59 protein-coding genes and 2 pseudogenes (2 of these 61 only partly in view) are annotated in these 57,671 nt (G+C 36.9%); 40 read left to right on the top strand and 21 right to left on the bottom strand.

Features of this window, described 5'->3' with window-relative positions; genetic code table 11:
* From MKL33_RS03605 to exaC, 3 genes are all read right to left on the bottom strand, one after another.
* Positions 1-389, bottom strand: partial view of an ethanolamine ammonia-lyase subunit EutB gene (locus MKL33_RS03605; protein WP_005046422.1) — the start only. The gene continues 997 nt to the left of window position 1, outside the view; only the first 389 of its 1,386 coding nucleotides appear in the window; the start codon lies at positions 387-389; the stop codon falls past the left edge of the window.
* Positions 390-403: 14 nt separating this feature from the next.
* Complete coding sequence (gene eat, locus MKL33_RS03600) at positions 404-1,840, bottom strand: ethanolamine permease (RefSeq protein ID WP_270906468.1); 1,437 nt, start codon at positions 1,838-1,840, stop codon at positions 404-406.
* 222 nt (positions 1,841-2,062) lie between these two features.
* On the bottom strand, positions 2,063-3,574 hold the full coding sequence (gene exaC / locus MKL33_RS03595) for an acetaldehyde dehydrogenase ExaC (RefSeq protein ID WP_002119354.1): 1,512 nt from the start codon (positions 3,572-3,574) through the stop codon (positions 2,063-2,065).
* A gap of 142 nt (positions 3,575-3,716) precedes the next feature.
* Here exaC and MKL33_RS03590 point away from each other — a divergent pair, with 142 nt between their 5' ends.
* Entirely contained in the window at positions 3,717-4,907 is a 1,191-nt protein-coding gene (locus MKL33_RS03590; protein ID WP_005068630.1) for a helix-turn-helix domain-containing protein, read from the top strand.
* Here the strand turns inward: MKL33_RS03590 and MKL33_RS03585 are convergent.
* Complete coding sequence (locus MKL33_RS03585; RefSeq protein ID WP_060464633.1) at positions 4,904-5,872, bottom strand: alpha/beta hydrolase; 969 nt, start codon at positions 5,870-5,872, stop codon at positions 4,904-4,906. The genes MKL33_RS03590 and MKL33_RS03585 overlap by 4 nt on opposite strands.
* Positions 5,873-6,067: 195 nt before the next feature.
* A complete protein-coding gene (gene mdh / locus MKL33_RS03580) occupies positions 6,068-7,240 on the bottom strand; it encodes an iron-dependent methanol dehydrogenase (protein ID WP_068613366.1) in 1,173 nt (390 codons plus the stop codon).
* 230 nt (positions 7,241-7,470) lie between these two features.
* Here mdh and MKL33_RS03575 point away from each other — a divergent pair, with 230 nt between their 5' ends.
* A complete protein-coding gene (locus MKL33_RS03575; protein ID WP_019767620.1) occupies positions 7,471-9,183 on the top strand; it encodes an AAA family ATPase in 1,713 nt (570 codons plus the stop codon).
* A gap of 43 nt (positions 9,184-9,226) precedes the next feature.
* On the top strand, positions 9,227-9,586 hold the full coding sequence (locus tag MKL33_RS03570; protein ID WP_270906467.1) for a 5-carboxymethyl-2-hydroxymuconate Delta-isomerase: 360 nt from the start codon (positions 9,227-9,229) through the stop codon (positions 9,584-9,586).
* 123 nt (positions 9,587-9,709) lie between these two features.
* On the opposite strand, the gene thiM is transcribed toward MKL33_RS03570, so the two are convergent.
* From thiM to MKL33_RS03555, 3 genes are all read right to left on the bottom strand, one after another.
* Positions 9,710-10,537: a hydroxyethylthiazole kinase gene (gene thiM / locus MKL33_RS03565; protein WP_270906466.1), complete on the bottom strand. Its 828-nt coding sequence runs from the start codon at positions 10,535-10,537 to the stop codon at positions 9,710-9,712.
* 35 nt (positions 10,538-10,572) lie between these two features.
* Positions 10,573-11,730: a hypothetical protein gene (locus tag MKL33_RS03560; protein ID WP_270906465.1), complete on the bottom strand. Its 1,158-nt coding sequence runs from the start codon at positions 11,728-11,730 to the stop codon at positions 10,573-10,575.
* Between the two features lie 151 nt (positions 11,731-11,881).
* Complete coding sequence (locus MKL33_RS03555; protein WP_270906464.1) at positions 11,882-12,139, bottom strand: hypothetical protein; 258 nt, start codon at positions 12,137-12,139, stop codon at positions 11,882-11,884.
* Between the two features lie 318 nt (positions 12,140-12,457).
* Between MKL33_RS03555 and pepN the strand changes: the two genes are divergently transcribed.
* The 10 genes and pseudogenes from pepN to MKL33_RS03505 form a co-directional block, all read left to right on the top strand.
* Positions 12,458-15,064 (top strand): aminopeptidase N, encoded by a 2,607-nt coding sequence (gene pepN, locus MKL33_RS03550; RefSeq protein WP_270906463.1) that lies wholly within the window; start codon positions 12,458-12,460, stop codon positions 15,062-15,064.
* Between the two features lie 583 nt (positions 15,065-15,647).
* Positions 15,648-16,178, top strand: a complete 531-nt coding sequence (locus tag MKL33_RS03545) for a Csu type fimbrial protein (RefSeq protein WP_017385393.1) — start codon at positions 15,648-15,650, stop codon at positions 16,176-16,178.
* A gap of 73 nt (positions 16,179-16,251) precedes the next feature.
* Positions 16,252-16,956: a fimbrial biogenesis chaperone gene (locus MKL33_RS03540; RefSeq protein WP_270906462.1), complete on the top strand. Its 705-nt coding sequence runs from the start codon at positions 16,252-16,254 to the stop codon at positions 16,954-16,956.
* A gap of 9 nt (positions 16,957-16,965) precedes the next feature.
* Complete coding sequence (locus tag MKL33_RS03535) at positions 16,966-19,425, top strand: fimbria/pilus outer membrane usher protein (protein WP_270906461.1); 2,460 nt, start codon at positions 16,966-16,968, stop codon at positions 19,423-19,425.
* A complete protein-coding gene (locus MKL33_RS03530; protein WP_075384156.1) occupies positions 19,416-20,435 on the top strand; it encodes a Csu type fimbrial protein in 1,020 nt (339 codons plus the stop codon). Before MKL33_RS03535 ends, MKL33_RS03530 begins: the two co-directional genes overlap by 10 nt.
* A gap of 226 nt (positions 20,436-20,661) precedes the next feature.
* A complete protein-coding gene (locus MKL33_RS03525; protein ID WP_075384155.1) occupies positions 20,662-21,348 on the top strand; it encodes a glutathione S-transferase in 687 nt (228 codons plus the stop codon).
* Between the two features lie 7 nt (positions 21,349-21,355).
* Positions 21,356-22,117 carry an SDR family NAD(P)-dependent oxidoreductase gene (locus tag MKL33_RS03520; protein ID WP_075384154.1) on the top strand — a complete coding sequence of 254 codons (762 nt, stop codon included), beginning with the start codon at positions 21,356-21,358 and terminating at the stop codon, positions 22,115-22,117.
* Positions 22,118-22,126: 9 nt separating this feature from the next.
* Positions 22,127-22,810: an SDR family NAD(P)-dependent oxidoreductase gene (locus MKL33_RS03515; protein WP_130172441.1), complete on the top strand. Its 684-nt coding sequence runs from the start codon at positions 22,127-22,129 to the stop codon at positions 22,808-22,810.
* Between the two features lie 78 nt (positions 22,811-22,888).
* A complete protein-coding gene (locus MKL33_RS03510; RefSeq protein WP_202724237.1) occupies positions 22,889-23,446 on the top strand; it encodes a chorismate mutase in 558 nt (185 codons plus the stop codon).
* Positions 23,447-23,457: 11 nt separating this feature from the next.
* Positions 23,458-23,601 (top strand): annotated as a pseudogene (locus tag MKL33_RS03505) (TetR/AcrR family transcriptional regulator); the annotation flags it as partial.
* A gap of 76 nt (positions 23,602-23,677) precedes the next feature.
* Here MKL33_RS03505 and MKL33_RS03500 read toward each other — a convergent pair.
* The 3 genes from MKL33_RS03500 to MKL33_RS03490 all read right to left on the bottom strand — a co-directional run bounded on the left by MKL33_RS03500 (position 23,678) and on the right by MKL33_RS03490 (position 27,372).
* Positions 23,678-25,867 (bottom strand): TonB-dependent receptor family protein, encoded by a 2,190-nt coding sequence (locus MKL33_RS03500; protein WP_270906460.1) that lies wholly within the window; start codon positions 25,865-25,867, stop codon positions 23,678-23,680.
* Positions 25,868-26,020: 153 nt separating this feature from the next.
* Positions 26,021-26,536 (bottom strand): hypothetical protein, encoded by a 516-nt coding sequence (locus tag MKL33_RS03495; RefSeq protein ID WP_270906459.1) that lies wholly within the window; start codon positions 26,534-26,536, stop codon positions 26,021-26,023.
* Positions 26,537-26,649: 113 nt separating this feature from the next.
* Positions 26,650-27,372, bottom strand: coding sequence for a type 1 glutamine amidotransferase (locus tag MKL33_RS03490; protein WP_017398409.1), 723 nt, complete (start codon positions 27,370-27,372; stop codon positions 26,650-26,652).
* A gap of 266 nt (positions 27,373-27,638) precedes the next feature.
* Here MKL33_RS03490 and MKL33_RS03485 point away from each other — a divergent pair, with 266 nt between their 5' ends.
* The 10 genes from MKL33_RS03485 (at position 27,639) to MKL33_RS03440 (ending at position 33,911) form a co-directional block, all read left to right on the top strand.
* Positions 27,639-27,869, top strand: coding sequence for a hypothetical protein (locus MKL33_RS03485; RefSeq protein WP_005068685.1), 231 nt, complete (start codon positions 27,639-27,641; stop codon positions 27,867-27,869).
* Positions 27,870-28,019: 150 nt separating this feature from the next.
* Positions 28,020-28,394: a TonB C-terminal domain-containing protein gene (locus tag MKL33_RS03480; protein WP_270906458.1), complete on the top strand. Its 375-nt coding sequence runs from the start codon at positions 28,020-28,022 to the stop codon at positions 28,392-28,394.
* A gap of 301 nt (positions 28,395-28,695) precedes the next feature.
* Positions 28,696-28,965, top strand: coding sequence for a hypothetical protein (locus tag MKL33_RS03475; RefSeq protein WP_270906457.1), 270 nt, complete (start codon positions 28,696-28,698; stop codon positions 28,963-28,965).
* A gap of 290 nt (positions 28,966-29,255) precedes the next feature.
* Positions 29,256-29,714: a hypothetical protein gene (locus MKL33_RS03470; protein ID WP_005803530.1), complete on the top strand. Its 459-nt coding sequence runs from the start codon at positions 29,256-29,258 to the stop codon at positions 29,712-29,714.
* A gap of 186 nt (positions 29,715-29,900) precedes the next feature.
* The gene (locus tag MKL33_RS03465; protein ID WP_002114613.1) at positions 29,901-30,101 is read left to right on the top strand and encodes a hypothetical protein; all 201 of its coding nucleotides are present in this window, start codon (positions 29,901-29,903) and stop codon (positions 30,099-30,101) included.
* A 183-nt stretch (positions 30,102-30,284) separates the two neighbouring features.
* Positions 30,285-30,794, top strand: coding sequence for a hotdog fold domain-containing protein (locus tag MKL33_RS03460; protein ID WP_119685173.1), 510 nt, complete (start codon positions 30,285-30,287; stop codon positions 30,792-30,794).
* Positions 30,795-30,810: 16 nt separating this feature from the next.
* The gene (locus tag MKL33_RS03455; RefSeq protein ID WP_270906456.1) at positions 30,811-31,383 is read left to right on the top strand and encodes a lysozyme; all 573 of its coding nucleotides are present in this window, start codon (positions 30,811-30,813) and stop codon (positions 31,381-31,383) included.
* A gap of 568 nt (positions 31,384-31,951) precedes the next feature.
* Positions 31,952-32,194, top strand: a complete 243-nt coding sequence (locus tag MKL33_RS03450) for a hypothetical protein (protein WP_064786276.1) — start codon at positions 31,952-31,954, stop codon at positions 32,192-32,194.
* A 184-nt stretch (positions 32,195-32,378) separates the two neighbouring features.
* On the top strand, positions 32,379-33,485 hold the full coding sequence (locus tag MKL33_RS03445; RefSeq protein WP_130172446.1) for a minor capsid protein: 1,107 nt from the start codon (positions 32,379-32,381) through the stop codon (positions 33,483-33,485).
* Positions 33,486-33,647: 162 nt separating this feature from the next.
* Positions 33,648-33,911 (top strand): hypothetical protein, encoded by a 264-nt coding sequence (locus tag MKL33_RS03440; RefSeq protein WP_046813690.1) that lies wholly within the window; start codon positions 33,648-33,650, stop codon positions 33,909-33,911.
* Positions 33,912-33,967: 56 nt separating this feature from the next.
* Here MKL33_RS03440 and MKL33_RS03435 read toward each other — a convergent pair whose 3' ends face one another.
* Positions 33,968-34,822 carry a DMT family transporter gene (locus tag MKL33_RS03435; protein WP_202724234.1) on the bottom strand — a complete coding sequence of 285 codons (855 nt, stop codon included), beginning with the start codon at positions 34,820-34,822 and terminating at the stop codon, positions 33,968-33,970.
* Positions 34,823-35,044: 222 nt separating this feature from the next.
* On the opposite strand from MKL33_RS03435, the gene MKL33_RS03430 reads away from it, so the two are divergent.
* From MKL33_RS03430 to MKL33_RS03415, 4 genes are all read left to right on the top strand, one after another.
* Positions 35,045-35,914 carry a LysR family transcriptional regulator gene (locus MKL33_RS03430; RefSeq protein ID WP_202724233.1) on the top strand — a complete coding sequence of 290 codons (870 nt, stop codon included), beginning with the start codon at positions 35,045-35,047 and terminating at the stop codon, positions 35,912-35,914.
* A gap of 190 nt (positions 35,915-36,104) precedes the next feature.
* Complete coding sequence (locus MKL33_RS03425; RefSeq protein ID WP_130172448.1) at positions 36,105-36,236, top strand: hypothetical protein; 132 nt, start codon at positions 36,105-36,107, stop codon at positions 36,234-36,236.
* Positions 36,237-36,510: 274 nt separating this feature from the next.
* Positions 36,511-36,798 carry a hypothetical protein gene (locus MKL33_RS03420; protein ID WP_068611965.1) on the top strand — a complete coding sequence of 96 codons (288 nt, stop codon included), beginning with the start codon at positions 36,511-36,513 and terminating at the stop codon, positions 36,796-36,798.
* Positions 36,799-37,044: 246 nt separating this feature from the next.
* Positions 37,045-37,407: a NirD/YgiW/YdeI family stress tolerance protein gene (locus MKL33_RS03415; protein ID WP_130172449.1), complete on the top strand. Its 363-nt coding sequence runs from the start codon at positions 37,045-37,047 to the stop codon at positions 37,405-37,407.
* A 91-nt stretch (positions 37,408-37,498) separates the two neighbouring features.
* Here the strand turns inward: MKL33_RS03415 and MKL33_RS03410 are convergent, their stop codons facing one another.
* Positions 37,499-38,005, bottom strand: coding sequence for a GNAT family N-acetyltransferase (locus MKL33_RS03410; RefSeq protein WP_130172450.1), 507 nt, complete (start codon positions 38,003-38,005; stop codon positions 37,499-37,501).
* 54 nt (positions 38,006-38,059) lie between these two features.
* On the opposite strand from MKL33_RS03410, the pseudogene MKL33_RS03405 reads away from it, so the two are divergent.
* Together MKL33_RS03405 and MKL33_RS03400 are read left to right on the top strand one after the other, a co-directional pair.
* A pseudogene (locus MKL33_RS03405) lies at positions 38,060-38,176 on the top strand (hypothetical protein).
* A 37-nt stretch (positions 38,177-38,213) separates the two neighbouring features.
* Complete coding sequence (locus tag MKL33_RS03400) at positions 38,214-38,642, top strand: DNA breaking-rejoining protein (RefSeq protein ID WP_130172451.1); 429 nt, start codon at positions 38,214-38,216, stop codon at positions 38,640-38,642.
* A 68-nt stretch (positions 38,643-38,710) separates the two neighbouring features.
* Here the strand turns inward: MKL33_RS03400 and MKL33_RS03395 are convergent, their stop codons facing one another.
* Both MKL33_RS03395 and MKL33_RS03390 read right to left on the bottom strand, forming a co-directional pair.
* A complete protein-coding gene (locus MKL33_RS03395; RefSeq protein WP_270906455.1) occupies positions 38,711-40,294 on the bottom strand; it encodes an ATP-binding cassette domain-containing protein in 1,584 nt (527 codons plus the stop codon).
* Positions 40,295-40,555: 261 nt separating this feature from the next.
* The gene (locus MKL33_RS03390) at positions 40,556-40,999 is read right to left on the bottom strand and encodes a universal stress protein (protein WP_005073779.1); all 444 of its coding nucleotides are present in this window, start codon (positions 40,997-40,999) and stop codon (positions 40,556-40,558) included.
* Positions 41,000-41,289: 290 nt separating this feature from the next.
* On the opposite strand from MKL33_RS03390, the gene MKL33_RS03385 reads away from it, so the two are divergent.
* The 3 genes from MKL33_RS03385 (at position 41,290) to MKL33_RS03375 (ending at position 42,577) form a co-directional block, all read left to right on the top strand.
* Entirely contained in the window at positions 41,290-41,517 is a 228-nt protein-coding gene (locus tag MKL33_RS03385) for a hypothetical protein (RefSeq protein ID WP_002115208.1), read from the top strand.
* A 175-nt stretch (positions 41,518-41,692) separates the two neighbouring features.
* A complete protein-coding gene (locus MKL33_RS03380) occupies positions 41,693-41,866 on the top strand; it encodes a hypothetical protein (protein WP_005068723.1) in 174 nt (57 codons plus the stop codon).
* Positions 41,867-42,133: 267 nt separating this feature from the next.
* Positions 42,134-42,577: an RDD family protein gene (locus tag MKL33_RS03375; protein ID WP_270906454.1), complete on the top strand. Its 444-nt coding sequence runs from the start codon at positions 42,134-42,136 to the stop codon at positions 42,575-42,577.
* A 60-nt stretch (positions 42,578-42,637) separates the two neighbouring features.
* On the opposite strand, the gene MKL33_RS03370 is transcribed toward MKL33_RS03375, so the two are convergent.
* Positions 42,638-43,813, bottom strand: coding sequence for a benzoate/H(+) symporter BenE family transporter (locus tag MKL33_RS03370; RefSeq protein WP_270906453.1), 1,176 nt, complete (start codon positions 43,811-43,813; stop codon positions 42,638-42,640).
* Between the two features lie 186 nt (positions 43,814-43,999).
* Here MKL33_RS03370 and MKL33_RS03365 point away from each other — a divergent pair, with 186 nt between their 5' ends.
* On the top strand, positions 44,000-44,473 hold the full coding sequence (locus MKL33_RS03365) for an Lrp/AsnC family transcriptional regulator (protein ID WP_057086083.1): 474 nt from the start codon (positions 44,000-44,002) through the stop codon (positions 44,471-44,473).
* Between the two features lie 52 nt (positions 44,474-44,525).
* Here MKL33_RS03365 and leuE read toward each other — a convergent pair whose 3' ends face one another.
* The 3 genes from leuE to MKL33_RS03350 all read right to left on the bottom strand — a co-directional run bounded on the left by leuE (position 44,526) and on the right by MKL33_RS03350 (position 47,263).
* Positions 44,526-45,176, bottom strand: a complete 651-nt coding sequence (gene leuE / locus MKL33_RS03360) for a leucine efflux protein LeuE (RefSeq protein WP_016803130.1) — start codon at positions 45,174-45,176, stop codon at positions 44,526-44,528.
* Positions 45,177-45,249: 73 nt separating this feature from the next.
* Entirely contained in the window at positions 45,250-46,239 is a 990-nt protein-coding gene (tal, locus tag MKL33_RS03355; RefSeq protein WP_057086082.1) for a transaldolase, read from the bottom strand.
* A 130-nt stretch (positions 46,240-46,369) separates the two neighbouring features.
* The gene (locus MKL33_RS03350; protein ID WP_057086081.1) at positions 46,370-47,263 is read right to left on the bottom strand and encodes a LysR family transcriptional regulator; all 894 of its coding nucleotides are present in this window, start codon (positions 47,261-47,263) and stop codon (positions 46,370-46,372) included.
* 90 nt (positions 47,264-47,353) lie between these two features.
* Between MKL33_RS03350 and aceI the strand changes: the two genes are divergently transcribed.
* Positions 47,354-47,788 (top strand): chlorhexidine efflux PACE transporter AceI, encoded by a 435-nt coding sequence (aceI, locus tag MKL33_RS03345; RefSeq protein WP_005073799.1) that lies wholly within the window; start codon positions 47,354-47,356, stop codon positions 47,786-47,788.
* Positions 47,789-47,853: 65 nt separating this feature from the next.
* Here the strand turns inward: aceI and MKL33_RS03340 are convergent, their stop codons facing one another.
* A complete protein-coding gene (locus tag MKL33_RS03340; RefSeq protein WP_013197427.1) occupies positions 47,854-49,425 on the bottom strand; it encodes an acetyl-CoA C-acetyltransferase in 1,572 nt (523 codons plus the stop codon).
* Positions 49,426-49,660: 235 nt separating this feature from the next.
* Between MKL33_RS03340 and MKL33_RS03335 the strand changes: the two genes are divergently transcribed.
* The 3 genes from MKL33_RS03335 (at position 49,661) to MKL33_RS03325 (ending at position 53,312) form a co-directional block, all read left to right on the top strand.
* Positions 49,661-51,052: a 3-oxoacyl-ACP reductase gene (locus MKL33_RS03335; RefSeq protein ID WP_013197428.1), complete on the top strand. Its 1,392-nt coding sequence runs from the start codon at positions 49,661-49,663 to the stop codon at positions 51,050-51,052.
* Positions 51,053-51,126: 74 nt separating this feature from the next.
* On the top strand, positions 51,127-51,981 hold the full coding sequence (locus MKL33_RS03330; protein ID WP_270906452.1) for a MaoC/PaaZ C-terminal domain-containing protein: 855 nt from the start codon (positions 51,127-51,129) through the stop codon (positions 51,979-51,981).
* A 71-nt stretch (positions 51,982-52,052) separates the two neighbouring features.
* Positions 52,053-53,312 (top strand): serine hydrolase domain-containing protein, encoded by a 1,260-nt coding sequence (locus tag MKL33_RS03325; protein ID WP_057086079.1) that lies wholly within the window; start codon positions 52,053-52,055, stop codon positions 53,310-53,312.
* Between the two features lie 47 nt (positions 53,313-53,359).
* On the opposite strand, the gene MKL33_RS03320 is transcribed toward MKL33_RS03325, so the two are convergent.
* Positions 53,360-53,938 (bottom strand): TetR family transcriptional regulator, encoded by a 579-nt coding sequence (locus tag MKL33_RS03320; RefSeq protein ID WP_005306446.1) that lies wholly within the window; start codon positions 53,936-53,938, stop codon positions 53,360-53,362.
* Positions 53,939-54,063: 125 nt separating this feature from the next.
* Between MKL33_RS03320 and amvA the strand changes: the two genes are divergently transcribed.
* The 3 genes from amvA to cpaB form a co-directional block, all read left to right on the top strand.
* On the top strand, positions 54,064-55,542 hold the full coding sequence (gene amvA / locus MKL33_RS03315) for a multidrug efflux MFS transporter AmvA (RefSeq protein ID WP_270906451.1): 1,479 nt from the start codon (positions 54,064-54,066) through the stop codon (positions 55,540-55,542).
* A gap of 265 nt (positions 55,543-55,807) precedes the next feature.
* Complete coding sequence (gene cpaA / locus MKL33_RS03310) at positions 55,808-57,589, top strand: metalloendopeptidase CpaA (protein WP_270906450.1); 1,782 nt, start codon at positions 55,808-55,810, stop codon at positions 57,587-57,589.
* A gap of 22 nt (positions 57,590-57,611) precedes the next feature.
* Positions 57,612-57,671 carry the 5' portion of a metalloprotease secretion chaperone CpaB gene (gene cpaB / locus MKL33_RS03305; protein WP_270906449.1) on the top strand. The gene runs 573 nt beyond the window's last position, so 60 of the gene's 633 nt are visible here — the first part of the coding sequence; it begins with the start codon at positions 57,612-57,614; the stop codon falls past the right edge of the window.

Here is a 57,671-nt window from a genome sequence, read left to right as displayed (position 1 = left end):
CGCATAATTTTGCTGACTGCAGCTACCATTTCTGGAGTTAAACCTGATGCTAAGGCTTTTAAACTTTGAGCAGTGGCTTCTTCTCCAAGTAACCAATTTCGAAAATCACCTACTGTAAAGTGTGAAATAGGGGCAAAGGCTGCCAGATCATGTTCATCAATAATTAGTCTTGTAATTTCATCAGTTTCGTAATCGACCACAACCTCATTCAAAAAAGTTTTAAGTGGTACATCGGCCAAAGTCATTTGTGCCGCAACATGTTCGGTTGCATCTCTGGCCGCTACACCTGCTAATTCATCACCTGAACGTAACGGCGTTGCTTTTGCCATCAAGGTCTTCAAGTCAGCAAAGTGATACTGTTGATTGGCGACAATATTGCGATAACTCATAGTTGAATCCTTTTTTATAGTTCTTGTTCTGCGGCTTTAATATTTGCAAACTCTTCTTCTGGTGTGCCTTTCACTAAATGATAACGGCTATAGAATAAAAAGTAAGCAATAAATACGACATAAATAGCGGCAGCAATAAACCAAACTTTTGGATTAACAACAAAGCCCGCAACTACAGCAGCGACTGCTAGAACTAAGGCAATACTTGAAGTAACGATTCCTCCAGGAGTTTTATAAGGACGAGGCATGTCGGGTTTAGATAGGCGTAGTTTGATGTGGGATAAAAGAATCAACACATAAGAAATGGTTGCACCAAAAACCGCGATTAAAATCAGTGAATCACCTTCTTTGGTGAGTGAAAGCAAGAACCCGATAATACCTGGAATAATAATTGCGAGATAAGGGGCTTTATTTTTATTGGTTAAAGAGAGTGAAGTAGGTAAGTAACCAGCACGAGAGAGTGCAAAAATTTGACGCGAATAGGCATAGATAATTGAAAAGAAACTCGCGATTAAACCTGCTAAACCAACAAAGTTAACAAAAGTCGCAAGCCAAGTATTGGTGCCATACACTTTAACCAGAGCATCGACGAGGGGAGCGCCAGAGTTTTGTAAAGTACTTGCACCCGCTGCACCTGCACCTAAGAATAAAATGAGCATGGCAAAGGCCGTTAAGATGAGCATTGCTCCGATTAAACCGCGTGGCAGGGATTTGGCTGGATCTTTTGCTTCTTCGGCTGCTAATGGCACACCTTCAACTGCAAGGAAAAACCAGATTGCAAAGGGAACTGCGGCCCAGATGCCTAAATAGCCATGAGGTAGAAAATGACTTGCACCAACACCTGTACCAACTGGAATATCAAATAAATTTTGTGCTTTAAAGTGTGGAATCATTGCCCCAATAAACACGACAAGGGCAACAGCAGCGACAAGCGTAATTGCGAACATGATTTTTAAGGCTTCGCCAGCACCTTTCAGATGTATACCCATAAAAATGGCATAACAAGCGAGGTAAATCATCCAGCCATTAATGCCAAATAAAGATTCGCAATAACCACCAATAAATACGGCAATCGCCGCTGGTGCAATTGCGTATTCAATTAAAATGGCAGTTCCTGTTAAATAGCCCCCAAAAGGGCCAAAGGCAGCACGTGCAAAACTATAACCGCCACCTGCTGTCGGCATCATGGTGGACATTTCCGACATAGAAAGACACAGACATAAATACATGATTGCAGCGAGGGCAGTGGCAATAAACATCCCGCCCCAACCACCTTGAGCAATACCAAAGTTCCAGCCAGCAAAATCACCTGATATCACATAAGCTACGCCTAAACCAATCAGAAGTAACCAACCAACGGTACCTTGTTTAAGTTGACGCTGAGCAAAATATTCTGCTGACGAGACTTCTGTCTTTGAGGAAATAACGGAAGCTGTTTCTGGTTGATTCATACAATACTCCTGCGAGTTAGTTTGTATGAATTAATGCAAAAGCAATGCCTAAATAAATTGCTTTAAATATTAGGTGACGGTTTTTTTATTCCACATAGTAAAAACTTGAGAACTAACAGTACAAAATAAAGAAGCCAGTAATCTAAATTACTGGCTTCTTGTATCATGAATGACCTTACTTCTTTCTAGTGTTGATAGTTTGGTATCAACTTGGTGCGAAACTTAGAAGAAGCCCATTGGTTTAGTTGAATAACTCACCAACAAGTTTTTAGTTTGTTGATAATGATCTAGCATCATCTTATGGTTTTCACGGCCAATACCAGACTTCTTGTAGCCACCAAATGCAGCATGTGCAGGGTAGATGTTATAGCAGTTTGTCCAAACACGGCCCGCTTCAATAGCACGACCAGCACGATAAGAAATGTGAGCTGAACGTGACCAAACACCTGCACCTAAACCATACATGGTGTCATTAGCAATTTTAATTGCATCGTCAAAGTCTTTGAACGTTGTCACAGCAAGTACAGGTCCAAAAATTTCCTCTTGGAAAACTTGCATACCGTTGTGACCTTTAAAAATAGTCGGATCGACATAGTAACCATCGCCTACTTCTTTACGGCCGCTACCGCCAAGTAAGAGTTCTGCACCTTCTTCACGACCCGTGTTAATACAACGTAAGATTTTCTCTTGCTGTTGTAGAGATGCTTGAGCACCAATCATCGTTTCAGTATCAAGTGGATGACCAGTTTTAATACGTTTTACACGTTCGACAGCCATCTCTAAGAACTGATCAGCAATGCTTTCTTGTACTAAAGCACGAGAAGGGCAAGTACATACTTCACCTTGGTTTAAGGCAAACATAGCAAAACCTTCAAGTGTTTTTTCTAAGAAGTCATCTTCTTTATCCATGATATCTTCGAAGAAAAGGTTCGGTGACTTGCCACCAAGCTCTAGCGTGACTGGAATAATATTTTCGGTCGCATATTGCATCACCATTTGTCCAGTTTGAGTTGAACCTGTGAACGCGATTTTTGCAATACGTGGGTTTGTCGCTAACGGACGGCCGACTTCTGAACCGAAACCATTGACAATATTAAGGACGCCCGGCGGTAAGATATCTTGGATGAGTTCAGCCACCAACAAAATACCCACTGGCGTTTGTTCAGCCGGTTTAATCACGACACAGTTACCAGCTGCTAATGCAGGTGCAAGTTTCCATGCAGCCATTAAAATCGGGAAGTTCCATGGAATAATTTGACCAACTACACCTAGAGGTTCGTGGAAATGATACGCAATGGTATCTTCATCAATTTCAGAGATTCCGCCTTCTTGAGCACGTATACATCCAGCGAAATAACGGAAATGGTCGATCGCGAGCGGAAGGTCAGCTGCTAAAGTTTCACGTACCGCTTTACCATTATCCCAAGTTTCGGCAACAGCAAGCATTTCAAGATTTGCTTCTAAACGATCAGCAATTTTTAAAAGTATATTTGAGCGTACTGTTGGTGATGCTTTATTCCATGTTGCTTTCGCTTTATGTGCTGCATCTAGAGCGAGTTCAATATCTTCGGCACTAGAGCGTGGAATACGTGTGAAAGCTTTTCCATCAACAGGAGATACATTATCAAAATATGCACCCTTTATAGGTGCCACCCATTCACCGCCAATAAAATTTTCGTATTGTGATTTAAATTGAACTTTTGAGCCTGGTTGATTTGGATCGATATAGCGCATATAAATATTCCTTTGCTTTTTAGGACTAAAGACTAACAAGAACCCTGTCAGTAGGTACTTTCGTACTTTGTATAATTAGGATATAAAGAAGAAGGTTGGAGAAAGGTTGGAATAGAAATGTGGATATATAAGGAATTTACAAATGTTCACAAAAAAGGATTTATTGCAGCAACGGACGTTGATTGATCAACTGCGCACGCAAAATAGTCTCTCTCCTCAGAACGCTGCCAAACTCGGCCAAAGTATTGCAAGCTCGTGGGAACGATCGGCTTCTGCCGCGATTCCTAAAGAGCGTTTTGCTGCTCCATTAGTCGAGAAAAAAACTGCTTCACAAAATGCTTTAGATATGGCTTTAAGCCAATGTGCCGACGATTTACGTCATATTGCAGAGCAATCTTCAATGGTAATTGCTGTCGGTGATATCGGCAGTACGATTATCTGGACGGCACCAAGTGCACAAATGCAAAGTGCTGCTGAGCGTGTACATTTTGTACAAGGTGGTCAATGGCGTGAAGAATTTGTTGGTACGAATGCCTTGGCTTTATCTTTAAAAACTCAACAATCAAGCTGTGTTTTTTCAAACGAACATTACATGGAGTCGATTCATGATTGGGTGTGTTATGCCGCACCGATTATCGATCCATACTCAAAACAAACGCTAGGTGTCGTTGATTTATCAACCACATGGAAGAACCATAATAGTTTAGGAATTCTGGCTGCTGAACGTTGTGCATCCATTATTCAATCCGCTTTGCTAGAGCAGCAGCGCCAGCAATTACATATTCGTGCATTTTCGACGCCGCAAGTTAAATTTAACGGCAAAAGTTTATTATTAACGCCGCGTCAAATTGAAATTTTAACCATATTGGCACTATGTCCGCATGGTTTAACTTTAGAGCATCTTTATCAGGCGCTCTATGGCGAACGTAAAGTAAGTATGGGCACACTTAAAGCTGAAATGTCTCAACTACGAGATATTTTGGGTGGTTTACTTGGTTCACGTCCATATCGTTTACTGGTGCATGTTGAAGCCGATTTTTTACAAGCTGAACAAGCGCTCGATGCGGGATATGCAGCCTCGGCTTTGCAGCTTTACACAGGTGTATTTCTGGCAAAAACTGAAAGTCCGTTTTTATGCGCATGGCGCGACTGCCTTGAGTCACGCTTGAGCGATGCAATTTTTAAAACCCAAGAAACAGATTTACTGTTAAAGCATCTAGCTCATTTCCCTGAAGCAATTGATGCGGTAGAACGCCTTATGGAACTCTTACCAAGTGAACACCCTGCGCATCAACTGCTGGTGAAATACCTTGACTCACCTAAGCTTAGTTAAGTAATTTTTTGATCCAGCCAATGGAACAATTGTTGATAGACTTGTTCTCGTACTGGCTGGGCCGAAAGGACTAAGTCATGCAATCCATTGTGAATAGAGACAACTGAAACATCGCCTTTAATTTTTTTACCATGTTTCTCAATGTCTTTAACATCTAAAATTACGTCACTTTGAGTCGCATCTATTCCCCATTTTTTTGGGTTTTTAGTTTGATGTGAATGCATAATCAGTGTGGGAACGTTCAGTTTAACCCCACGGTGAATCTCTTTTTGTGCCGTATGAATCGCATGTACAAAGCTGAGTTGAACTGTAGGGGCAGAGGTTGGTTTCCAGTCAAGATTAAACTCCCATTCACCTTTGAGCTGCTTGTGAAGACTGGTGGTGTACCATTTGTTTAATTGGCTTGGGAATTTAACTTTTGGTAGATATTTTCCTACTCGACTGAGCATTGGAATACCAAACTTCTTTTCGACTAGACTTAAATTAAAGTCGTAAAACGGACTATTTGCCCATAGCGCTTTAATAAGAGGATGATCTGGATGATGGGCAGCATAAAGTGTTGCTGTCAAACCACCAGTTGAATGCCCTGCGAGTAAAACCTGAGTGTGTTGCTCTTTGCCAATAATCTCTAATGCTTGAGTAATTTCGGCGTCGTATTCATTTAAATCAAGCACATTATAAAAAATTTGATGAGGCAGCTTTGAGCGGCCATATTTTCTTAAATCAAGTGCATAGAAGTCGTAACCATGAGCATTGAATTGCTCAGCCATTTCGGTTTGAAAGAAATAATCTAAAAAACCATGAATATATAGTACGGCTTTTTGAGTAGATTGAGCGGCTTTTTTACGCACTAAGGTGGCTACAACTTTCCCTTCATAATCATCAGGAAAACTAAGTGTGAGCTGTTCGTAACCCGTGCCTAAAATATCTGGAACATAAGTTTGATTAGCTAAAGATGTATTCATTTTTATCGAGCTATTGTAATTAAGACATGCAGAGTATCCTTCAATGAAATGGGCGAATTGTCAATCAGGTTTGGAAAAGGTTGGAGTATAGGTTCTAAAAAAAGGGAATACCGCTGGAGCTAAGTATTCCCCAAAAAAGTAAGTCAACGGTCGGAGGGATTTGACTTACTAGAGGGATATGCCATTACAACAGTATTAAAGTGCTGCTTTGAAAATCTCCACAACTTGTGCATGATTTGCTTTACGAGGGTTGGTGAGCATACATGCATCTTTTTGAGCATTATCTGCCATCACCGCAAGGTCTTCAGTTTTTACACCAAGCTCGGTTAAACCAGATGGAATACCAATTGATGAAGACAGTTTACGAATGGCATCAATTGCAGCATAGGCAGCTTCTGTTACGGTGAGTCCGTGAGTTTTTACACCCATTAACTCTGCGATTTTAGCGTAGCGATCTGGGCAAGCAATTAAGTTAAATTCACAAACGTGTGGTAACAAGATTGCATTACATACGCCGTGAGGTAGGTTGTAGAAACCGCCTAACTGGTGCGCCATTGCGTGAACATAACCTAAAGATGCGTTGTTAAACGCCATGCCAGCCAAGTATTGTGCATAGCTCATTGCATCACGCGCTTCGATGTTTTCACCATTTGCGACCGCAGGTTGTAACCACTGGCTAATCATCGTAATCGCTTTTTCTGCACACGCATCAGTAATCGGGTTCGCCGCCGTAGAAACATATGCTTCAACTGCATGGGTTAATGCATCCATACCTGTTGCAGCGGTTAAACCAGCCGGTTTTGCAATCATGAGTTTCGGGTCATCGATCGCAATGAGTGGAGTACAACGCCAGTCGACAATTGCCATTTTTACGTGAGTATCGGTATTGGTGATAATACAGAAACGAGTCATTTCAGATGCCGTACCAGCCGTTGTATTGACTGCAATCAATGGGGTCATCGGTACTTTACTTTTATCGATGCCTTCATAGTCACGAATATGACCACCACCCGCAGTGACTAGGCCAATCCCTTTTGCACAGTCGTGAGATGAACCGCCACCTAAAGACACAATAAAGTCACAGCCATTGTCGTTATAGGCATTTACGCCATTATGAACATTAATATCGGTTGGGTTAGGTTCTGCGCCTGGGAATATATGGCTTGCAACGCCTGCTTCAGTTAAATAGTTTGCGATAAGATCTGCAACACCAAATTTAAATAAGCCTTCATCGGTCACAATTAATGCTTTTTTTGCGCCGAGGTTTTGTGCCTTTGTACCAATTTCTTTAGCACATCCTGGTCCAAAGAGTGATACGCATGGAATATAAAAACCGTTTGTTTGATCTGCAATATTTTTAAAAGCCATGGAGTGATTCCTTCTTCCATAAATCCATTGTTTGTTATTACAGGTGAGCCTCACCATGGCCTTAGTATTGTGATGTGAAGTTTATTTTCCTACCTACCAAAAACCTACCAAATATTATTTTGTTTTTAATTATTGATTTATATGTGCTTTTTAGAAAGTTTGGTACATTCATTTAATTTTTTCGGGAAAATCGTTAAGCTATGGGCTGTTGAAGATGTACATATGAGATTATGAAACAGGAAACTGCGCTTAAACTGCTTAAAGCAGGTGAAAATGTCTTTTTAACCGGTTCGGCTGGTGCAGGGAAAACCTATACACTTAATCAGTACATCCAATATCTAAAAGCACGTAAAGTGCCTGTGGCAATTACGGCATCTACAGGTATTGCAGCAACACATATGAACGGTATGACCATTCATACATGGGCTGGCATTGGCATTAAAGATCTGTTAACTGACGACGATCTAAAACGCATGAAAGAGCGTAAATATCTCAAGGAACATCTTGAAAATGCGCAAGTTCTCGTAATTGATGAAATCTCGATGTTACATGCGAAGCAGCTCAATCTGGTCAATCAAGTCCTAAAATATTTTAAAGAAAGCGATGAAGCATTCGGTGGTATTCAAGTCATTGTGGCTGGAGATTTCTTCCAGTTGCCGCCTGTAGGTCGTAATGGTGAAGCCAATCGTGACAAGTTCTGCTTTATGTCAGATGCATGGGTCGAAGCCAAATTCCGCGTATGTTATTTAACAGAACAACACCGTCAAGATGATGAAATTCTGAATCAGATTTTAAACGCTATTCGCGCGCAAAATATTCAACCCGATCATTTGCAAGCACTGCGTCAATCACGAGCACATGATATTGGTGAGACCTTTACTCGTCTTTATACACACAATATGGATGTCGATAACATCAACTATCAGCACTTAAATGAAATTGATAATGAAGGGCATCAATTCAATGCTGTTTTAGATGGTAATGAAAAGTTATTAGAAACTTTAAAATCTTCAGTGCGTGCGCCAGAAGAACTCACACTTAAAAAGCATGCCAAAGTCATGTTTGTAAAAAATAACTTTGATATGGGCTATATCAACGGAAGTTTGGGTGAAGTCATCGGCTTTGAGGAAGATGACGAAAATGGCTTACTGCCGAAAGTAAAACTGACTGATGGCACGACTTTGCTGGTTGCTCCTGAAACTTGGTCCGTTGAAAATGAAGCAGGCAAAGTGATTGCAAGTTTTCAGCAAATTCCGCTTCGTTTAGCGTGGGCGATTACTATTCATAAAAGCCAAGGGATGACTTTAGAAGCCGCTGAAATTAACCTCATGAACACCTTTGAAAAAGGTCAGGGTTATGTTGCATTGTCGCGCTTAAAATCTTTAACTGGGTTAAAGCTATTAGGGATTAACGAGCAAGCTTTAGAGTTAGATAGTTTAGCTGTCAAAGCCGATCGCCGTTTCCAAGAGCTTTCAAAAGAAGCCGAAGATAACTTTGCAGATGTAGATTTAACGGCTCAACATAAAGCATTTATTCGTCACTGTGGCGGCACCTTGAATGAAACCGAGATTTCTCGTAATGAGAAGAAACTCGCAAAAGGTGGCAAGCAAAATTACGCTACGGCAACTTTAGATGAGACACGTGTTTTGTTTGAAGAAGGCTATGAGATTGAAGACATCGCGCATGAACGTGGTTTAACCCCAGCTACAATTATTAATCACTTGGCTCGACTTCATAAAGAGCAAAAGCTAGATATTTCGGTTGCTCATCCGGGTGAAGAAGTGGTCGAAGAAATTCGTAAAATTTATAAGAAGCTGAAAAAGCGCCAAAATCCAGATCATTTTTCTGATGATGGTTCGATCAAACTAAGACCAATTGTTGAAGCAACCAGTCCTCGAATGGGATATGATCAGGTGCGATTAGCTTTATTATTTATTGAGTAAAGTTTAATTAGCTTAATGACTTATTACATAAATTGAGGTGGCTATGCCGCACGTTGTAGTTGATTATTCAGAAAATTTAACTGGATTAAACGCAAAACAATTACTTGAAGAAATTAATACCACACTGATTGAAACAGAGCTATTTAGTCCAGAAGACATTAAAAGCCGTGCGCGTAAAGATGATGTTTTCCTCATAGGTTTGGGAGCAGAACAGGCTTATATTCATGCAAAGGTCTATATTTTGTCGGGAAGAACGGCTGAACAAAAACAGCTTATGGGTGAGCAGTTATTAGCGGTGCTTAGTAATAAAAAATATCTACAACAAGAGTTTAATAAAGAAATTCAATTATGCGTTGAGCTTGTCGATATACCAAGAGAAGATTACTTTAAGCAAGTTGTATAATTCTAAAAAAGCACAATTTCGATCAAGAATAGCGATCAGCACTATGTAAAAGTAGTGCTTTCGAATGAACAGACATCTACTTACTTTTAAAGTGGGTCTAGCGTGATACAGGTATAACCTAGATTATGCCAGTATCTCTAAAAGCTTAATATCTGCATATTGCTCAATCAAGTTGTCATCTAGCATGTGGATGTAATCCATAAAGATGGTGCTAAAACTTCCCATAGTTTGCGCTTGATTTGCAGCAAGTTTACCTGCAATCGCAAAATGAACATGAGCTGAAAGAGCAGCAATGGTTGGCGTCGTCACAGCGCTATATGCTGCAATTAACGCACCTAAAGCACAGCCTGTTGCAGTAATTTTTGGTTGTAAAGGACTTCCGCCTTTTACTTGAATAACGATGTCTAATTCTTTAGATAAAATATAATCTGACTCACCTGAAATAGCGATACAGTCCGTATGTGCTAATAGTGCATAAGCCTGTTGATAGGATTGATCACTGCTTAAAGTACTATCGACACCTTTAGATTGAACTTGGTTGCCAGCAAGCGTACTAATTTCTGAGGCATTACCACGAATAACGCTTGGCTTGAACTGTAAAAGCTCGTCTGTCATTTGACTACGCCAAGCTAAAATTGGTCCATAGCCGACTGGATCAAGCACCCATGGAATGCCATTGAGCTGTGCAGTCTTGGCAGAGATTTGCATAGCTTGCATTTGCTCTGAGGTTGGCGTACCCAAGTTAATGCTCAAAGCCGATGAAATTTTGGTAAAACTTTCTGCTTCATAAGGATTATCAATCATGGCAGGTGAAGCACCAGAAGCAAGTAAGACATTGGCTGTATAGTTGGCTGCAACGCTATTAGTAATGCATTGCACAAGAGGCGTTTTTGCCTGCATGTTTTGCCAAGCGTCAATTACCTGCTCAATCAAAGTCGATGCTGATGTCATATTATTATCCTTATTAAGCCAAAGTGATTGTAGATTTAGTGAGTAAAATAATGATCTTGATGCTTACATCTTTGGCAAATTAAAGAAACATAATCTGCCGCATCATAATCAACACTTAAATCATTTGAACCACAATGCATACAGCGTTTAACTGAATAAAAGTTTAATCGAGGTTCAATTTTTCGCCATGCTTTCCAGACAGGTTGTACAAAGATCTGTTCGTCGTAACCTAAGAAGCGGTTAAGTAAAATATAACTCATTTTACTGTAGGGAATATTGTGAGGACGAGGCAACATTGAGGTTTCCCACTTTTCAGCTAAGGCTCTCTCTCGATATTGCTCTAAGGTTTTCTTTAACAAATTGGTGTTAATAAATTTTTCATTACGCGGCTGTAGGGCTTTCTGTTTATAAAGATACTCGAGTGCGGTTTGAATTAAATAATAAATCTGCCCAATTGCTAGTGAATCCATTAAGCGATAGCAAAAAGTTTGGAAATTAGAGCTTCCTGCAATTTGAATGCCCCAAGTTCGGCAATAGAACTGCATAAACTGAATAATCTCTTGATAGAGCACCTGAAAAAGTACGTCTTTTACTTCATCGGCACTACGAAACGGAATACCAAGACTTAAATTTTCATAAAACCAGTGGCGTAGTTGCTGAGCTACACTAAATAAACTTGGGTCACTATAACCGTCCAAGCGAATGTTTAAATAAAAGCACTGAGGTTCATCAGCTTGATCTTGGGCGTTTAAAATTCCATCTTTATGAAGTTGTTTTATCAAGTAATTTTGAAACATCCAGTTCGGGGTAATAGAGTGATATTTAATTTGGTCCCAGTGAATGTATTCGTCATGAGCAACATCGTCTCGTGCATAGTCATCGAGCAGGCTAAGTAAAAAAAGTTTATGTAAAAAACTGAGCTGTTCCAGACTACGTTGTGGTTGCTCTTTTGACTTAAACTGGCGTTGTTCTTGTAGGCGTGTTTGCTGTAAAAGCTTTTTTCGTTGTTTTGTGCATGTTTCACAATGACAAGTCATTTTCGTGTCTTTAAAAACACGGTGCTGACAATGACTGCATTCATGAAACTGAATGTCTTGCTCAAATTGCTCGGCATCTACCCAGTACATTGAAGCTTGGCAGAGAGGACAATGGCTACTTTCATCTAGCTGTTTCTGTAGAATTTGTAAGACCATTTTGCTCCGAACGCTTAAATCTATCATGACTGACTTATTATACACAGCCGCATTGCCGATAGCTGAGATTGTCTTTTTCTTTGGTGCAAAAATAGAAAACCTAAAGTCTTTGTTTTAACTTTAGGTTTTCATAAGGGGTTAAAATTTAAAATTAAACAGGGCACGGCAAGCTCTCATCATTCTGTCCAAGCTTTTTGGCATTGATAAGTGCCTGCACTTTTTTACTTGGTAATTTTACTTTACCTAAAGCATCATAAGTATTAACGATAGAGGTCACCTCCTGAGCTGTAATAGAAATACCTTCCGCAGATAAAAATACTGCGATCACATGGTGATTGAGTCCTGCTGCGTCTAGATCATGAATCGCTTTAATATTTTCTAAACGATGAAAATGTGCTTTTAATTCCATACTGACACCTCTTGTTCTGATTGAAATATTTATATTGGTGTATTAGTGAAGGCAAGAACCATGCCCAAAATGTAAGCTGACTCTAAAAAATGTTAAAAGCTGAAGTTGTTTTATTTTTATTGTATAGATTGATTATATAAGCAACGATTATCGTAATTTTGGTCTAATCTGTGCTAATAAAAGACGATTCTAATTTGAAATGTATAAATGAAGTCCCATTAATTTTATAAAGGTAAACAAACACGGTATGTATGAATGTGTATGATCAAGTTCATAAAATTCGTACTACGGTTTCCGAAAAGTATATAAGGAATAAAGATGAATATTGCGGCACAGCCTCCAGTTCAGGCAGATCAAACAATTTATTTAAAAGATTATCAAAAACCTTCATTCTTGGTTGAATCCATTAATCTTGATATTCAAGTATATGACGACAAAACAATTGTTGATTCAACATTAGTCATGAAGCGTCAAACTGCTGGAGACTTGGTGTTATTAGGTCGTGATCTTGAGTTGCAATCTATTCAGCTCAATGGTCAAGATATTACTCCTGCACAATATTCACTCGACAGTGAACAACTGGTGATCACTGATGCACCAGATGAAGTCATTTTACAAACTCAAGTCATTATTCACCCTGAAACCAACACTCAGCTTGAAGGTTTATATAAAGCAGATGAGTTGTTTGTAACCCAGAATGAACCTGAAGGCTTCCGTAAAATCACGTTCTATCCAGACCGTCCAGATGTACTTTCAGTCTTTACGACACGCGTAGAAGCAGACAAAAAATATCCAGTGTTACTTGCCAATGGTAATTTGCTTGAAACAGGTGAGGTAGGTGAAAACCGCCACTTTGCGATCTGGCAAGACCCGACTAAAAAACCAAGCTATTTGTTTGCTTGTGTCATTGGTGATTTAGCTGTTCTTAAAGATCACTATACGACTTCGGAAGGGCGTGATGTTGCTCTAGAAATCTATGCCATTGAGAAAGACATTCCAAAATGCCATATCGCGATGGAAGCATTAAAGCATTCAATGCGTTGGGATGAAGAACACTACGGCCGTGCGTATGACCTAGACAACTATATGATTGTTGCTGTTAGTCAGTTCAACATGGGTGCAATGGAAAATAAAGGTTTAAACATCTTTAATACTTCATGCGTACTTGCCGATGAAGAATACACCACTGACGCAGCGATTATGCGTGTACAGTCTGTGATTGCGCATGAATATTTCCATAACTGGACAGGTAACCGCATTACTTGCCGTGACTGGTTCCAACTGTGCTTAAAAGAAGGTTTAACGGTATTCCGTGATCAATCTTTCTCTGAAGATTTACAATCTGCTGCGGTTCAACGTATTGATGATGTTGCGGTACTTAAATCGCATCAATTCCCTGAAGATGCAGGTCCATTGTCGCATCCACCACGTCCAGATCACTTTGTAGAAATTAATAACTTCTACACAGCGACAGTCTATGAAAAAGGTGCGGAAATTAACCGTATGATGTCGACCTTACTTGGTAAAGAAAAATACCGTAAGGGGACAGATGAATACTTCCGCCGTCATGATGGACAAGCTGTAACGGTAGAAGACTGGGTTGCTGCATTATCTGCAGGTTCAGGTGTCGATTTATCTGCATTTTTAACTTGGTACAACCAACCAGGTACGCCAAAGCTTGAAGCAAAAGGTGAATATGATGCAGCGATGCGAACTTACCGTTTAAGTTTTAAACAAAGCCTAAAAGCACATCCTAAATATCCAAATTTAAAAGCTGTTCCAATTCCTGTTGCTTTAGCGCTTTTTAACGCTAAAACAGGGGAGCAATATACATTGCACAGTGACAGCTTATTCGTAAATGATGTTAAAGATGGTGTGTACTTGTTTGATCAAGACGAAGCAACCATTGAATTCACAGGTGTGACTGAACAGCCAGTTGTATCGTTACTCCGTAATTTCTCTGCGCCTGTAAATCTTGTATTTGACTATACCGATGCTGAATTAGCATTCTTAATTCAACACGAAACCAACGGCTTTAACCAATGGCAAGCAACGCAAACCTTGCTTGAGCGTATTTTGCTAGAAGACCATTCTGCAGATGCGTACATTCAAGCTATTCAGAGCACTTTGCCGGAGTTGGTTGGTCGTGACCCGCTTTTAGCATCACGTTTGTTTGATGTACCAAGTGAAGGTTATTTGGGTAGTCGTATTGATCAGAACTATGCACCAGCAGATATTCATGTAAAACGTGAAGCCTTGCTTAATCGTTTAGCACAAGAGTTGGGTACATTCTGGAAAGATACTTACCTTACACTTGACCCAGACTTGCAAAAAGAATTCTCTTTAGCCATGGGTGTACGTGCATTAAAAAATATTATGCTTATGATGATGGCTCGTCAGGGCGACCAAACTGCATTTGAATTAGCACATGTCCAATATCAAAACACAGGCAATATGTCTGAGCGTTTAGGTGCGCTACGTGTACTGGTTTGGCAAAATGCACCTCAAGCTCAAGAGGCACTTGCTGATTTCTATGACTGTTTTAAAGATGAAGCCTTGTCTTTAGATCAGTGGTTTATGATTCAAGCTGCAAACCCAAATGCCACTGTTGAGACGATTGAATATCTTACTCAGCATCCTGATTATGACCTCACGACGCCAAACCGTATTCGCGCCGTAAGTGGGGGCTTGTCAAATAACCCAGAAAATACTTGGGGCTTTGGTGTAGCTCACTTTATTAACCTTGCAGAATATCTTGACGAGAAAAACCCAATTTTAGGTTCGCGTCTATTACAGGTATTGTCACGTTGGTATACGCTTGCAGAGCCTCAGCGTACTCAAGTACAACAAGCTTTACAAGCATTGCAGCCTAAAGTGAAATCGAAAAATGTTTCTGAAACTTTAAATAGCATGCTGAGCGTTTAATTATTTAAACTTACTAAATAAAGGTCTCTAAAGAGGCCTTTATTTTTTTATATCTCATAGCTCTTCAAGATTTAAAATAAATAAAACTATCCTTGTTGTAGTTCATCTGTAGATCAAGTTTTATCATTTTATTTTTATATAAATTATAATCTTTAATAGTTTTTGAAGATGCACTTTTAAGAAATAATATAAAATGAAAATTAAAGAGATAAATAATATAAAAAATAAATTGGCTGTAGAAAATTATCTAATTTTTTAAAGTTAGCTAAATTTTGAAATATTTATTTAAATTTATCTTAATATTTTTTCTAGTGTTTTTATTAAAATTATTTAAATCAAATATTTATATTTTATAAATATTGTTTTTTTGTATCCGTAAGATAGGTTTAGGTAAATTTGTTTTATTGATTAGAAATTAAAATAATAACATGAACATGCATTTTATTTATTTTTATGTATTATGTTGGAAAGTAGGATAAAAAAATAAGCTTTAAAAGAGCAGTCAAATAAAAATGATTGTAAGAATAAGGGTTAAATTTTTTATATCTATTAATTCGATAATTTAGTTTAAAAGGTTTTGGCCATGAAAAAGACTTTTATTTATTTATCAGCAGTTGTTGCAGGAGTATTTTCTCTCAATGCGGCAAATGCAGCTACAGCAACAGGTACATTAACTGTTAGAGCAACAGTAACGAATAGTTGTGTATTGAATACCTCTGCAACTGGCACGACAACAAATGCTGTTTTAGATTTTGGTACATTAAGTTCACTTGCTGGCAATGTTGATGCAGATACCACAACGACTGGTGGTACCTCAATTAAAGTCCTTTGTAATAATACTGTGCCATGGACTTTGTCATTTGATGGTGGTCAGAATGTTTTATCAACCCAACGTCGTATGATCGGTGGGGCGACTAGCAATGAATATATTCCTTACAACCTTTTCTCTGACACAGGACGTGCCACAGCAATTGGTATTGCAACGACTGCCTACAGTGGAACCGGAACGGGTAATGTTCAAACTGTAAATGTGTATGGTCGTATTCCTGCAGGAACAACTTTACCAAGTGCAGGTAGCTATGTTGACAGTGTGACTGTCACGGTAACTTATTAATTTGCATAAATTAGAATTACGTTAGCCCTTTTGAAAGGGCTAATACATTAAAAAAGTTATATTTGAGCAAATCATGAAAAAAAATATTTTTATTATTACGGGATTATTCTTATCTTTATCTAGCTCTATTAACGCCGCAACAATCCGTCTTTCACCTGTAAATGTAGAAATATTAAGTAATCAAAATGCTGCTTCAATTAGTTTATATAACCAGTCAAATGAAAGTGCTGATTTGCAGGTGCGTGTATTTGAATGGAGACAAAATGCTGGTCAAGATCAGTTAATCCCTACGGATGAGATTGTAGTTAGTCCACCATTTTTAAAACTACAACCTAATGACTCTTATAACTTACGTGTAGTTAGAATTAACCCAGAACCTGTTTCTGGTGAAAAAACCTATCGTATTATTATTGATGAGTTACCCAAACCAATTGATAGCCGTAAAGCAGCTCAGGGAGTAAATGTATTACTTCGCTCATCATTACCTGTATTTGTAGTAAATAAAGATGCGATTACCAAACTGAGTTGGAAAATTGATGTTAACCAGAACACACCTTCTTTAAATATTAGCAATATAGGTAACCGACATGCGTTGTTAAATAGTCTAATGCTTGTTGATACAACTGCCAATAAAAGTTATCCCATTAAAGTAAATACTGTGAATGGTTATATTCTTGCGGAGAAGTCGAAAAGTTACTCGATTAGTAACTTTACCTATCAACCAAATCATAAATACAGCGTATCTCTAACAGTTAATGGTAAGAAAACCACACTTTAAGAGGCTTATATGAAATACATTATAGGTGTCTTATGTGTTGCGTATTTTCCTACGTATTCTTTTGCCGAACAGTTACTAGATTATACGAATACTGCAGTTCCGAGTGTTCCTAAATCTGTTGGTAACGATAATAAATATAAACACGTAGGAACGAATGAGCAGGAGCAAGATCTTAATTTCATTCATCTATTTTTAAATATTTCGATTAACTCAAATGCTTCTGAAGATTTGGTTGCTGTAAAGCAATCTAAGGATGGAAAACTATATATTCGTTCTAGGGCCTTAAAAACTTTAAGACTAAAAATGGATGAACATATCCCAGATAACCAGTGGGTATGTATCAACGATCTAAACGGAATCCAGTTTAAATATCTCGAGAATGAGCAGTCTTTAAACCTAAAAGTTCCGTCGAACATGTTAACGGGTTACTCAGTCGACTTAAGTGGCCAGCAGGTCACTAACCCACATTTGCTAAAGATGAAACCCTTAAACGCGGCTATTTTGAACTACAGCCTCTATCATACTATAACCAATGATGAGAATGTTTTCTCAGGTACGGCAGAAGGGATCTTTAACAGCGCAATCGGTAACTTTTCATCAGGGGTTTTATATAACGGTAGTAATGAAACTAGCTATAGCCATGAAAAGTGGGTGCGACTGGAAACTAAGTGGCAATATGTCGACCCTGAAAAGATCAGGATATATACCCTAGGCGACTTTATTTCTAATAGCCCAGACTGGGGAAGCAGTGTCCGTCTTGCCGGTTTCCAGTGGTCGAGTGCTTATAGCCAACGCGGTGATATTGTCACCTCGGCACTCCCGCAATTCTCAGGTTCGGCAGCACTGCCTTCAACCCTAGATTTATACGTCAACCAACAAAAGATTTATTCAGGACTAGTGCCATCTGGTCCCTTTGATATTAAACAGCTCCCATTTATTTCAGGAAACGAAGTCACCCTTGTGACTACCGATGCAACGGGACAGCAGAGCATTACCAAAAAGCCGTACTATTTTTCATCCAAGATTCTGGCAAAAGGCATAAATGAGTTTTCAGTAGATGTTGGGGTGCCACGCTACAACTATGGACTCTATTCAAACGATTATGATGATGCCACCTTTGCCTCAGGTGCGATCCGATACGGTTACAGTAACTCTCTGACCTTAAGCGGTGGTGCAGAAGCTTCAACAGATGGTCTGTCGAACCTAGGCACAGGATTTGCCAAAAATATTTTGGGTATTGGCGTGATCAATGCCGACATTGCAGCGAGCCAATATAAAGATGAAAACGGTTATTCTGCCTTGCTGGGTTTAGAAGGTCGCATCAGTAAGAACATTTCATTTAACACCAGTTACCGCAAAGTATTTGATAACTATTTTGACCTAGCCCGTGTGTCTCAAGTTAGATATTTAAAAGATAACCAGATTAATCCCGAGTCACAGAACTACCTGAACTACAGTGCACTGGCCGATGAGATTTTTAGGGCAGGGATTAATTATAACTTTTATGCAGGCTATGGGGTTTATCTGGGCTATAACCAGATCAAATATAGTGACAACTCCTATAAATTACTGTCTACCAATTTAAGTGGAAGTCTGGACAAGAACTGGGGCTTTTATGCATCAGCGTATAAAGATTATGAAAACCATAAGGACTATGGAGTTTACTTTGCGCTGAGATATACACCGTCAAGTAAAGTGAATGCGATCACGAGTGTATCTAGTGACAGCGGTAGCCTACGGTATCGCCAAGAAATATTCGGATTATCAGCACCCCAAATTGGTTCATTTGGCTGGGGTGGTTATGTTGAGCGCGATCAGGATGCAAATGAAAACAATGCCTCGATTTATGCCTCTTACCGAGCACGGGCAGCTTACCTGACGGGACGCTATAACCGATTTGGGGATAATGATCAGGTTGCAGTTTCGGCGACGGGTTCATTGGTTGCTGCGGCGGGACGTATCTTTGCGGCCAATGAAATTGGAGATGGCTACGCAGTTGTAACCAATGCCGGACCACAAAGTCAAATTATAAATGGCGGGGTCAATTTGGGAGAAACTGACAAGTCTGGAAGATTTCTGATTCCTAGTCTCATGCCATATCAAGTGAACCATGTTTATTTAGATCCATCGTATCTTCCTCTGAATTGGAATGTTAAATCTACAGATCAAAAAACAGTGGTGGGTTACCGTCAAGGAACTTTGGTTGACTTCGGTGCTCATCAGGTCATTTCTGGATTAGTGAAACTGGTTGATGAAAATAATTCACCGTTGATGCCGGGTTATACCGTTCGAATTAATGGTCAGCAAGATGGGATGGTTGGGTATGACGGTGAAGTATTTATTCCAAACCTGTTAAAACAAAACAAACTTGAAGTCGATCTTCTAGATCATGGTTCATGCCAAGTTGACTTCACCTATAACAGTAATCAGTACACAAGTAAAAAATTGGGACCTTATGTATGTCATTAAATATTATGAATAAGGCTCAAATAGAGAGCTATAAGTTTTTTCCATTGTTTTTAAAGTATTTTGTAGGCATTTGCTTATTTTATCTTGTTTATGCATTTTTTAGTCCGGCACATGCAGCTTGTACGGTAAGTGGAACCACAAATAACACTTTTATCTACACAGCAGCAAATATTAATAGTGATGCAACCGTAAACCTTTCAGGAACAATTACTTGCACGAATTTAGGACTTCCCCAGATTTCTAATTTCATGTGTATGAAAACCGTATTTACGGGAACCACAAATGCAATTAATAGTGTGTCATTACCGTATACGGTTACTGCAACTGTAGGTGGAGCTGGGTCTTCTACCACAAACCAAACCTCCAATGTGTGGTATGGCCCAGTACCAACAGTCGCATCAAATAATATTGTGAGTTACTCGGTAAATATAAAAGTACCAGCTCGAACGGGGTCTCTCATTGCATACCCTCAAGGAACATATACGGCTTCGGTTCGGTTGTATTGGGATATGGATCTTTTGGGTTTGTCATGTGGTGATTTACTTGGTGGTTGGGATTCAGGCGATACACTGCTAACAGCGAACTTTGTAGTACCAAGTTTGTGTCAATTAAACTCAACCTCAACTGTAGATTTCGGCGATATTAATGACATTGGTACGACTAAGCGTGATTACACAGCGCAAGGGGCCGTGAATACGACCTGTAATTTTGGAACGCCATATAGTATTTATTTAGGGGATGGAAACAACCGTATAGCTGGAGGCTTTAGGCGTATGATCAATAGTAATAATGAATTTATTCCCTATCAGCTATATAAAGATTCTAACTATAGTACGGTATGGGATGCCACGGGAGGCGTAACCAATGTTGGGGGAACAGGAGGGGTCTCAAAAACAGGCACAGGCAGTGCTCAAACGACTACAGTTTATGGAAAGATTCCGCAAGGTACTGCCATCGCAAGTAGACCTGGCGTCTATTCTGATAGTGTTGTCGTTACGGTGACTTATTAAGCTTTCAAACTTATATGTGGAGCTCTTTTTATAGCAGAGCTCCCTATAGTTCAAAGTATATTGCTTAAAAATTGTTAAGATATAAATAATAAAAATCAAATAATTCTTAGCTTTCGGAACTTATTCGTCATCAAAAACAGTTTGACTTAAAAAAGCATTCTGTATATTTATTGATTAGTTCTAAAAAAGAACTAGATAAAAGGCAATTAAAAATAAAGGTGAATAAATGTCGAATATTATTTTGCATCAATGGGAAATTTCTCCATTCTGTCAAAAAATTTCAAGGGTTTTGAAATTTAAAGGAATCTCATTTGACACAGTTAACTATAACGGCATTCTTGGAGCGAAAGTTCCTCTACTAAGTAAGGTGGGCAAAGTACCTGTCATTGATCATAACGGGCAACGGATTCAAGACAGTACTCGAATCGCGCGCTATCTAGATGAAGCCTTTCCAGACACACCTCGGCTTTACCCTGAAGATCCAAATCAAAAAGCTCTTGCTGAACTTTGGGAAGATTGGGCAGATGAATCTCTTTATTTTTATGAAGTCTATTTACGCGTAAATGACTCAGAAGCTTTAGAAGAAGCGATTCGCATTAGTAGCATTGGTCGTCCAGTTTATGAAAAGCCCATGGTAAAAGGTTTTATTTTAGCCGAGTTAAAAACGCAGCTATTCTTTCAAGGCTTAGGACGTATGAAAGCTGAAAATGTTGAAGAAGAATTTATCCGACATCTCGACCGTATTGAGCAGGTTTTGTCACAAAGTGAATGGTTAGTTGGAAACAGCCAAACCATTGCAGACATTGCTGTAGTTGCTCAACTCGGTGAAGTGATCCGCACCAGTAAAAAATTTAGTAAAGAAATTTTGAATCGTCCGTTTATTGCATTATGGTATAAAAAACAAACAGGGTGAAATGTCTATGACATCAGCAACACTAGATAAAAAACAAGATTGTGCGGTTGTTATTGGCGTTGGGGCATCACAAGGTATTGGTGCAGCGGTGTGTCGTCTTTTCGCCAAAGAAGGCTTAAAAGTCTATGTTGCTGGACGTACTTTCCAGAAAATTGAAGCAGTGGCTGCTCAAATTCATTCCAATGGTGGAGAGGTTGTCGCGTTTCGTTTAGATGCAGAAGATATACACCAAGTACAGGCCTTGTTTGACACTATTACAAGTCAAAATGAGCGTATTACTGCTGTCATTCATAATGTGGGAGGAAATATTCCTTCCATTTTTTTACGCAGCCCATTGTCATTTTTTACTCAAATGTGGCAATCCACTTTTTTATCGGCCTATTTAGTTTCTCAAAGCTGTCTAAAAATCTTTAAAGATCAAAATCACGGTACGCTTATTTTTACTGGAGCGAGTGCGTCTCTACGCGGCAAACCTTTTTTCGCAGCTTTTACGATGGGAAAATCTGCCTTAAGAGCTTATGCCTTAAATCTAGCCCAAATCTATAAGCCACAAAGCATACACATTGCTCATGTGATTATTGATGGTATGGTCGATGGCGATAGAGTGAATAAAGCATTATTTGGTCTGGGGCGGTTAGCTCGTCTTACGCGTGGCACTGGCGGACTTAATATTGATGCAATTGCAGAAAATTATTGGATGCTTTACCAACAAACACCTCAGCTCTGGACACATGAGTTGGATTTACGCCCATATCAAGAAAAATTTTGAGAGACTAAAATGTTAAAAAAAATATTTCAAAAATTTCAAAAAAAGCAGGGCTGTGTTGTAGTGGCTGGTCATGACCTTCAACTGATTGAGCGTGATTTTGTAATTCTAGATAAAAACGCACATTTTCCATTACATCTTTATCAAGTTGTGCATGATTCAACTGCGCAAAAGATGAAAATACATTCTATAAATGATGGCGTGACAGCAGTACATTTAAATTTAGTGAATGCAGATCACTTAAAATGCTTATTGCGTTATATTTCAAAACACGGGCATACCATTGAACTCTGTGTATTTCAGCCGAGTTTTTCATCTTCGCCCAATATTGAAGCTTTATCTTTAGAAGAGATTGAACACAGTTGGCAGACCACAGGTTTAAGTGCAGTAAGTGTCGCTCAAGCTGTGATTAAACCTATGCTTAAACAACAGCGGGGCACAGTTATTTTTCTTGGCGCACCCTCTAATCATTCGATCCATTACGATGTGTTAAGCCAAAGCATGTTTGCAAGCATCCGTGCTTTAGCACAGTCCTTAGCCAGAGAGTTTCAACCTAAAGGCATTCATGTTAGTTATTGCATGATTGAAAAATGGGAGGGGCAAAACCCGCACTTTACCTCATCTCTCAAACAAGTATGCCAACACATCTATCAGCAACCTGATTCTGCATGGAGCCAAGAACTTAGCCTATCTTAAAATTTTACTTTCACATGTTCTTGAAATACAGTACTGATCTGAAATGATCATAGAACAATAATTTCGGTAGGTTTTTAAATGGTGAATATAAAGAGTTTTCAGCGAACGGTTCAAGTAGTGTCGACCTTGGCGGCTTTTATGTGTTTTTCTTCACTCGCGCAAGCTTCACAATACACTCAAACTGCTCGTTTAGTTAACGAACGCTTATCTTATATGAAGGATGTTGCAGGTTATAAAGCAGAGCAGCATTTACCTATTGAAGATTTAACTCAAGAAAAGAAAGTTCTGGATCAATCACTTTCTGAAGCCGAATCTTTTGGTTTAAATAGCGAAACAGTAAAGCCATTTATTGTGACGCAAATGAATGTTGCCAAGGCCATTCAGTATCGCTATCGCGCAGATTGGTTATCGAGTCCAGAAAGCAATTGGAAGCCACAAGATTTAGCAGAAGTACGTTTAAAAATTAGTTCTTTGAACACTGAGCTTCTAAAAAATATCGCTTATGAACTTAAGAAAAATCATAACAAAGCACCTCATGGCTGTAGTTATATGTGGCCTGTTCAGCATTCTCAACTTAAAGACGCTGACAAAAAAGCTTTATGTGTGGCACTAAATAAAATTAAGTTAAAAGACTGAAAACAATAATTATAACCGTAAAAGTTACCGCTACAGTTTAAGATGCCTACATGTTTTTGTTTGTGATTGATGGGGCAATGGTCCAGCTTTTAAGTGCAAATAAGATCGATGAAAGAGATAAATTATTAGAATATTTTATGTCGACGCTCGCTTAGATTGGTTAGTACTCTAAGGTTTAATTCTTATAAAAAAGCCCTCCGAGGAGGGCTTTTTATTCAATTTGGTTTAGCTTTAAAAGTCAAAAGAGGTTTGTAGATAGAACGTACGTGGCAGTCCTACATACTTACCGCCTGTAGAGTCTGTTGAGCGAGTAAAATATTGCTTATCAAAGATGTTTTTGATTCCACCAGCGATTTTTAAACCTTTAACTTGTGAACTTAAGTCATAAGAGGTACGTAGCGCAAAAGTGGTGTAACCCGGAATATCTCCATATTTACCATCAGCAGTTTCTTCTGTTTGATAGACATTACTATCTGGAAGATCTGGTGAATGCTGCTTAGATTGAGCAAACATATCCGCATTTAAAGACCATTTATCTACTGTGTAACCTAACCCAACATTACCGACATGACGCGAGTAAAACGGTAGGTCTTTATCTTTAAATTGACCAGCTTCAGCCACTGCTTTGGTGAAAGTATAGTTTCCATATACTTTTAAGCCTTCCAGTGCATCAGACAATTGTCCGAAATCATAGCTAATACCTGTTTCGACACCTTTATGGCTGGTTGCCCCTAAATCTGTCCAGATTCCGTTATTAGCAGCATCACGAACCAATGAAAGCTCTTTATCAAAGTCTAAATAGAACACGGTAAATTCGGCATTTAAACCATTGCCCAAATATTTGGTGCCAATTTCATAGTTGTTCGACTTTTCAGGATGTAAGCCTTCGGTTGTAGCCGTTGCGGTTGTTCCTTCAAGACGAGCTAATTGACTGTATTGCTGTGGACCGAACGATACGCCTGCGTTTGCAAATATATTCCAGTTTTCATTTGCTGAGTACATCACGGATAAACTTGGTAAAAATTCGTCTGAATCAATTTTTGGATAAACAGTATTAGGTTGTCCTTTGTTATAACCTGTGAAGTTATTATGGGTTTCAATTGATTCGAAACGAACACCCGGTGTAATCGTCCAACGGCCGAGTTCCATACGGTTGTCGATATATACAGCATGTGCTTTAGTACCGCCTTCACTACTACTACGCGGAGCAAAATCTGGCACTGATGAACCTGCTGCATAAGATGCAGTACGTCCTGCAAATTCAGAACTTTCTTCTTTTAAATAGCGATAGCCAACCGTTACTTCATTTTGAGTATTACCAAGTTCATAAATGCGAGAGTAACGCGGTTCAATTGCATAGACTTTATAATCGCGTGGAGCAGAATCGAGGCGTTTTTGCCCATTCGCTAGTGTAGTCTCAAGATTACTAGTACGGAAAGAGTCGATGTAGTAACTCAAAACCTCGAAGTTATTTTTTTCATCTTTATGGTTATAACGTAAAGAGACATCTGTACGTCGACCTGCAAAATAGTTCTTTTCACCAGAAGATTGATAAGGGTTTTCAGCATATTGCGCCTGAGTTAAACCCTCTGGCATTTCACCACGACCTTCATAATGATGCAGATTTAAAGCAACCGAGTCTTTATCATTAAATTGATACGCAGACTTTAGCATTACATCATCGATATCAATCTTATTGTTAGCTTCTCGATAACCATTTCCTTTAGTCCCTGAATATAGAAGGGCAAGGCCTAAACCATTATCTAAAGTTCCTCCCACAAATAGATTAGGGCTCAGTTTTACTTGGTCAGTACCAGAAGCATATTCTGAAGTCAGGCTAACAGTTCCGCTAAAATCTTGAGGAATTGAGCGAGTCGCAAAGTTAATAATTCCGCCTACGTTTTGAGGCCCAAAACGTACCGAACCTGCACCGCGCACAACGTCAACTGACTCAATATTACCAATTGAAACAGGAGCTAAAGATAACTGTGGCTGACCATAAGGTGCAAATGAAAGTGGAACGCCGTCTACTAGAACTGTTGAGCGAGGTGATAGGCGAGATGCTAGACCACGAACCCCAATATTGAGTGAAACATCACTACCACCTGTTCCGCTGCTATCTTGAGCTTGAACCCCGGGAATTTGTTTTAATGCTTCTCGGATTGAAGTTGCAGCTGTTTCATCTAAAAGCTTACGGTCAATAATAGTTCGAGCGCCAGCATGCTTGTGAACAGTTTCTGCATTTGCTTCTTCTAACCAGTTACCTTGTGCCTTAATGGTAATAGTCGGTAAAGCACTAGCAGTTGTATCTTCAGCATGTACAGGAAGTGCGAGATAAGTACAAGCAATTCCGATTGCATAGCTAAGTGTAGAAACTTTGAACTTAAAATTTGGTAGTGAAAGAGGGGTTGAGCGGTCCATGTTGATGTATCGAAATCCTAAACGATAATTATAATCATTATAGCGAAAAAGTAACAAAATTTTATAAATGTAATTTAATTTTTTTTAGAAAAACTAAACATAGATTTTATCTAATCATTTTCATAGAACAGCCCTCCGAAGAGGGCTTCAAATTTATTTAAAGTTAGGTTGATTTAAGATTTTGTAGACCTTTTCTTTATATACATCATTAGAAATAACACCTTTATCTCGCTGTTGTTTTAGCGATTTAAACTGTTGGCCACGAATTTCTCTTTGAATACCCACATTATCATGATGTCTAATGTAGTAAAGACTACGCTCATGATCACTCATATTCACTGTTTCATCAGTAAACGAAGAAGGCTTTGCTTCATTTTCTTGATATTGTTTTGCAATTTCAAAAAAATCTACGTTTTGAGAATGAGGAGAATTAAATGAATTTTGTTGTTCAGTCAGCTGATGGTTCTGAGTGTTAGCATTTACTTCAAGCATACTTTTATGCTGGTTAAATCTAGGGCGGTTATATTCTTGTTTCGTTTGAAATGTGTTTGTTTCAGCAAAGATGGAAGAAGAAAAAAGCCCAATATTTAAAGATAAAAAAGTTAATAAAAATCTATTCATTTCTTTGGGAGTCCAATTGAAATTGAGTAAATTACTGTATTGTAACATTAAAATTTAATTTTTGAAGGTTTGACTTCAAGAGTGCTTGATCAACTGGTAAATAATAACATCTGTAGCGGAGCGTAAAAGCCAATTTAAAAAGGCTTTTTACACTCATTTTTTTAAGATCGTTTTGAATATTCTTCTTTCAATTTATCCAGAAAAATAAAGAGGTTTTGATTCATTTCTTGATAGTCATGCTTCCGTAATTCTTCACGAGTATTCACAAATTTATAATTGTGAGCATCATTTAACTCGACTTCTGAATGTTGAATCAGTAATTCAACTACTTCTGAAGTTAATTCCATATGACATTGTAGGCCATAAACTAATTTGGAATATTCAATAATCTGTCGTGGGCACCCTGCGCTAAAAGCAATAATTTTCGCGTTGGGAGTTAAACCTGGCATGTCGTTATGCCAATGGCCAACTTCGGTCATTTTTCCTAAGTGAGAAAGCTTAGAATGTATTATTCCGTATTCTGTAAGCATAATTGGAAACTTACCAATTTCTCGCTCTGGACTATGTTCAAATTTGGCACCTAAAGCTTCACCGATCAATTGAGATCCTAAGCATACCCCAATAACCACTTTATTTGCTTCAATTGCTTTTTTAATCATTGCTTGTTCGGCTAATGAATTAAAGTGAGGGCACATATCTAATGTAGTATCAGGACTTTGTGGGCCACCCATTATAATAAGAAAGTCGATATCTTCAACAGAACTTGGCAAAACTTCATTTAAATACACTCTTGAATAGGTAATTTTGAAGTTATTCATTTTGCCCCAAATTTCATATGCGCCAGGCGCTTCAAAATCTTCATGAACAATAAAATGTAACCGCATAACAATCCTTAAAATCTAAACATTAATAGGTCGATCATTGGTTAAAAATCAAGGAAATATTAAAAGTAGAATAGGGCCTTTAATACATCCAGTTTTGAAAACTTATATGGGCCAGCTTTATTTGTTTTTATCGAAGTTGGAATTAATTTTTTGTTTTTAAAATACATACGATATATTTATTGTTAAGTTAAACTAAATTATTCTGATGTGACAATGGCAGTACAATTTGTTAAATTGTGTAGCTTTTATCAAAGTGGACAAAATTTATGAAGACATTTTTAGTTATATCTTTATTGGGTTTTGGGCTGATTGGTTGTGCTTCATCTCCATATAATTCTCAAGAAAATTATTTGAATAAACCTCCAATAGTTCCAGAGAATAAAGCTTTTAATAGTTTTAAAACACCCGAACACGGGATTTTTACTGATCGAGATGTCTATAATATAAATATATCAGAAAATTCGAATCTAAATTTTCGTTATGAAGTTCCTTTTTAAAGAAAAATAAAATATTAACTAAAAAGGACGGAGCAAAGGTGGCTTAACACCTTTGCTAACTCATAATAATCAATGATTAATACAACCTTTTGGGTGGTTTTTTAAATTTTAAACTGTTAAATTTTAGTTATTGAAAACAAGGTATTTTAAATGAAAAACTTCACTATTGTTGCTTCTTTATTTTTATTGGTTGGGTGTGCTACAGGTCACAAACAAGTCACTCCTACGCAAGTGGCTGATAATAAAATTATTTCAGAAGCTGAAAAATATAAAAAACAATATCAAAAGAAAATTTATAAAACCTGGGATATTCCCAAGTCTTCTACAGGTATGAGTGCAAGTGTTAAAGTCTTTTTAACGGATACTGGCGAAATTGAGCAAATTATCTTTTTAGATAAAGAAGAGCAAAAATTTAAAACAAGTATTGAAAAAGCTATCTGGCATTCTAGTCCATTTGTTTTACCCTCTAATCCGGAGGTAAGAAAGCAAGCAAGAAAATTCAATATTAAGTTTCAGGTAAAATAAATCAGTTATGTTTGAATACTAAGAGCAGATTTATAATTTTGAGTAAGTTAAATCTGCTCTTTAGATATTTATAGTATTGATATAGTAGGGTTTAGCTATATTGAACTGATCTTTAAGAGCTAAATTCAAAAGTAGAATGCCAACATTTCAGTGTAGTTAGAAAATAAGGCATTTTATTTATATATTAAAAAAATATAAAAATTTGTTACATTAATATCAAAAGGTAACATAAACAGAACTTTAAAAGAATGAAAAATTATTATAGAAAATAAATAATTTCGTAAGAGTTGTAAGTAAAAATATGAGTGAAGTAAAGAAGCCTCATACTGAAAGTAAAGCAACGAAAGTTGTAGCGTGGTGTCTAATTATATTTGGAATTGTTTTAGGAATAGCCTTTATTTTGTCATATGGGCAAGTTGAAACTAGAAATGATAATTTAGATATTATTCGAGTGTGGTCTGCACAAATGGTCACAGTTGGTCTTTTTATTATATTTAATGGTTTGCTGTTCGGTTATTTACTTTTAAAAATTAGTAGTATTTTGAACCACCTTGAAAATAATAAAAACTAGAATTTCTTTGAATAAATTCAGTTCAAATATTAAATAGAGCTAAGATTTTATTTAAAGCACTTCTCAATGATATGAAAAATTGAAAGAAAATTTTTCAAAATCTTCTTTTATTTTGGTATTTTATGTTGCATGTTTCGCATTTTTAAATGTTTTTGATAAGTAATTTACTATTAACTTTCAAAAACCTTGTATTTCTTACATTTAGTTGATGAGTTTTACCCTATCTTACATAAAAAAATAATAGTCTAAAGAAGTATATAAATATACGCATGAGAAGATAGGAGGTTAAGATGCCAAAATATCTAGCAATAGCAGATAAGGTTTATAAAAAAATTAAAAATGACAACTTGTTTTCTGATGATGTAATAGAAAATTTAAATTGTTTGGTTGGGCTTATTCGTAATGCGATAAAAGGTACTGAATTCAAATTAAAGTATAATTTTATTAATTTTGAAGACTGCTTAACCAAGCCCATCGAGCAATGCTCGGTAAAAATTGATTTTAGTCTTATGCCTAAGTTTGATAATGAAGGTGAGTTTATTTTATGGCTTGCAGGATTTATTGAAAGAATCACTGAGGGAGGTAAAGCCAAATTTCCTCCTATTTCTCAATTGGTCCCTCAAGGCTTTAGTATGGGAAATGAAAATATTCCAGTAACTACTTTACCTGTAAAAGAAGAAAATGCAGAAATGATTGTTAATTATTTTAAATCAGATGATTATATTAAAAATAATAAACTACCTTCTTAAAATATATAAAAGTTATAAGCCAATTATCTCTAACAATTTAGAGCTTAGTAACCGCCTTCGAGGGCGGTTTTCTTTGTTATATGTATCTTAAAGTGTCTGTTACATAAATGATGATTGTTTCATGTTGAATGTATCTGTTAATTATTTGAGCATGGTATGAGACAAGTGAAGTAAAGGATAAATCTCATGATAGATGAAGAAAAACCCTTAAATTTTGATGATGATGAAGAGCCTCTTGATTTTGCAGATGAAGAATTTATCGATGATAAAAAAGAGGATGAGTTGTATAACAGTATTACCAAAGATGGCTCTAGTGTCGATCCGGCAGATGATGGTGAGCGACATATTCGACCTGAAGATGGCGATCCCATAGAAGTCGAAGAATAATCTATAGCCCAATTTTATATTGGGCATTTTAATTTCTAGCGTATTTGGTTGAACAACAACAAACCCTAGATGTTATTCAAAAATTATCATTAATGACTTAAAAAACATGAAAGTTAAGCAATGAGTCTAGAGATATGAGGCTATATATTTATTAAATTCTTATTCTCAGCCAGAAGTAAAACTATGAGTAATTATATTTATAAATTTGCCAACCAAATCAAACATAACGCTGTACCACCAATTAATGACGTTCTGCTCGCTTTTAGAACATTGAAAGCAATACCAGGTGGATTAACGTTGTTGTCAAAAGTTGTTAGCCGTGTTGCTCCATATTTTCAAACAGTAAATCCAATTATTCAAAAACTAGATGCTGACGTGTGTGAAGCTTTCATCAAAAAGAATAAATCAGTCGAAAATCACATAGGAACAGTTCACGTTATTGCCATATGTAATGGATTAGAATTTGTTATGGGTGTACTAACCGAAGCATCTATTCCTCAACATTTAAGATGGTTACCTAAAGGCATGAACGTAAATTATGTCGCCAAAGCCGATTCTGATATTAAAGTCGTCGCAACAATTGATGAAGAATGGAAAGTTGGCGATATGCAAATAAAAGTAAATGCCTATAGAGCAGATGGACTGCCTGTAGTTCAAGGGTATATTACACTTTGGGTTACAGAGAAAAAGTAAGATGACAGAGGATTAGATGCAAAAAATATTGGATTATCTTTGCAAGCTTTTTATTACCAAGTGTCGGTCACGTGCCGCTACAAATAGTCCGATTGCTACCGCAACAGACAATGGCGATGAGGAAATTGGTTTTGCGGTAGATGAGATGTCTCTGAGTCAGGAAGGGGTAAATCATATTTGTAATTTTGAAGGATTAAGACTCAGTGCTTATGATGATGGCGTAGGTGTCTGGAGCATTGGTTATGGCACAACCAGATACCCAAACGGTTTGAGCGTTCAAAAAGGTGACACATGTACTCTTGAGCAGGCCAAAGCATATATGCAGCATGATTTGAAAATTTTTGAACGTGCAGTCAATGGCGCTGTAAAAGTTCCTTTAATGCAAAATCAATTCGACGCATTAGTCTCTCTGAGTTATAACATCGGCGCAGGAGCCTTTAAAAAATCGACCTTATTAAAAAAATTAAATTCAGGAGATTACAAAGGGGCCGCAAACCAATTTGATGTATGGGTAAACGCAGGTGGTAAACGTTTGGCTGGATTGGTTAGACGCCGCGCTATTGAAAAGAAATTGTTTTTAGGATCATAGTCTTTTTAATTTTTATAGGCTTTTATCAGAAAAGCCGTTCCGATCTTTAATAAAATCTAGGCATAAAAAAAGCCTGATGCTACGAATCAGGCTTCAGTATTCATCGACAATAGGAGTTGATGAACATGACCAATCTAACAGACCTGTTCAGTAAAGGCAAACCGAGGCTTGAATTGCTGAGTCAGATCAAAGTAATTTTTCCAAATTACACACATTAAAAAAGCCCTTGCTCGAAAGCGAAGGGCTTAGTCATTCATTGATCTACCAATGAACTATATAAGGCTCATCTCATACTAAGTTCAGTATATCTGAAATTGGAGCAACTGAGAAGAAAACCTTATAAATACCTTTTTCATTCTATTTAAACTTAATTTATTTGGGCGTATAGCAAGTTACATCATTGGTAAATCAATACACAAAACTTGCACTTTGCATTTTTATGGATGTGGTATTTGTGTAGGCTCTGATTGGATTAGGAAATAAAACAATAGCTATCTTTTAACGGTGCAATATGAAGTTTTGAACATATTGAAGACATCAGGAGCTAGATGTAACCAAGGAAGTAAATATGAATTTGATTAGATTAGAAGAACTTTCATTGATGAGTAATGCGGTTTTAACACCTCAATTAAACAATTGGCCATGTATACAATCAGCAAATTTAGAAGATACTGATTGTCAGAAGCATAGAGATAGTTTTTCCGAAAAATCTGATAAAAAATTTCATAAAGAATGGCGAAAACAACAAAAGAAAATACTTAAAAATATTCCGAGTAATGCTGTTTTACTCAGCATTAAAGAGATTGTGTAGTTTAGACACGAGCCAAGTTTATAAAGATATAAATTACAAGGATAAGCTGTTAGCTAAATAACTTTACGTAGGTACACTTGTTAGTCATAACTTATTCTAGAGATATTAATAATAAGCAAATTACATAAGGTAAAACAGAAAATAGAAAATAACAAAAAAGGGCAATTCTGTAGAGGTAATTTTTATGGTTAATCTTCATCAGAAATCACTTTTTGATGTTCTGACTCAACATCAAGCTTATCTATATCGAGCATCTTCAAGATCGGTCAATGAACTTCTTAATTTATTTAATTCCGAAACAGTTAACATGCTTACTAAACTAAGTAACTTGTTAGATGAGCTAAATGAAAAGGAAAAAACCGCATTGGCGGGTGGGCTTTACTCAACAGCCCCATTAAAAGAGATACGTGCACTGATTTCTCAGTGGTTTAATACCACTAACGATGTGCTCATTGAAACTTTTACCATCTCTGCTGTGGCATTGGCTGTCTATGAAGCCAAATATATGTCAAAAGTTTTTGGTGGCAAACATAAAGAGTTAAAAGGTGAACAGCTCTATAAAGCTGCTAAACGTGTTCCTTTAGCGGGTGGAGCATTGGTGGATGAGTTACTTTCTACAATTGCAGAGGTCGCCCGTCAAAGAGTTGAGTATGCAATTCGGGATGGCCTCAATACTGGAGCGACGAATCAACAAATTATTCAAAGGATTCTAGGGACTAAACGCCTTAAATATGAAGATGGACTACTAAATAGCTCTAAGATTGATATTGAGCGAACTGTGCGTACGATTCGAAGTCATATATCCAATCAGGCTTATTTAAACAGCTATAAACAGTTAAAGTTTGAATATGTCAGATTTGTAAGTGTGCTTGATGGTAGAACCTCAAAAGTATGTGCAGCCCTTGATAGTAGTGTGTGGAATATCAATGATCCTACGAAAAAAGTTCCGCCTTTACATCCTCATTGCCGCAGTATTCTAGTTCCAACTCATGAAAATGGTCAGCTAGTTGGCAGCCGAGCCTTCATTATGGATGAGAGAAAATTTAGGGATATTCCTAAAAATGAACGTGAACATTTAATTGGCCAATTAGATGCAAATATGTCATTTAAAGAGTTTTTTAAACTAACAGATGATTTTTTTCAAAAAGAGTGGTTAGGGCCTAAAAGATATCAACTATATAAAGAAGGAGAATTTGACTTTGATAAGTTTTTTGACCCAGAAGGACGGTTATATACACTTGAGGAGCTTAAAGAACTTGATGAGCGAGCTTTTAAAGTATTGGGATTGTGAGAGAGAGTAGAAGTATTAGAAATAGGATTTTTATCTTGAACAACTTTTTTAGTTTTAACTAAATACACACACTTAAACAATTAGTTGAAAAAAGTTTCAATAATCTAGCCAGATAGCATGTTAAGTTTTTCTCAATCATAAAAATTTAGAAAGGATCAAAACATGAAATTTTCCTACCAAGATCTTGCTGGAAATAATATTGAAGTGGAATGTGAAAGTTATATCCATATTCCATCAGGTGCAGCTGTAAAATCTACAGAAGCCGGCAATTACCATATTACTGAAAATTTCAGCTTCTATAAAAAAACTCAAGCTGATTCTGTGCCCATCTATCGATTTGCTATTGATCGTAATTCTAATGTTTTTAATAGCGATGAACTGCCAGCATTAGCTCAAATTGGTAAAGATTGGAAAAGTTTAGACTAGTCTTTAACTCATTATAAAGCCCTCAGTCGAGGGTTTTATAATGTACCTTAAATGAGTTATTTCTTTTTAAATACAAGCGTTAAGCCTATTAAAATTGCAATCATTCCTATTAAGCCTGCAAGCGGCAACTTGTTTTTTAAAATTAAAAAATCTAAAAGTGCAGTAACGACAGGTACTAAATAGAACAGACTTGTCACATTTACAAGATTGCCCTGATTTAGAAGTCGATAAAGTAAAAGTTGAGCAACTACAGAAATTAAAATTCCAAGGAATAAGACCGAAATAATGAGTTGTGAATTCCACGTTATTTCAAAATGTTCAAATGGAACTATAAATAAACAAATTACAAGGCTAACTACATATTGGAGCGGTAAGACATCTGTTGGGGCTTGTTGAATGTTTTTTTGCATGATAGCACCAAAAGTTATACAGATCAGTGCTGCTAAGGCAAAGAATATTCCGATTGGAGCGATAAAAGACATAGTTAAGCTTTTCCACACTAAAAGTATGAGTCCGGCTAAAGCAATCAATAGACCTAATAATCTCTCTTTTTGTAAATTCTTTTCTAAAAGACAAAGCGTCAAGATTGGCTGTATTCCCATGATTGTGGCCATTAAACCAGGGGTGACTCCGTGAGCCATGGCTTTAAAATAACAAATTGAATAACCTGCAATAATGAGGAGTCCAGTTAATAAAACTTGCTTTCGAGTTCCATGCTTAGGTAAAAGTCTTTTTCTAAAAATAGCAATTAACAACAGAACAAACAAAGCTGTGGCAAAGCGCAGAATTAATAATGCTATAGGTGAGGCACTGTCGAGTCCCCATCGAGTAAAAATCGCAGCACTCCCCCAAAGCAAAACGAAAGTGGATGTCGCACTTTGTGACACAAGCATCTGTTTATTTAGGCGCATAAAACCTCCTCCTAGTGCGTAATACCTAAGAAATACGAAGTGATAAAATTGTTAGTAAGGACAGTGATTAACGAGTTATCCAGTTGTTAATCAATTCACCGTTAGCGACGTTAAAAATAAATTGTTTTAACTTCTTATAAGTTCAGTATGAGAGAGGCAATAAATAAAGAAAAGCGCATAATTCTTTTATATACTATTTGAAAATCGAATAGATAAATTCTAATGACTTTAAAAAATTTACAGATTGATTGGCTAAAGTGTTTTGTCACCGTAGTAGATACAGGCTCTTTATCAAACGCAGCACCTGAGTTATATCGGTCACAGTCAGCTGTTAGCATGCAAATAAAAAAACTTGAAGAAGCTCTACATTGCCAACTTTTAATACGAACGCACCGACAAATTGAATTAACGTCTCAAGGACAGCTGCTTTTAGGTTATGCGCGCCGTATTCTCGACTTACATGCAGAAGCCCAAATGGCATTTCACGGAGATGAGCTGAAGGGGCGTATACGCCTTGGGGTGCCCGATGATTATGCTGCAAAATATTTAACGCCCGTACTGAAGCGTTTTGCTCCACGTTATGGAGGTGTTGAAATTGAATTAATTTGTGAGCAGTCTACTTCGTTAATACCACGCGTAGAAAGTGGAGATATAGACCTGGCATTAATTTCGAGAGATAACGCTCGTCAAGGAACACTTTTATTTCATGAACCAATGGTGTGGGTAGGCTCTCCACAGTTTGAACTGTGGCGAGAAGATCCACTCCCAATTGCAGTTTATGAAAGTACTAGTCAAGCCAAAAAGAGTGCTATTAATTCTTTGGCTTTACAGGGACGACGTTATCGGGTGGTATACAACAGTTCAAGTTTAGCTGGTCAAATTGCAGCAGTGGAAAGTGGTCTAGCAATTGCAGTGTTTACACAGTGTAGTGCACCTGAGCATTTAACTATTTTAAGTGCTGATCATGGCCTAGGACCTTTAGAACCTATGGAGGTCGCTGTGTACCGAAGCCGGGCATCTTTGGAGTCTAAAGCTGTAGATCACTTATATGACTTACTCCTTAAAACGCTCAGGCATTCAGTTAATATTTAATCTTAATTTATTTTAGGTGCTGGGCTTTGAACTTGGTGAGTTAAATTTTAAATGGGTACTTAAAGTTAAAACTAAATAGCTTTACATTTTTGCGCTAAATCTACAAAAAAGCCTAGAAACCTATGCTGATCGTAAAACTAATAAAAAGTATTTATTAACTCATCAATCTGAACAATTCATGAGGTGAAACATGACAAAAATTATAGCGACCTTGGGTTTAGCCGCCTTTATTTCTTTGAGTGTGAGTGCTTGCCAAGGTGAAAACGACTCAAAACAGCAAGATAAAACCACAACTCCTCACTCAATGGATAAAGATTCATAATCTACATGAATGCCCAAAGCCCATCGTAAGATGGGTTTTTTTATATCTTTTTATTTTTGTCTTAAAGTGTGATTTGTAACTCAAAATATTTATTTTTAATGGCGTCGTTCAAAATATGTTGACTAATACACTTGGTTTTAAATATATTTAAACTCGACACTAATTATTTTAAATAGAACTCTATATTTAAAGTAAATTGGTTCAAATATCCTCAGATCAGAAATTTAACCTTTAAGTTTGATTATAAAAATATTAACTAATCAAGGAGGTAGGTATGGACGCTAAATTTCATTCTGAAAATGAATATGGTTTTATTTTAAATATATTGAACAACTATGTTGTTATAAAGAAGACATTAAAAGATGATCATTATCCTTATGATTCATTTGGTTATCTTCTTGCTCTTTATCAACCACTAAAAGTCTATATTCCTCAGCTTCCACATCCAAAAATTTATATTGAGATTGGTGGAATTTCTTATGACAGAATGATTGTTATGCAAACCGAGGACGAGACAGAAGCCATAAATATTTTATTGAATTTAGGACAACTTGTTGCTTAACAATGAAGTGATATTTAAATGCTGAGTTTAATTTACTTAAGAAAAAGCTTTCTTAAGTAAATTCACGAAAAAATAAAGGCCATAAAATAGTTGTTGGAAAAGAGAACTTAAAGAATTTTTTAATGTTACTATTTATTCTCATTAAACAAAGACCCTAATAAGATACAAAAAGCCACAAAAGCTAAATCTATAACTTTAAAAGAATTTGTTTATATAACTAAGAATATTAAAAAGTAGGTAATCGTCATGAAAAAAATACTTTTAACAACATTGGCTGGATTTGCTTTATTAGGAAGTAGTGCTGTGATAGCTAAACCAGATGCTGCTTTATTAAAAGAAGCAACAAAAAATGTAGTCACAGTGTCCAAAGTAAAAACTTTGGCTGATGAATCTGGAGTAACTTTAACTGGTACGATCGTAAAGCATATTGCTGGGGATCATTTTGAGTTAAAAGATGCTACCGGTTCAATCATAATTGATATCGATGATGACTTATGGAAACCTCTTGAACTAAAAGCAGGTGATAAAGTACGTGTCGTTGGTGAGGTAGATAAGCATAGAGTTAAGCCTACCGATATTGAAGTTTTCCAAATTGAGCGTGTTAAATAAAAGCTAATGTTTTAAGTAAATATTGTTCAAAACCAATGAAAAAGAAAACTCCTATTTTTAGGAGTTTTCTTTTGAAGATAGTAAGTTTTTATTATTGCGTCGCATTAAAAGCCTCATGGTATTTGACATTCGCTTTTGGAATATTGCCTGAGAAAGTTAGAGCCTGAAAATATTCACTCGGTACATCAGGCAAAATTAGCTCAGGATAATTTTTAAAACCAAATCGGCTGTAATAATTTGGATCACCTAATAAAACACATCCTTGAGCGCCGAGTTGTTTTAATTTTTCTAGTGATTCCTTCATCAGAAGGGAACCAATACCATATCCTTGTTTATTTGGATGAACCGAGAGAGGACCTAAACCATACCAACCTATTTCGCCTGAGCTAATCTCAACCGGAGAAATAGCAATATGTCCAATAATAGACTCATTTTCAATTGCAACTAGAGAAATAGTAAGTTGGCCGTGATCTCTTAGACTATTAACAATAAAATGCTCGGTATGACTTGTATGCTCAGCATTTTGAAAAGCTGCTTTTGTCAATTTTTCAATGGCTTCAATATCTTCGGCTTGCTCATCACGAATAATAATATTCATTAAAAATTCTTCCAGACTTATAGATTATTCATATACTTTAACTTTTAAATAATTATTGAAAAGAAAGATAATTTAGATTTCTAAGATACTTTATTTGTTACTGGTTATAAAAAGCAACTACTACTCATCAAACTCATACATAAAGTAAAATTTTATAAAAATCATTTTTAATATAATCATTGTAAAAATAATTTCGAGGGTCAATAAATTGAGGAAAATCATTAAAACATTATTACTATCTACGCTTATTTCAGCTACTTCGTTCACTGTCTATGCCAAAAATAATGAGCAAAAAGTTAATTTTTTACAAAGTTCACCACATACCACTTTAACTGGAAAATTTCAGGGCTACGATGATGTAAGGTATAGAGTTTATACGAAAAAAGGCCAAATATTAAAATTTGATATCAATAGTCTGGGGAATTTAGCCTACATTAATATTTTTGCACCTGGTAAAAAACCAGGTAAAGATAATGCATTGTTGATTGGCTCAACCATAGGTTTTAAAGGAGAGCTTACTTTACCAGTTGACGGCGATTATATTATTCAAGTTTATCAAATGCGTAATAGTGCTCGTAAAAATAAAACTGTCAAATATACTTTAGACCTCGAGTTATTAAACAAAGTGAAAAAATAATAACTGATGAAATTTACTAGCTCTCAAATGAGAACTAGTAAATTTGAAAATTGGTATATTACTAACGATTACATTAAAGAAAATGACTCATGAATGCCCGAGCTTTCAACAAACAGTTGATCATGTGAAACGAGTAATACCGCACCTTCATAACTCTCAATAGCATTAGCAAGTAGCTCTCTAGATTCAATATCCAAATGATTTTCTGGTTCATCTAATAACAGAAGTTCAGGTGCAGGTTTTATCTGGCTAAGGGCCAATAAAGCTACTTTTAATTTTTCACCACCACTTAGCTGAGACAATAGTTGGATACCTTTATCTCCACGAATTCGAAGTTGACCTAGCAAATTTCTCCATTCGAGTTCTGAAAGTTCATTATTCATGTGAGATAAATTTTCAATAACTGTCATTTCATCACACAAAAAGCTAAAGTTCTGGTCGAGATAGAAACACTCTACAGATAAGTGAATGCTGTCACAGGGTTGATTGTTCTGTGCATGAATTGCCTTAAGTAAAGTTGATTTTCCAATACCATTTTGTCCTGTTATGTGAATTTTTTGAGCTGCTTGTACAGCTAGATCGAAGGGTTTTTGAGTACCATGTTTCAGTTTCAATTTTTTAATCCGCAGAATTTCACCAGATTTCTTATGAAAAGACGGGAAGACAAACTGTTGAGGTTTAACCATTTCGAGAAACAATTTCTTATCTTTTAAATCATCTTGACTGTTCGAAATCTGACGTTGGTGTTGAGACTGTATAGCAGCTATGCTTTGACCTGCTTGTTCCTTTTTAAAGTCGAGCAAAATCTTGGCTTGAGAATTTGATTCTCTTAATTTATTGCCAGCACGCTCTCGTTTTTGAGCTTTCATTAATACATCATGTTGCTTTTGCTTCATGTGCTTAACTTCACGTTGGCTCTGTTGAATAGATTGCTCTAGAGCTGCAATATTGGTTTGATACTGCCCATAAAATTTTTCATAATTTCCGGTGGTGTGATGTAGACCATGTTCATTTAAATGATAAATATGATCGACTTCATTTAATAAAGTCCGATCATGGCTAATGATAAGACTACCTGCCGGGTGTTTTTTTAAATGATCGATTAACCATTGTCTAGATTCCTGATCTAGATGATTACTAGGCTCATCAAGTAATAGATAGTGATCTGATTTTAAAAATAAACAGCTTAGAGCCAATTTGGTTTTTTGACCTTCACTTAAATTTTTAACTGGGAAATCTAAATCTGTTGGTAAACCAGCTGATTCTAAGAGGTTGTTCCATACAGTGGGCAGGTCCCATTTACCTTCCAATAAATCATAATCATCGAAGTCGGCATTACCTTGTTCAACTCTTTTAAAAGCGTCGTAAATATCTAAGATATCTAAGGCTTCAGCAATCGTCAGTGCTGTCAAACGATGCAATTGAGGTAAATATGCATGTTTTACATGCCAAGATATTTGCCCTGATGTAACAACTGAATCTAATGCAAGCGTCTCATTTAACAATTGCATAAGCAAAGATTTGCCTTGGCCATTACGACCAATTAGGGCAGATACCTGATTCGATTCAAGACTAAAATTTAGATGCTTAAACATTACCTTTGAAGGGAACTCTAAGGTAAGTTGCGATATTACACATGCCTGCTGAGTCATAAAAAAACCTCATAAATACAGGATGTACAAAATAGGAGAATGATAATTTATAATAGAGACGGTAAATCACAAAAATAGTCTATTTTGCACATCAAAAAAAGAAAAAATTGATGAGAAAAAAGACTTACTTCATTGGTGTGACTCACGAAATTGATGGAATAGTGAACTATTCTATAGAGTTTTTTACCGGGTGTAAAATTTCTATAAGTTATTTTATTAAAAAGCCCAATTATTAGATTGGGCTTTTATCTTTCAAGAATTTTACTCTTTTACGACTAAAACTTGAATCTTGGTGCTATTTAAAACATCTTGAGCAAAACTTCCCAAAATTAATTTTTGGAAACCTTTACGGCCATGCGAACCAATCACAATCAAATCAGAACCTAAGTCTTCTACAGCTTTCAAAATACCATCTGAAGAAATTTCACCTTGGATGATTTGAGTCTCTGCATCAATACCTTCTTCAGCACATAAAGCTTTAACTTTTGCGAGAGTTTTTTCTGCGTTGGCACGTGCTTCAACAAAATAATCTTTTACAACAGGTGAGATGTAATAAAAATCTACGCCACTAAAAGGATCTACCGCAACCAAACTAATGGCGGTCAATTTACTACCAAATGCTTTTGCAATGTGAGCTGCTTGTCGAGCTGCTGCTAAAGAAATGTCAGAACCATCTACTGGTACAATAATATGTTGGTAATTCATGATGTTATTCCTCTTATTTACAGTTGTTATATGTATGAAGCTTTTATTAATTAAAGATTAACATATTTCATTCTGTGGAGACATCTATTCAATTAAAAGTAATTGAAATTAAATAAATTATATATAAATCAAATAATTGAATTGATTGCTTTGCTGATTTTGAACTGATAAGTATGCTGTAGACCAATAATTGTTAATATTTACATGAAAATTACAAAAAATTACGGTTCATATTTCTGTCATAAAGAAGCCGTATAACAAAATAGTAAATTAAAGGGGGGCTAAGAAAGATGGCAGATTTAACAGCAAAGAAAGTCAATAAACTCATTGAAGAGTTTAGTCAAACAGGTAAAGAACCTCAAAAGTTAATCATTGGCTACAAAACTTATGCAAGACTGATGACTGAAGATAAATTTGCAGAAAAAGTTGTTCCTTCACTAGAAGACTCAAAAGAACGCTTATATAAAAACTTAAAAATTAAACTTGTGACTGAAAAACATTATTTTGAAATTAAATAAAACTTATGTGAACTTCATCACTCTCTATTAAACTAAATTAACATTAAATAAGTTTAATAACATTATTAATGTATGATGATACAAATTAATAGTGTAACCAACATTTGAAAACAGCAATCGTTTATAAACTCGATAGAATAAATTGCTTTTATTTTAAGTAGTGGAATAAATTGAAATGCCAACAATCAGTGTAATTATTTTTTATATTTTAGCTATATTAGGCGGTATAACAATTGTTTATGGATTAATCAGTTTAAGTGTTTTTTTAATTACAATCGGATTGGCTCTATTATTTGCAGCACTTTTATTAAAAAAAGAATTTAAAATAGATATTTTATTTTGGCAATAAATATAATATTTATTTGTAATTTAATTTATTTATAAACGTATTTCGATATAACTGACATAAAAAAATGTCAGTTTTTAAAAGATTAAATTAAATTTTTGTAGAGATATGTGGTTAATGATGTTTTTTGATCAAAATAATTACAATAAAATATAAAAGTAAGAAATTTAAAATTTATTTAAGTATTTAAAAATAAAAAAGTTTCAATTAGGATAAAAGTAAAGTAGTAAGACCATTTTAGCTATTAAACAATAACAAAGTGAGGTAGGCATGACTTATAAGTATGAGTATGCAGGGTTCTGGTTAAGATTTGGCGCAATGATTATTGATAGTCTTATTCTTTGTTTAGCAATTATTCCAGCCGCATGGATTTTTTATCGGGGAGATTACGACTTAGTATTTGCTACAGGCTTAAGTAGTCAGCCACAAAATTATTGGTTCGACTTAATTGTGAACTACGCACTTCCTTTTTTATATTCAATCTTATGTTGGTTGTATTTTGCAGGTACACCCGGCAAACGTTTGATGCGCTTAAAAGTTTTAGATGAAAAAACAGGTAATAAGCTCACAGTCATGCAGAGCATTATTCGATATATTGGCTATATTCCATCAATTTTAGTATTTGGTATTGGTCTTTTTTGGGTGGCATTTGACGCTAAAAAACAAGGCTGGCACGACAAAATGGCAAAAACAGTCGTAGTAAGAGAGTTATAAGAAACCATACTAAAAAGCGTTCATAGCATTGAAAATAGGGAGCTATGAACGCTTTTTTTATTAGCTTTTTTTGGCTTTAAATTTGAGAACAACAAATACAATAATTCCGACCACCAATCCCCAAAATGCTGAGCCGATCCCGAAGAATTGAATACCCGAAGCGCTACATAAAAAGGTAAATAATGCAGCTTCACGTTCTTCAATTTGAGCAAAAGCAATCGCAATGTTGTGGCTGATCGTACCAAGTAATGCAATACCAGCCAAAGCGACAATAAAAATATGAGGGAACGACATCAATAAACTTGTGAGTGTTGCAGCAAACAACCCCATTAAGATGTAGAAAAAACCACAGCTTATACCTGCAATATAGCGTTTGCTTGGGTCAGGATGAACTTGGTCATCTAAGCTTACGGCAGCACTAATCGCAGCAATATTGACGCTATAACAGCCAAACGGTGCAAGCACAACTTGGGTTAAACCTGTCCAGCCAATAAGTTGATTCACATGTGGTTTGTAGCCATAACTTTTGATCATGGCAATACCCGGTAAATATTGAGAAGCCATACTAATTACAAACAGTGGCAGTGCTAAGCCCAAAAGTGCTGACCAGCTAAAGTCAGGACTAATCCAAACAGATTTTGCTAAAGACCACTGAATTGTAGGCATATGAAATTCTAAAAAGATAGGGCATAGGGCAATACCTGAAATTACGGTAAATACAATGCTATAACGCGGCCATAATCTTTTTGTAATGACATAAATGCTAAGTAAGGACAAAACAAATGCCCAATCATTTTGTAAACTTGCGAAAAGTGAAATACCAAATTTGAGTAGGACGCCTGCCAGCATGGCACTTGTTAAACTTTGAGGAATGTATGACAGCGCTTTTTGAAAAATACCTGAGAAGCCTAAAATAGCTGTTAGTAAACCACCAACTAAAAAAGCACCAATCGCTTCATTTAAACTATATCCACTACCTGATGCCATAATTAAAGCAAGACCTGCGGTTGACCACGCCGTCGCTACAGGATATTTAAATTTCCAAGAAAGAATGAGTCCTGATAAGCCAATACCCAAACCCAAAGCCCAAAACCATGAAGTGATTTGTTCAGGTGAAGCACCTAAAGCTTGAGCCGCCTGAATCACTAAAACGGCCGAAACACTAATACCAATGAGAAAGGTAATAAAACCAGCAAATACTGCTGGAATTGAAAAATCTTGAAGAATTTTTTGCATGATACGTATTCTAAATCCAAGAAAAATTAATAGGCTTCTGCCATTGCTTCCAGTTGGGGTGAATTTAACAATTTTTTTTAAGAAGGTGCTTTCTATTTTTAGGTTAAAAAATAAATAATATTTTTAAATTCTTAAATAATGCTATTATTCGTTTCATAAATAACAATGAATCAAGAATATTATTTTATGGACGAGAAGGCTGAAATTTTAACTCCACTAGAACTGAAAATTATGCGTGCCTTACAGGAAAATGGACGTTTAAGTAATGCTGAATTGGCTAAACTTGTAGGTATTAGTACATCATCTTGTTGGAATCATACTCAGCGTCTTTTTAAGATTGGAGCAATCTTGGATGTTCGTGCTCGGATCAATCCCAATACGGTTCAACGTGGTACTGTGGTGTTAGTTGGTGTGGTTTTGGACCGTTCAACCCCTGACAGCTTTCAAGCATTTGAACAAGCATCGGGTGATTTGGAAAATGTTTTAGAGTGTTATCTGGTGGCGGGAGAAGTCGATTATTTTCTAAAAATTCGTGTTAAAGATTTAGCTGCGTTTAACCGATTTCATAGTGAAAAGATTATTGCCTTACCCGGAGTAAGACAAGTCAGAACTTTTTTTGTACTTAATGAAGTTAAAACAGATGGCATGCTGGACTTTTAGCAGTTCATTATATTTTAACTTTCTAATCCAAAAACTTATCAGATTAAAATAATTAAATTGTAGAGGTTGCTAGTTTTAAACCAAATCCGAAAAATAGAATTCCTACTAAAAAGATTCCGCTTGCAGCAATTTTATGGTTCTCTTTAAAAAATGCCGAGAGTTTAATTCCAGAGAAGATTAATGCAGTTAAATAACTAAAGCTAATGATCTGTAAAATAATTGCTAAAATTAAAAAGCTCAGAGCAGGATAAGCATAATCTGGTTCAACAAATTGAACAAAGAAAGAGAGGAAAAATAAAATCGCTTTAGGGTTGAGTAAACTAATACTGAGTGCTGTTTTATAAGGATGAACTTTATCTAAAGCAGGTAAATCAGCCATTTCTGGTTGAGTTTGATTACGTTGTTTCCAGCGTTGAATACTGCCTTGCAACAGTTTAAAACCTAAATAAGATAAATAAAGTGCGCCTGTTAATTTAAGAATGACAAATACCCATGGGAATGCCTTGAGTAGAGACGCAGCTCCGAGTACTGTACATAGCATTAAAATAAGGTCACCGGTGAAAATACCGAATGCACCCATATATCCGGTTTTAATACCATAGCGCGAAGCGATTGACATCACATAAAGAGAATTGGGCCCCGGCAATAACACAATTAGGAATGTACCAATAATATATGTTGTTAAATCTGTTATGCCGAACACGAGAAACCCAATAAAAAACCGATTTTTGTCATGATAACAAAAATCGGTAATTTTGTATGAAAAGTGCAGTTTTTTAAGATTTTATTTCCGCATCAATTCCAAAAGACTGACGTAACAAAAGGCTTAATTGGTCACGTGCTTTAATAAAGCCATCAACGCCACTTTGTAAAAGCTGGAATGCCATTAAGTCATGGTTAAGTTCATCTTTAAAACTTTGTTCATCTTGAGCTGGTCTAACGATGGCTTCTGCTTGTTTTACTTGAGATGCATCAAGTGAAGCCTCGACTTTACGGGTATCTTGTTCAAGCTGGGTAAGTAAGCTTGGCGAGATGGTTAGCAAATCACATCCAGCTAGACCAAGCACTTGATCGATACTACGGAAGCTCGCACCCATCACTTGAGTTGGAATATTTTGCTGCTTGTAGTAAGTGTAGATTTTCTTAACTGAAACTACGCCTGGATCTTTTTCGATTGGGTAAGCGTCTACACCTTCAGCTTTTTTGTACCAGTCTAAGATACGACCTACAAATGGTGAGATTAAAGTCACTTTTGCATCTGCACACGCTTGGGCTTGATGTAAACCGAAAAGGAGAGTGAGGTTACAAGCAATACCTTCAGCTTCTAACACTTTGGCAGCTTGAATACCTTCCCAGGTCGATGCAATTTTAATCAGAATACGTGACTGATCAATACCATAACCTTTATAAAGTTCACATAATTCATGCGCTTTTTTAATGGTCGCTTCAGTATCATATGAAAGTGCAGCATCGACTTCCGTTGAAACACGGCCTTCAATCAGTTTTAAAATTTCTACACCAAATTTTACGGTTAAAATATCAATGGTTCTTTCGATTAACTCATCATTGCTATAGCCTTCTTCTTTGGCTTGATAATAAGCATCTTCAATGAGCTCTTTGCTTTCTGGTTGTTCTGCTGCTGCCGTAATCAATGAAGGATTAGTCGTTGCGTCTAATGGACGGAATTTACGAATTGCATCAAGGTCACTACTGTCGGCAACAACGGTCGTTAATGTTTTTAATTGGTCAAGTGCTGTATGAGTCATTGATATTCAACATCTTCAGTAATAAATCTTATGTTTTCTTTATAGCACAAAGTCTATTCATGCTGTCGATATATCAATTGTTATATTTCAAAGAAAAACGTTTAGGTTCTGCATCTAATTTGAAATATTTTTAAGGCAGTGGTTGCATTCGTTGCTTACGGATATGTTCAATCAAAAATCTAGCAGCGGCACCAAGTTCACTTTCCCGGCTCCATACTAAGTCGACATAATATTCAAAACGGGGAGTGAAATCTAATAAATCCAATACTTTAAGCTTGTTTTTTAATTCAGGGTTTTCTTTAAACATTTCTTGAGGAAGAACACCCCAACCTAGATTGCGTAAAATCATTAAACAAGCAGAGTGGTGATTGTCTGTACGCCAGTAATGTTTCGAAAATAGCAATTCAGGTTTTAAAGTTTCATCTCGGCTTGCAACTACAATTTGTCGTGTAGTAAGGATTTGTTCATAAGAAACCTGATTTTGGCTTGCGAGGGGATGGCTATTTGAAATAACCGGAATTAAAGCCTCACGTTTAAGTTCTACAAATTGTTCTCTGTTATCTAGGTGTTCGCGTTCAAACATCAGTGCAAGTTGGGCAGAGCCATCTAGTAACATTTGAAGTGCATCTTCTTGAGGAGCAGACACAATATTAATTTGTAAGTCTGGAAAACGACTTTCTAAAAGACAAATATAGTCGGTCCAATTGGTGTGTAAAAGTTCAGAGACAATCACAAGAGTTAAATTGGCTTCTAACCCTGTACTTAACGCGTGAGCATGTTGTTTCCATTGATTCATCTCAATTAAAAGCTGAGATGTCTTTTCGTATAACACCCGTGCTTCGTCAGTAGGGACGGGTTCACGGCCTTTACGGTCAAATAAAGTCAAGTTCAGATCAATTTCTAAGTTGGCAATAGACATGCTTACAGCCGAAGGAACTTTTCCAAGTTTACGTGCTGCTGCTGAAAAAGAGCCGGTTTCAATCACGGCCTGAAACATGAGTAGTTGTTCTTGATTAATATTCATCTGTCAAAAAAACTGAAAGAACCTGATTGGATTAATCAATATTATAAAAATAAAATGCACATTATCCAAGTTATTATTGAGTATTTAAAAATGTTGATTTCCAAGAGAAGGCTCATTCATGCAATCAGTTATGAAGGAATTTTATTGGTCATCATTGCGATTGCATTAAGTTTTATTTTTGATATGCCGATGGACGTAACCGGAACACTCGGTGTGTTTATGGCAGTTGTTTCAGTTTTCTGGAATATGATTTTTAACCACTATTTCGAAAAAGTAGAGCATAAATATAATTGGGAAAGAACGATCCCTGTACGGATTTTACATGCAATTGGTTTTGAAGGTGGCTTGTTGATTGCAACAGTACCGATGATTGCATATATGCTCCAGATGAGTGTCATTGATGCACTTATTTTAGATATTGGTTTAACTTTATGTATTTTGGTTTATACCTTTATTTTCCAGTGGTGTTATGACCATATCGAAGATAAGTTTTTCCCAGATGCTAAAGCAGCATCACTTCATTAAAAATTAAGTTATTAAACTAAAAAAGCACCCATCAGGGTGCTTTTTTTTAAAAGTGAATCGTAAAATTATTTCTCTACGATTGCTACAACGCCTTCACCACCTGCTGTACAGATTGAGATTAATGCGCGGCCTGAACCTTTTTGATTAATCAATTTAGCAGCAGTTGCCAAGATACGACCACCAGTTGCAGCAAATGGATGGCCTGCACCTAAAGATGAACCATTTACGTTCAGTTTAGAGCGATCAATTGAACCTAAAGGTGCATCTAAACCAAGACGTTCTTTACAGAACTTTTCATCTTCCCAAGCTTTCAACGTAGACAACACTTGAGATGCAAATGCTTCATGGATTTCGTAGAAATCGAAATCTTGAAGTTTAAGGTTTGCACGCTTAAGCATACGAGGCACTGCATAAGCTGGAGCCATCAATAAGCCTTCTTTAGGGCCATTTTTACCAATGAAGTCCACAGCTGCTGTTTCAGAGAAAGAAAGGTAAGCTAAAACTTCATGACCGTTTTCTTTTGCCCATTCTTCAGAAGCAAGCAATACAACAGAAGCACCGTCTGTTAATGGAGTTGAGTTACCTGCTGTCATTGTTGCAGTTTCGCCTTTACCGAAAACTGGCTTCAATTTAGCAAGTTTTTCAACTGTGCTGTCTGCGCGTAAGTTGTTGTCACGGTTAAGACCTAAGAATGGAGTGATTAAGTCATCAAAGAAACCACGCTCATAAGCAGCAGCAAGTTTTTGATGGCTGCTTGCAGCTAACTCGTCTTGCGCTTCGCGAGTAATACCCCATTCTAAAGCAGTAATTGCTTGGTGCTCGCCCATTGAAAGGCCAGTACGTGGTTCACCATTGCTTGGCGCATCAAGAAGCTTTTTAAAATCAATTTTTGTTAATGCTTTAAGACGGTCTTTACCAGTCTTAGCAACATTGAGCTCAAGTAAAACTTTACGTAAACCATCACCTACAGCAATCGGCGCGTCAGAAGTTGTGTCTACACCACCTGCAATACCTACATCGATTTGACCAAGTGCAATTTTGTTTGCAACAACAAAAGCTGCTTGTAAACCTGTACCACAAGCAATTTGAATGTCATAAGCAGGAGTTTCAGGAGCAAGATCTGTGCTCAATACAACTTCACGAGTCATGTTGAAGTCACGGCTATGTTTTAAAACAGCACCCGCAACGACTTCACCAATACGCTTACCTTGTAAGTTAAAGCGCTCAACCAAACCATTCAATGCTGCTGTCAGCATGTCAGAATTAGACGCTTTAAAATAAGCAGTATTTGAACGTGCAAATGGAATACGGTTGCCACCAATAATTGCAACGCGGCGAACAGTGTTTTGGCTCATGGTTTTATCCTGTTGAACAGAAGTTTTGGTTTTTGTTGCTTTTGGTGCTGCAACTACATTATTAGAAGATGTAGATGGGGTTGCTGTAGCAGCGCTCTTATTACGAGGGCTACGTGCAGGTGCAGTCGTTGAACGAGTACGTGTCGTTTTTGGAGTATTAGTTGCTGCTTTAGGAGTTGTGCTGTTACGCTTAGCCGTGTTAGAAGCCGGCTTTGATGTATTTGACACTTTTTCCTCAGCAGAATTCTCGACTGCTGGATTTTCTTGAGTTGTCTTGCTCATAAGGCTTTTCCAAGCATATTAACGATATTCTTATAAGCTACATTAACACAATTCAAATAGACCTGTATTGACTAGAATGACATTGTAGATAGCATTCAGGTCAAGACATCCAAAGATGAACTCAAGTATGATTTGGAGTAACTCTAATGAACGACTGATTTCATATTGTTGCTATTCATCTCATAACATAATGAAGCCTGTCGTAGAAAATTCATTTCTTTGAGAGATAATAATCATGACTGATCAATACCAAGCATTTACACAATCTCCTATTGGTAAATTCGTTGTTAAAAATCTGGGTTTACCATCACCAGTTGCATTAGAGCGTTTTGAAAGTGCTCAGCCAGTAGTGAATGGTGCAGTATTGGTTGGCGCAGCGCCGTCAAGTGTATTGTCTGGTGCGATTGCACAAGTACTTAGTAATATTCATGCTGACAGCTATGTAGGCAATAATGTTGCATTACAACAAGAAGCTGCAAAAGTTGGTTTAAATTTACGCCCATTCAATGCAGGCGACAAAGAATCAAAATTCAAAGCAGTAGTATTTGATGCTTCTGGTATTCAAAACTCAGAACAGTTAAACGAACTTTATAAATTCTTTAACCCGATTGCACGTCAAGTTGCGACTTCTGGTCGTGTTATTGTCATTGGTACAACTCCTGAAACTGCAAAAACTGTAAAACAAGCGATTGCTCAGCGTGCACTTGAAGGCTTTATCAAATCTGTAGGTAAAGAATTTAAAAAGGGTATTACTGCGCAAGTGGTCTATGTTGATGAAGGTGCTGCTGCAAACCTTGAATCAACTTTACGTTTCTTGCTTTCTCCACGTTCAGCTTATGTATCTGGTCAAGTTGTTCGTATTTCTAAAGCAGATGTAGTTGATGTTGATTGGGCAAAACCACTTGCTGGAAAAACTGCATTAGTAACTGGTGCGAGCCGTGGTATTGGTGAAGCAATTGCACATGTGCTTGCACGTGATGGTGCTCATGTTATTTGTTTAGACGTACCACAACAACAAGCTGACCTTGACCGTGTAGCTGCTGACATTGGTGGTTCTACATTGGCAATTGACATTACTGCTGCCGATGCAGGTGAAAAAATTAAAACTGCTGCGGCAAAACAAGGCGGTTTAGATATTATAGTTCATAACGCAGGTATTACTCGTGACAAAACTTTGGCAAACATGAAGCCAGAGCTTTGGGACTTAGTAATTAACATTAACTTGTCTGCTGCTGAACGTGTAAATGACTACTTGTTAGAAAATGATGGTCTAAATGCAAATGGCCGCATTGTTTGTGTATCATCAATTAGCGGTATTGCTGGTAACCTTGGTCAAACTAACTATGCTGCATCTAAAGCAGGTGTGATTGGTCTAGTTAAATTTACTGCGCCTATCTTAAAAAATGGTATTACCATTAACGCAGTAGCACCGGGCTTCATCGAAACTCAAATGACTGCTGCGATTCCATTTGCAATTCGTGAAGCTGGTCGCCGTATGAACTCAATGCAACAAGGTGGTTTACCTGTTGATGTAGCAGAAACAATTGCATGGTTTGCATCAACTGCTTCTACAGGTGTAAACGGCAACGTTGTACGTGTGTGTGGTCAAAGCTTGTTGGGCGCTTAAGCACTTTTAGCTAAAAAGGGGTGCTTGTGCATCCCTTTTTTATTCAAGAATCTATAAATTATAAAAGGTTAGGTATGAATACTCGTCATTTTAGCCAGCTACCAAAAGCGGCATTAGCTTACCCAAAAGTGGTACAAGGTTTAATTTTTAAAAAGCCGAAAGGTCCAAAAATCTTACCGCAAGTTGAATATGTGGTAGATACTCTAGAAATTGATCAGAGTCATCTCAAAGCTTATAACGAAGTATGTGGCTTTCAAAATAATGGCTTTGTACCTGCAATTTATTTGGCTGTGCTTTCTCAAAGTTTGCAAATGCACATGATGACGGCAGAAGCCTTTCCATTTCCAATTTTAGGTTTAGTTCATATCCGTAACCAGATTAAACAAACCAGACCAATTGGGGTAACTGAAAAACTAACCTTGTCATGTAAATTTGGGGAACTAAAACCGCATGATAAAGGTGTTCAGTTTGACTTTATTACCACGGCAAAAGTTGGCAATGAAGTGGTGATGGAAGGCTTAACGACTTATTTATCTCGTCAAAAAGTTGAGAAAAGAGTGGGTGAGAAAGCCAAAGAAGAACAAGCTCCAGCTTATGTTCCAAAGGCAGAGTGGGATATTTTAGAAAACACAGGCCGCCGTTATGCGAAAGTGTCTGGAGATTTTAACTTAATTCATATTCATGCTATTACAGCAAAAGCATTTGGCTTTAAACAAGCCATTGCGCATGGTATGTGGAGCAAAGCTAAAGCGCTAGCGAACCTCGAATTACCAAATGCTTATGAAGCAGATGTGTGGTTTAAGCTACCAATGTTTTTACCATTAAAAGTTGAGTTTTTAACTGCCAATGCAGATAAAAAAACTGATTTCTTGATTCTTAATGCGAAATCGCAAAAACCGCATGTTGCAGGAACTGTAAAAGCATTATAAAAATATCAGCAGCCTGAACAGATGTTTGGGCTGCTTTTGAGTAAAATAACAAAAAATGCAAGGAACTTCATGTGATTAAAGAAATTTTACTGGCCGATACCCATAACTATCACGGTATTTTAGATGAACGTTTTATTGATTTAGCTCACCAATTTAGCCGTCTTCAAGATGCTAGAACAGGACAAGGTGGAGCTGCATTAGCGGTTTATTTTAGAGGCCAGAAAGTTGTAGATATCTACACCGGTCTAAAATCACAAAATGAAGCTTGGCAACCTGACACTTTGGCAGTTTGCTACTCTACAGGTAAGGGTGTACTTGCAACCTTAGCGCATATTTTAGTAAGTGAAGGTTTTTTAGAATACGACAAACCGATTGCGACTTATTGGCCTGAGTTTGCTCAAAATGGTAAAGAGCAAATGACTTTACGTCATGTGCTAAGTCATCAAAGTGGTATGTTTGATATTCGAAATATCATCGAAAGTGCGAGAGAAATGCTCGACTGGTCTCATATGTTAAATGTGATTGCAGCGACTAAGCCAAGATTCCTTGTAGGAGAGGGTAATGCTTATCAAGCTTTAACATTTGGCTGGCTTGTCGGTGGTGTACTTGAAAAAGCAACTGGTCAATCTTTAGATCAGCTCATGCGCAATTATCTTGTTGAACCGTTACAGTTAGATGGAGCATATTTTGGAACGCCTGCAAATGAGTTGGATCGTGTAGCACGTTTAATTATTCAACCAAAACCAGAAAAACCAGCGTCTACTCAAGTTGAAAAACCTAAAAAGCCACAGACGCGCAAGAGTTCACTCTCTGAAAAAATGATTACGTGGACTGGACAAGACCCTCAAGACTTTCAAGATGCCATGATTCCAAAAGGAATGAAACATCTTAGTTTCTTTAGTGACGAGGGATTGCAAGCAGTTATTCCAGCGGCGAACGGCACTTTTACTGCAAATAGTCTTGCTAAAATTTATGCGATGCTGGCAAATCAAGGTGAATGGGACGGACAGCAAATTATTCGCCCAGAAGTATTTAAAGAGCTCAGCACCATCCAAAGTTATGCACGTGATCGTGTTATGCCAATTCCGATGAATTGGCGCTTAGGATATCACCGCATTATTACCATGGGTAAACGCGCTAAAAATGGCTTTGGGCATATTGGTTACAATGGTTCAGGAGCATGGTGTGATCCTGAGCGTGATCTCAGCTTTGCTTATACTCATAACTTCCAGATTGGTTCAATCACAGGCGATTATCGTTTGTGGGGACTGACTCAAGAAGCCTTACGTTGCACCGACCAAATTTTAAAAGGTCGTAAAGGCTGGTTCTAATTTGAGTATTTTAAAGCTGGCATTCTAATCAATGCCAGCTTCTATATTTATAATAATTCTAGGCGAATAATCGCTTCGGTATGGCGCTTGAAGTCTTCTTCAGCTAAACCTTGTAAACCAAGTTGATAAATACCTTCTAATCCGCACACAAAAGCAATGAGCCGCCAAGCTATGTCTGTTGAATTAGATATATTTTTAAATTCACCTTCTTTTTTACCAGATTCAATCGCTTGCACAATTGTTTGATGCCAATTCTGCATGGCAAGGTTATAAGCCTTTCGTATTTCAACATCTTGTTCAATTAAGAGTTCTGCCTCATTCCATAAGCGTAAGTAGGGCTGAAGTCTATCTATGTTTTCTGCGCCTAATAAGATGAATAGCCTTTGAAATTGGCTAGTCGTTTTTAGGGTTTGTTCAATTTCATCAAGCTGTTCCATGAGCTTTAAAAAAGCTTCAGCTTTTAAATGAGATGCCGAAGAAAAATGATGGTGAACTTGTCCGGTAGACGTTTGTGCTTCTGTTGCGATTCGGCGTACCGTCATGGCTGTAAAACCTTCAGCCAAAGCAACTTGCATGGCAGCTTGTAGAATCATTTCTCTGCGTTGATCGCGATTAAGATAGGCCATGTTTCTTTCACCTGACTGAATTCGACACAAATTACATTAAAACTAAAAGTTGGACAAGTGTCCAATTGTGTATATAATAACCATGATTTGAACACATGTCCAAGTTTTGGATATTGAAGAGCGTTATGCAAAAAAAATGGTTAATCCTGACAATTATCGTCCTTATATATTTACCAGTTACGATTGATGCAACGGTGATGCATGTTGCTACACCATCTTTAAGTGCAGCATTGAATTTAACTGCCAATCAGCTTTTATGGGTCATTGATATTTATTCACTGATTATGGCGGGTTTGATTTTGCCGATGGGTGCACTTGGTGATCGTATTGGCTTTAAAAAATTATTATTTATTGGAACTGCAATTTTTGGAGTCGGTTCCTTAGCTGCGGCTTTTTCTCCAACAGCTTATGCCTTAATTGCTTCCCGCGCTGTTTTGGGGCTAGGGGCAGCGATGCTTATTCCTGCCACTTTATCAGGCATTCGTAATGCTTTTACCGAAGAAAAGCAGAGGAATTTTGCACTTGGTCTTTGGTCTACAGTGGGTGGTGGCGGAGCAGCTTTTGGTCCATTGGTTGGTGGATTTGTACTAGAACATTTCCATTGGGGGGCTGTATTCCTCATCAATATCCCGATTATTTTAGTGGTTCTGGTCATGATTGCGATGATCATTCCGAAACAACAAGAGAAAACTGATCAGCCAATTAACTTAAGGCAAGCTTTAGTTTTGGTTGTAGCCATTTTAAGCCTGATCTATTCAATCAAATCGGCGATGTACAACTTCTCGGTACTTACAGTCGTGATGTTTGTGGTTGGTATAAGTACTTTAATCCACTTCATTCGAAGCCAAAAAAGAACGACCACGCCAATGATTGATCTGGAGTTATTTAAACATCCAGTGATTTCTACCAGCATTGTCATGGCCGTGGTTTCCATGATTGCTTTGGTTGGGTTCGAATTACTCTTGTCTCAAGAATTGCAGTTTGTGCATGGATTTTCTCCCTTACAGGCAGCCATGTTTATTATTCCATTCATGATCGCAATTAGTTTAGGTGGTCCATTAGCCGGAATCTGTTTAAATAAATGGGGGCTTAGACTTGTATCTACTGTTGGTATTTTAATAAGTGGATTTAGTCTATGGGGACTTGCCCAGCTCAACTTTTCGACCGACCACTTTTTAGCATGGACGTGTATGGTCTTTTTAGGTTTTAGCATTGAGATTGCCTTACTGGCTTCAACTGCTGCAATTATGTCATCCGTTCCACCTCAAAAGGCAAGTGCAGCAGGTGCGATTGAAGGTATGGCCTATGAGCTTGGCGCTGGTTTAGGTGTCGCTATTTTCGGGTTAATGTTGTCTTGGTTTTATAGCCGCTCAATTATTTTACCAGCAGAGCTTCCATCGAACTTAATTGAAAAAGCGAGTATCTCGATTGGTGAAACCATGCAATTAGCTTCTAACCTTGAAAGCCCTTTGGGAGGGCAATTAATTGCAGTTGCTCAGCAAGCTTTTAGCTATGCGCATAGTTGGGTGCTTACAATCTCCGCCATTTGTTTCTTCCTTTTAACTGTATTTGTCTGGTTTAGCTTTCCAAAGAAAGTAAATTAAGAAATTCAAAATAGAGGATAAAAAGAGAGATGATCTTTCTTTTGATCCTTCAATATCTTTTTAATATTTTCTTCATATCGAAAATTGGTTATTTAATTCTCATAAACAAACTATTATTTAATAGGTTTCATGTTTTTATTTCAAAATGATTCAATATTCATGTAATTGAAATTTAATGAAAAATGAATTGATCGAAAATTGACTGTAAAAAAATGGTTTGTTAACCTGCTATTCGAAAATCTAAAAACAAATAAAAGAGGCTGCTGTGAATTTTAAATTAAAAACATCACTCATTATTGGAGCAATTGTTGCGTCTTCAATTGTATATGCCGCAACTGTACTTTCACCAAATCAGAATAATAATAGTGGATCAATTCCATCTGGTTATTCAGATTTAGAATTTTCTTTAGCAAATGGGAATTGGGTCAAAAATCTCTCTTTACCGACAAGCGCTAATAATTTGGACAAGATTACAGTTCGTTCTAGTGCCGCTTATAGTAGTTATTTAGATACTTCTAATACGAATATCCCGTTAGAAGTATTGAAGATAAATAGTGGAGATGTTTATCAATTTATCTTTAATAGCAGTCAAAATAAATGGATCGCTCAGTTAGCAACAGTGAGTCCTACCAATGGTGCGACTTATGAAGTCGTTTCATTAACAACTGCATCAATGCAAAAAATACTTATTCAGAATGACAAATGGGCACAAACCATTGCATTACCGAGTGATGTCCGTGATGGAACAACCGTACAAGTTATTTCTACAGCAAGTACAAGTTCGGAGATTGATAAAACAAACTTACTATTCCCAAGCAGTTTTATATTAAAAAATGGATCTGAATATTGGTTTAAATATTATTCTGCTTTAGGAAAATGGGTTCCTGAATATATAAAGCCTCAGAAGCTAAATGTTCAGCAAATTGGAACGTCATTAGCGACAGTTAATAGTCCACTTACCGAAATTGCATTTGGAGATGGAAACTGGGTTTCCAATTTCACTTTGCCGACCACTGCAAGTGATAGGGATAGAATTATTATCAAGTCTACTGCAACTTGGTCTGCAAAAATTAATAACAGCAATATTAATAGCCAAGCGACTTTAACGCTTAAAACAGGCGATCAATATGAGTTTATGTATGTAAGCGACAAAGGATATTGGCAGCTGATCTCTTCACCAACAAAGGTGATTGATTCTACAGCAACAATCCCAGCAACTCTACCGAATATGACGCAGCCCACTTTAAAGGTGAAACTGTCTACATCAAATTGGCAACCGACCTTGCAACTACCTGCTAAAGCTCAAGTCGGCGATAAAGTTGTTATTGTGTCTAATGCATCGGCAGACACCTATATTAATGCCGCTAATGGCTTGTCTACCGCAATTAAAAATGGTGAAAATCGCCGTTTTATTTATACCGCTCAAGGCTGGACAGTAGATAGTTATACAATTGATATGTTGTTGGTTTCTAGCCCGGAGGTAAACTCAATTTTAGGAGAAAGCGCTGCAAAACTTAGAATGATTGAAGGCGTAAATTTAACGAATTTAACTGCTGAAAATTCGAATGCACGTTTTTATTTAAGAGATGTAGGTTATCTAACTTATAAAATCCCTGCTACCACTTTAAAAGAAGCAATCTCGACTGGACGAGATGACACCACGGTACAAAATGAGCGTAAACGTGTATTGGCAGACGGAGTTTATTATCAAGGTAATGAACCTGGTGACGGTGGTTGTGGTTGGGCTTGGATTAATGCTTCTGCATATAACATGATTGGCGCAAATGATATTGCAGGTTGTTCTTTCGCTGCTATGCGTCATGAAGTTGGGCATAATCTTGGTCTTTACCATAATGGTTCAACCAATATTGGTTCAGGCTTTGCTCATCCTTTAGGAAGTACAGCAATGGGTGGTAATAACATTAATTTTTATTCGAGTCCCTATCTATATAACCCTAAATATGGAGTACGTTTAGGTGTAGAAGGAAAAATTGATGCGGTTAGTGTCATTAACCTGAACGCACAAAAAATTTCTCTATATAACTAATCTCTATTTTTAGCTGTAAATAATGAAGAAAAATAAATTGTTAATAGGAACTGCTATCGCTTGCGTGGCGTTAGCAGTTTTA

The sequence above is a fragment of the Acinetobacter sp. AOR43_HL genome (assembly GCF_027854635.1).
Lineage (GTDB): Bacteria > Pseudomonadota > Gammaproteobacteria > Pseudomonadales > Moraxellaceae > Acinetobacter > Acinetobacter pittii.
This window is presented reverse-complemented; position numbering and strand designations above follow the sequence as displayed.

What these genes read in the sequence shown, in the direction of transcription:
- eat (WP_270906468.1), bottom strand. Translation starts at nt 1,840, where the DNA reads ATGAATCAACCAGAAACAGCTTCCGTTATTTCCTCAAAGACAGAAGTC.
- exaC (WP_002119354.1), bottom strand. Translation starts at nt 3,574, where the DNA reads ATGCGCTATATCGATCCAAATCAACCAGGCTCAAAAGTTCAATTTAAA.
- MKL33_RS03590 (WP_005068630.1), top strand. Translation starts at nt 3,717, where the DNA reads ATGTTCACAAAAAAGGATTTATTGCAGCAACGGACGTTGATTGATCAA.
- MKL33_RS03585 (WP_060464633.1), bottom strand. Translation starts at nt 5,872, where the DNA reads ATGAATACATCTTTAGCTAATCAAACTTATGTTCCAGATATTTTAGGC.
- mdh (WP_068613366.1), bottom strand. Translation starts at nt 7,240, where the DNA reads ATGGCTTTTAAAAATATTGCAGATCAAACAAACGGTTTTTATATTCCA.
- MKL33_RS03575 (WP_019767620.1), top strand. Translation starts at nt 7,471, where the DNA reads ATGAAACAGGAAACTGCGCTTAAACTGCTTAAAGCAGGTGAAAATGTC.
- MKL33_RS03570 (WP_270906467.1), top strand. Translation starts at nt 9,227, where the DNA reads ATGCCGCACGTTGTAGTTGATTATTCAGAAAATTTAACTGGATTAAAC.
- thiM (WP_270906466.1), bottom strand. Translation starts at nt 10,537, where the DNA reads ATGACATCAGCATCGACTTTGATTGAGCAGGTAATTGACGCTTGGCAA.
- MKL33_RS03560 (WP_270906465.1), bottom strand. Translation starts at nt 11,730, where the DNA reads ATGGTCTTACAAATTCTACAGAAACAGCTAGATGAAAGTAGCCATTGT.
- MKL33_RS03555 (WP_270906464.1), bottom strand. Translation starts at nt 12,139, where the DNA reads ATGGAATTAAAAGCACATTTTCATCGTTTAGAAAATATTAAAGCGATT.
- pepN (WP_270906463.1), top strand. Translation starts at nt 12,458, where the DNA reads ATGAATATTGCGGCACAGCCTCCAGTTCAGGCAGATCAAACAATTTAT.
- MKL33_RS03545 (WP_017385393.1), top strand. Translation starts at nt 15,648, where the DNA reads ATGAAAAAGACTTTTATTTATTTATCAGCAGTTGTTGCAGGAGTATTT.
- MKL33_RS03540 (WP_270906462.1), top strand. Translation starts at nt 16,252, where the DNA reads ATGAAAAAAAATATTTTTATTATTACGGGATTATTCTTATCTTTATCT.
- MKL33_RS03535 (WP_270906461.1), top strand. Translation starts at nt 16,966, where the DNA reads ATGAAATACATTATAGGTGTCTTATGTGTTGCGTATTTTCCTACGTAT.
- MKL33_RS03530 (WP_075384156.1), top strand. Translation starts at nt 19,416, where the DNA reads ATGTCATTAAATATTATGAATAAGGCTCAAATAGAGAGCTATAAGTTT.
- MKL33_RS03525 (WP_075384155.1), top strand. Translation starts at nt 20,662, where the DNA reads ATGTCGAATATTATTTTGCATCAATGGGAAATTTCTCCATTCTGTCAA.
- MKL33_RS03520 (WP_075384154.1), top strand. Translation starts at nt 21,356, where the DNA reads ATGACATCAGCAACACTAGATAAAAAACAAGATTGTGCGGTTGTTATT.
- MKL33_RS03515 (WP_130172441.1), top strand. Translation starts at nt 22,127, where the DNA reads ATGTTAAAAAAAATATTTCAAAAATTTCAAAAAAAGCAGGGCTGTGTT.
- MKL33_RS03510 (WP_202724237.1), top strand. Translation starts at nt 22,889, where the DNA reads ATGGTGAATATAAAGAGTTTTCAGCGAACGGTTCAAGTAGTGTCGACC.
- MKL33_RS03500 (WP_270906460.1), bottom strand. Translation starts at nt 25,867, where the DNA reads ATGGACCGCTCAACCCCTCTTTCACTACCAAATTTTAAGTTCAAAGTT.
- MKL33_RS03495 (WP_270906459.1), bottom strand. Translation starts at nt 26,536, where the DNA reads ATGTTACAATACAGTAATTTACTCAATTTCAATTGGACTCCCAAAGAA.
- MKL33_RS03490 (WP_017398409.1), bottom strand. Translation starts at nt 27,372, where the DNA reads ATGCGGTTACATTTTATTGTTCATGAAGATTTTGAAGCGCCTGGCGCA.
- MKL33_RS03485 (WP_005068685.1), top strand. Translation starts at nt 27,639, where the DNA reads ATGAAGACATTTTTAGTTATATCTTTATTGGGTTTTGGGCTGATTGGT.
- MKL33_RS03480 (WP_270906458.1), top strand. Translation starts at nt 28,020, where the DNA reads ATGAAAAACTTCACTATTGTTGCTTCTTTATTTTTATTGGTTGGGTGT.
- MKL33_RS03475 (WP_270906457.1), top strand. Translation starts at nt 28,696, where the DNA reads ATGAGTGAAGTAAAGAAGCCTCATACTGAAAGTAAAGCAACGAAAGTT.
- MKL33_RS03470 (WP_005803530.1), top strand. Translation starts at nt 29,256, where the DNA reads ATGCCAAAATATCTAGCAATAGCAGATAAGGTTTATAAAAAAATTAAA.
- MKL33_RS03465 (WP_002114613.1), top strand. Translation starts at nt 29,901, where the DNA reads ATGATAGATGAAGAAAAACCCTTAAATTTTGATGATGATGAAGAGCCT.
- MKL33_RS03460 (WP_119685173.1), top strand. Translation starts at nt 30,285, where the DNA reads ATGAGTAATTATATTTATAAATTTGCCAACCAAATCAAACATAACGCT.
- MKL33_RS03455 (WP_270906456.1), top strand. Translation starts at nt 30,811, where the DNA reads ATGCAAAAAATATTGGATTATCTTTGCAAGCTTTTTATTACCAAGTGT.
- MKL33_RS03450 (WP_064786276.1), top strand. Translation starts at nt 31,952, where the DNA reads ATGAATTTGATTAGATTAGAAGAACTTTCATTGATGAGTAATGCGGTT.
- MKL33_RS03445 (WP_130172446.1), top strand. Translation starts at nt 32,379, where the DNA reads ATGGTTAATCTTCATCAGAAATCACTTTTTGATGTTCTGACTCAACAT.
- MKL33_RS03440 (WP_046813690.1), top strand. Translation starts at nt 33,648, where the DNA reads ATGAAATTTTCCTACCAAGATCTTGCTGGAAATAATATTGAAGTGGAA.
- MKL33_RS03435 (WP_202724234.1), bottom strand. Translation starts at nt 34,822, where the DNA reads ATGCGCCTAAATAAACAGATGCTTGTGTCACAAAGTGCGACATCCACT.
- MKL33_RS03430 (WP_202724233.1), top strand. Translation starts at nt 35,045, where the DNA reads ATGACTTTAAAAAATTTACAGATTGATTGGCTAAAGTGTTTTGTCACC.
- MKL33_RS03425 (WP_130172448.1), top strand. Translation starts at nt 36,105, where the DNA reads ATGACAAAAATTATAGCGACCTTGGGTTTAGCCGCCTTTATTTCTTTG.
- MKL33_RS03420 (WP_068611965.1), top strand. Translation starts at nt 36,511, where the DNA reads ATGGACGCTAAATTTCATTCTGAAAATGAATATGGTTTTATTTTAAAT.
- MKL33_RS03415 (WP_130172449.1), top strand. Translation starts at nt 37,045, where the DNA reads ATGAAAAAAATACTTTTAACAACATTGGCTGGATTTGCTTTATTAGGA.
- MKL33_RS03410 (WP_130172450.1), bottom strand. Translation starts at nt 38,005, where the DNA reads ATGAATATTATTATTCGTGATGAGCAAGCCGAAGATATTGAAGCCATT.
- MKL33_RS03395 (WP_270906455.1), bottom strand. Translation starts at nt 40,294, where the DNA reads ATGACTCAGCAGGCATGTGTAATATCGCAACTTACCTTAGAGTTCCCT.
- MKL33_RS03390 (WP_005073779.1), bottom strand. Translation starts at nt 40,999, where the DNA reads ATGAATTACCAACATATTATTGTACCAGTAGATGGTTCTGACATTTCT.
- MKL33_RS03385 (WP_002115208.1), top strand. Translation starts at nt 41,290, where the DNA reads ATGGCAGATTTAACAGCAAAGAAAGTCAATAAACTCATTGAAGAGTTT.
- MKL33_RS03380 (WP_005068723.1), top strand. Translation starts at nt 41,693, where the DNA reads ATGCCAACAATCAGTGTAATTATTTTTTATATTTTAGCTATATTAGGC.
- MKL33_RS03375 (WP_270906454.1), top strand. Translation starts at nt 42,134, where the DNA reads ATGACTTATAAGTATGAGTATGCAGGGTTCTGGTTAAGATTTGGCGCA.
- MKL33_RS03370 (WP_270906453.1), bottom strand. Translation starts at nt 43,813, where the DNA reads ATGCAAAAAATTCTTCAAGATTTTTCAATTCCAGCAGTATTTGCTGGT.
- MKL33_RS03365 (WP_057086083.1), top strand. Translation starts at nt 44,000, where the DNA reads ATGGACGAGAAGGCTGAAATTTTAACTCCACTAGAACTGAAAATTATG.
- tal (WP_057086082.1), bottom strand. Translation starts at nt 46,239, where the DNA reads ATGACTCATACAGCACTTGACCAATTAAAAACATTAACGACCGTTGTT.
- MKL33_RS03350 (WP_057086081.1), bottom strand. Translation starts at nt 47,263, where the DNA reads ATGAATATTAATCAAGAACAACTACTCATGTTTCAGGCCGTGATTGAA.
- aceI (WP_005073799.1), top strand. Translation starts at nt 47,354, where the DNA reads ATGTTGATTTCCAAGAGAAGGCTCATTCATGCAATCAGTTATGAAGGA.
- MKL33_RS03340 (WP_013197427.1), bottom strand. Translation starts at nt 49,425, where the DNA reads ATGAGCAAGACAACTCAAGAAAATCCAGCAGTCGAGAATTCTGCTGAG.
- MKL33_RS03335 (WP_013197428.1), top strand. Translation starts at nt 49,661, where the DNA reads ATGACTGATCAATACCAAGCATTTACACAATCTCCTATTGGTAAATTC.
- MKL33_RS03330 (WP_270906452.1), top strand. Translation starts at nt 51,127, where the DNA reads ATGAATACTCGTCATTTTAGCCAGCTACCAAAAGCGGCATTAGCTTAC.
- MKL33_RS03320 (WP_005306446.1), bottom strand. Translation starts at nt 53,938, where the DNA reads ATGGCCTATCTTAATCGCGATCAACGCAGAGAAATGATTCTACAAGCT.
- amvA (WP_270906451.1), top strand. Translation starts at nt 54,064, where the DNA reads ATGCAAAAAAAATGGTTAATCCTGACAATTATCGTCCTTATATATTTA.